Source organism: Enterobacter sp. SECR19-1250 (assembly GCF_013391025.1).
Classification (GTDB): Bacteria; Pseudomonadota; Gammaproteobacteria; order Enterobacterales; family Enterobacteriaceae; genus Enterobacter; species Enterobacter cloacae.
This window is the reverse complement of the sequence record NZ_JACASJ010000029.1, coordinates 1-46,538: the sequence shown is the minus strand read 5'-3', so window position 1 is coordinate 46,538 and position 46,538 is coordinate 1. Positions and strand designations below refer to the sequence as shown.

At 56.2% G+C, this 46,538-nt stretch carries 36 protein-coding genes and 5 pseudogenes; 21 read left to right on the top strand and 20 right to left on the bottom strand.

Going from position 1 to position 46,538, the window contains the following annotated elements:
- Positions 1–151 precede the first annotated feature (151 nt).
- Positions 152–340 carry a lytic polysaccharide monooxygenase gene (locus tag HX884_RS27620; RefSeq protein ID WP_178328084.1) on the top strand — a complete coding sequence of 63 codons (189 nt, stop codon included), beginning with the start codon at positions 152–154 and terminating at the stop codon, positions 338–340.
- 21 nt (positions 341–361) lie between these two features.
- On the opposite strand, the gene HX884_RS10075 is transcribed toward HX884_RS27620, so the two are convergent.
- From HX884_RS10075 to HX884_RS10045, 7 genes are read right to left on the bottom strand one after another with little or no spacing between them, the layout of a single operon-like run.
- A complete protein-coding gene (locus HX884_RS10075) occupies positions 362–1,291 on the bottom strand; it encodes an ABC transporter ATP-binding protein (protein ID WP_178328083.1) in 930 nt (309 codons plus the stop codon).
- Positions 1,284–2,270 (bottom strand): ABC transporter ATP-binding protein, encoded by a 987-nt coding sequence (locus tag HX884_RS10070; RefSeq protein ID WP_020688688.1) that lies wholly within the window; start codon positions 2,268–2,270, stop codon positions 1,284–1,286. Before HX884_RS10070 ends, HX884_RS10075 begins: the two co-directional genes overlap by 8 nt.
- Positions 2,267–3,163, bottom strand: coding sequence for a D,D-dipeptide ABC transporter permease (gene ddpC / locus HX884_RS10065; protein ID WP_178328082.1), 897 nt, complete (start codon positions 3,161–3,163; stop codon positions 2,267–2,269). Before ddpC ends, HX884_RS10070 begins: the two co-directional genes overlap by 4 nt.
- Positions 3,160–4,182, bottom strand: coding sequence for an ABC transporter permease (locus HX884_RS10060; RefSeq protein ID WP_013096543.1), 1,023 nt, complete (start codon positions 4,180–4,182; stop codon positions 3,160–3,162). Before HX884_RS10060 ends, ddpC begins: the two co-directional genes overlap by 4 nt.
- Before the next feature lie 22 nt (positions 4,183–4,204).
- Positions 4,205–5,737, bottom strand: coding sequence for an ABC transporter substrate-binding protein (locus HX884_RS10055; protein WP_178328081.1), 1,533 nt, complete (start codon positions 5,735–5,737; stop codon positions 4,205–4,207).
- Positions 5,738–5,752: 15 nt separating this feature from the next.
- On the bottom strand, positions 5,753–6,328 hold the full coding sequence (ddpX, locus tag HX884_RS10050) for a D-alanyl-D-alanine dipeptidase (RefSeq protein WP_095455248.1): 576 nt from the start codon (positions 6,326–6,328) through the stop codon (positions 5,753–5,755).
- Positions 6,329–6,340: 12 nt separating this feature from the next.
- Positions 6,341–7,195, bottom strand: a complete 855-nt coding sequence (locus HX884_RS10045; protein ID WP_013096546.1) for a MurR/RpiR family transcriptional regulator — start codon at positions 7,193–7,195, stop codon at positions 6,341–6,343.
- Between the two features lie 267 nt (positions 7,196–7,462).
- On the opposite strand from HX884_RS10045, the gene HX884_RS10040 reads away from it, so the two are divergent.
- From HX884_RS10040 to dsbG, 14 genes and pseudogenes are all read left to right on the top strand, one after another.
- Entirely contained in the window at positions 7,463–8,935 is a 1,473-nt protein-coding gene (locus HX884_RS10040; RefSeq protein WP_178328080.1) for a carboxylesterase, read from the top strand.
- A 91-nt stretch (positions 8,936–9,026) separates the two neighbouring features.
- A complete protein-coding gene (locus tag HX884_RS10035; RefSeq protein ID WP_178328087.1) occupies positions 9,027–10,238 on the top strand; it encodes a diguanylate phosphodiesterase in 1,212 nt (403 codons plus the stop codon).
- An 88-nt stretch (positions 10,239–10,326) separates the two neighbouring features.
- Entirely contained in the window at positions 10,327–11,220 is an 894-nt protein-coding gene (locus HX884_RS10030) for an aminoimidazole riboside kinase (protein ID WP_178328079.1), read from the top strand.
- A gap of 169 nt (positions 11,221–11,389) precedes the next feature.
- Positions 11,390–12,896 (top strand): annotated as a pseudogene (locus HX884_RS10025) (carbohydrate porin).
- Positions 12,897–12,963: 67 nt separating this feature from the next.
- A complete protein-coding gene (locus HX884_RS10020; protein WP_178328078.1) occupies positions 12,964–14,334 on the top strand; it encodes a sucrose-specific PTS transporter subunit IIBC in 1,371 nt (456 codons plus the stop codon).
- Positions 14,334–15,740 carry a sucrose-6-phosphate hydrolase gene (locus HX884_RS10015; protein WP_178328077.1) on the top strand — a complete coding sequence of 469 codons (1,407 nt, stop codon included), beginning with the start codon at positions 14,334–14,336 and terminating at the stop codon, positions 15,738–15,740. The genes HX884_RS10020 and HX884_RS10015 overlap by 1 nt, the downstream gene beginning before the upstream one ends.
- 28 nt (positions 15,741–15,768) lie before the next feature.
- A complete protein-coding gene (locus HX884_RS10010) occupies positions 15,769–16,785 on the top strand; it encodes a LacI family DNA-binding transcriptional regulator (protein ID WP_020688679.1) in 1,017 nt (338 codons plus the stop codon).
- A gap of 97 nt (positions 16,786–16,882) precedes the next feature.
- Positions 16,883–18,433 carry a methyl-accepting chemotaxis protein gene (locus tag HX884_RS10005; protein WP_178328076.1) on the top strand — a complete coding sequence of 517 codons (1,551 nt, stop codon included), beginning with the start codon at positions 16,883–16,885 and terminating at the stop codon, positions 18,431–18,433.
- A 761-nt stretch (positions 18,434–19,194) separates the two neighbouring features.
- Entirely contained in the window at positions 19,195–19,614 is a 420-nt protein-coding gene (locus tag HX884_RS10000; RefSeq protein ID WP_013096556.1) for a hypothetical protein, read from the top strand.
- Positions 19,615–19,619: 5 nt separating this feature from the next.
- A pseudogene (locus tag HX884_RS09995) lies at positions 19,620–20,185 on the top strand (RNA polymerase sigma factor).
- Between the two features lie 90 nt (positions 20,186–20,275).
- The gene (locus HX884_RS09990) at positions 20,276–20,647 is read left to right on the top strand and encodes a hypothetical protein (RefSeq protein ID WP_178328075.1); all 372 of its coding nucleotides are present in this window, start codon (positions 20,276–20,278) and stop codon (positions 20,645–20,647) included.
- A 47-nt stretch (positions 20,648–20,694) separates the two neighbouring features.
- A pseudogene (locus HX884_RS09985) lies at positions 20,695–22,724 on the top strand (protein-disulfide reductase DsbD family protein).
- Positions 22,725–22,731: 7 nt separating this feature from the next.
- Positions 22,732–23,343, top strand: coding sequence for a DsbA family protein (locus HX884_RS09980; protein ID WP_178328074.1), 612 nt, complete (start codon positions 22,732–22,734; stop codon positions 23,341–23,343).
- Positions 23,344–23,385: 42 nt separating this feature from the next.
- Entirely contained in the window at positions 23,386–24,144 is a 759-nt protein-coding gene (dsbG, locus tag HX884_RS09975) for a thiol:disulfide interchange protein DsbG (RefSeq protein ID WP_178328073.1), read from the top strand.
- A gap of 39 nt (positions 24,145–24,183) precedes the next feature.
- Here dsbG and HX884_RS09970 read toward each other — a convergent pair whose 3' ends face one another.
- The 9 genes and pseudogenes from HX884_RS09970 to HX884_RS09930 all read right to left on the bottom strand — a co-directional run bounded on the left by HX884_RS09970 (position 24,184) and on the right by HX884_RS09930 (position 37,202).
- Positions 24,184–25,476 (bottom strand): glycoside hydrolase family 10 protein, encoded by a 1,293-nt coding sequence (locus HX884_RS09970; protein ID WP_095455242.1) that lies wholly within the window; start codon positions 25,474–25,476, stop codon positions 24,184–24,186.
- A 7-nt stretch (positions 25,477–25,483) separates the two neighbouring features.
- Complete coding sequence (locus tag HX884_RS09965; protein ID WP_023619621.1) at positions 25,484–25,771, bottom strand: VF530 family DNA-binding protein; 288 nt, start codon at positions 25,769–25,771, stop codon at positions 25,484–25,486.
- 93 nt (positions 25,772–25,864) lie between these two features.
- The gene (locus HX884_RS09960) at positions 25,865–28,036 is read right to left on the bottom strand and encodes a glycoside hydrolase family 2 TIM barrel-domain containing protein (protein WP_178328086.1); all 2,172 of its coding nucleotides are present in this window, start codon (positions 28,034–28,036) and stop codon (positions 25,865–25,867) included.
- Positions 28,026–30,700, bottom strand: a pseudogene (locus tag HX884_RS09955) (response regulator). The gene HX884_RS09960 and the pseudogene HX884_RS09955 overlap by 11 nt, the downstream one beginning before the upstream one ends.
- Positions 30,701–30,711: 11 nt before the next feature.
- Positions 30,712–31,137 (bottom strand): hypothetical protein, encoded by a 426-nt coding sequence (locus HX884_RS09950; RefSeq protein ID WP_045294136.1) that lies wholly within the window; start codon positions 31,135–31,137, stop codon positions 30,712–30,714.
- Positions 31,134–32,528: a DUF3131 domain-containing protein gene (locus HX884_RS09945; RefSeq protein ID WP_178328072.1), complete on the bottom strand. Its 1,395-nt coding sequence runs from the start codon at positions 32,526–32,528 to the stop codon at positions 31,134–31,136. Before HX884_RS09945 ends, HX884_RS09950 begins: the two co-directional genes overlap by 4 nt.
- Positions 32,513–34,015: a DUF3131 domain-containing protein gene (locus HX884_RS09940; RefSeq protein WP_249166343.1), complete on the bottom strand. Its 1,503-nt coding sequence runs from the start codon at positions 34,013–34,015 to the stop codon at positions 32,513–32,515. The genes HX884_RS09945 and HX884_RS09940 overlap by 16 nt, the downstream gene beginning before the upstream one ends.
- Positions 34,016–34,056: 41 nt before the next feature.
- A complete protein-coding gene (locus tag HX884_RS09935) occupies positions 34,057–35,388 on the bottom strand; it encodes a DUF3131 domain-containing protein (RefSeq protein WP_178328070.1) in 1,332 nt (443 codons plus the stop codon).
- A complete protein-coding gene (locus HX884_RS09930) occupies positions 35,385–37,202 on the bottom strand; it encodes a glycosyltransferase (protein ID WP_178328069.1) in 1,818 nt (605 codons plus the stop codon). Before HX884_RS09930 ends, HX884_RS09935 begins: the two co-directional genes overlap by 4 nt.
- Before the next feature lie 280 nt (positions 37,203–37,482).
- Between HX884_RS09930 and opgC the strand changes: the two genes are divergently transcribed.
- From opgC to HX884_RS09905, 5 genes are read left to right on the top strand one after another with little or no spacing between them, the layout of a single operon-like run.
- Positions 37,483–38,700: an OpgC domain-containing protein gene (gene opgC / locus HX884_RS09925; protein WP_178328085.1), complete on the top strand. Its 1,218-nt coding sequence runs from the start codon at positions 37,483–37,485 to the stop codon at positions 38,698–38,700.
- An 11-nt stretch (positions 38,701–38,711) separates the two neighbouring features.
- Complete coding sequence (locus HX884_RS09920; RefSeq protein ID WP_045294355.1) at positions 38,712–39,611, top strand: hypothetical protein; 900 nt, start codon at positions 38,712–38,714, stop codon at positions 39,609–39,611.
- A gap of 8 nt (positions 39,612–39,619) precedes the next feature.
- Positions 39,620–40,840 (top strand): PP2C family protein-serine/threonine phosphatase, encoded by a 1,221-nt coding sequence (locus tag HX884_RS09915; protein WP_178328068.1) that lies wholly within the window; start codon positions 39,620–39,622, stop codon positions 40,838–40,840.
- Complete coding sequence (locus tag HX884_RS09910) at positions 40,824–41,162, top strand: STAS domain-containing protein (protein ID WP_178328067.1); 339 nt, start codon at positions 40,824–40,826, stop codon at positions 41,160–41,162. The genes HX884_RS09915 and HX884_RS09910 overlap by 17 nt, the downstream gene beginning before the upstream one ends.
- Entirely contained in the window at positions 41,163–41,588 is a 426-nt protein-coding gene (locus tag HX884_RS09905) for an ATP-binding protein (RefSeq protein ID WP_045294122.1), read from the top strand.
- A gap of 27 nt (positions 41,589–41,615) precedes the next feature.
- Here the strand turns inward: HX884_RS09905 and HX884_RS09900 are convergent, their stop codons facing one another.
- Positions 41,616–43,106 carry a UbiD family decarboxylase gene (locus HX884_RS09900; RefSeq protein ID WP_178328066.1) on the bottom strand — a complete coding sequence of 497 codons (1,491 nt, stop codon included), beginning with the start codon at positions 43,104–43,106 and terminating at the stop codon, positions 41,616–41,618.
- Positions 43,107–43,221: 115 nt separating this feature from the next.
- Here HX884_RS09900 and HX884_RS09895 point away from each other — a divergent pair, with 115 nt between their 5' ends.
- Positions 43,222–44,106 (top strand): LysR substrate-binding domain-containing protein, encoded by an 885-nt coding sequence (locus HX884_RS09895; RefSeq protein ID WP_178328065.1) that lies wholly within the window; start codon positions 43,222–43,224, stop codon positions 44,104–44,106.
- On the opposite strand, the gene HX884_RS09890 is transcribed toward HX884_RS09895, so the two are convergent.
- From HX884_RS09890 to HX884_RS09880, 3 genes and pseudogenes are all read right to left on the bottom strand, one after another.
- Positions 44,097–45,008 carry a LysR family transcriptional regulator gene (locus HX884_RS09890; RefSeq protein ID WP_013096566.1) on the bottom strand — a complete coding sequence of 304 codons (912 nt, stop codon included), beginning with the start codon at positions 45,006–45,008 and terminating at the stop codon, positions 44,097–44,099. The two genes, HX884_RS09895 and HX884_RS09890, sit on opposite strands and share 10 nt — an antisense overlap.
- A gap of 15 nt (positions 45,009–45,023) precedes the next feature.
- The gene (locus HX884_RS09885; RefSeq protein WP_178328064.1) at positions 45,024–46,010 is read right to left on the bottom strand and encodes an MBL fold metallo-hydrolase; all 987 of its coding nucleotides are present in this window, start codon (positions 46,008–46,010) and stop codon (positions 45,024–45,026) included.
- Between the two features lie 142 nt (positions 46,011–46,152).
- A pseudogene (locus HX884_RS09880) lies at positions 46,153–46,485 on the bottom strand (HAD family acid phosphatase); the annotation flags it as partial.
- Positions 46,486–46,538: the final 53 nt, after the last annotated feature.

Genomic DNA, 46,538 nt, shown 5'->3' with positions numbered 1-46,538 from the left:
CGCTCCGGATGAATATGATGATCTCATATCAGGAACTTGTTCGCACCTTCCCTAAGCCTGAGCCGGGCGAAGGCCCGGCTATCCCTTTAATATCGAAAAGCAATTAACCGTATTCCATTATCCTCTGGCATACCGGTAAAATTCATTCCTTGTGTTATTATCTCATTCAGATGGTACGAAAGCCGTACCCGGTCACTACAAACTCGATGTCAAATTACCGGAAGGTTATACCACCGGTAAGAAAGCCATTATTTATATTGCCTGGGCACGTCATGAAGATCCCGCGCGCGAGACCTTCTTCAGTTGCAGTGACGTGATTCTCAAAAATACAGCCGGCTAAAATTGCCGCGCTACGTGGCAATTAATCCACATTACGCCAGCAGCGCACGCTACGGCCCTCGTGTGAAGGTTGTAGCGGCTGCGGGCGTTCACACCCCTGCGTGGCCTGCGGACAACGGTCGCGGAAATAGCACCCCTCGGGCAGATGGCGGTTCCCCGGGAGCTCCGTTTTACGCAGCGCCAGGTTTTCATCCAGCGACTCACCGGTTCTGGGAACGGAATCGAGCAGCAGCCGGGTGTAGGGATGACGCGGCGTAACCAGCACCTGTGCTGCCGTGCCCAGTTCGACAATCTGCCCCAGATACATCACCGCCACGCGATCGCTCATGTGCCTGACAACCGAGACGTTATGGGATATCAGCACATAGGTCAGGTTGCGTTCCTGCTGTAGCTTCACCAGTAAATTGAGGATCTGCGCCTGTACGGAAATATCCAGCGCGCTGGTGGGCTCATCCAGCACGATGATGTCCGGGTCAGAGGAAAGAGCGCGGGCGATAGCAATACGCTGGCGCTGCCCGCCGGAAAAGGCGTGCGGCAGGCGGTCGAGATATTCCGGGCGGATACGGACCTGCTGCGCCAGGTTTTCAGCAAGCTGACGTCGTTCCCGTTCGCTGCTGCGTTTTTGCACCCACACCGGCTCGGTGATAATGCGCCAGACCGGCAGGCGCGGGTCAAGCGACGAGAGGGGATCCTGGAACACCATCTGCATACCGCCCGCGTGGTTTGTCCGTGCACACAGGCCGGCACTGGGTTTGAGCATCCCCATTAAAAGCTGCGCCAGCGTGCTTTTACCACAGCCGGATTCGCCAACAATCCCCAGCGTTTCGCCGCGATGGATCTGAAGATCCAGCCCGTTAAGAGCATGCACCTGTTCCGTGACCCGCCCCAGCCAGTTTTTGCGTGCGGGAAAGTTAACGTGCACGCGATCCAGTTCCAGCAGTACGTCAGACATGGGTTTTCTCCTGTTGCGGATACCAGCAGGCTGCCCGCTGGCCTTCGGCCCCCTGAGGCAGTAAGCGCGGCGTTTCAGTGCATTTTACGCCCGCAGCAAAACAGCGCTCCCGAAAAGCACACCCCCGCGGAAGCTGGCTAAGATTGGGCACCGTACCGGGGATGGCAGGCAGCATCTCGCGCGGCTCGCCGTTTTCAGGCGCACACTGCAGCAGGCCGATGGAATAGGGATGAACGGGATGGTGGATCAGCGTTTGCGTGGTGCCGCTTTCAATCACGCTCCCGGCGTACATGACATACATCCGATCGCAGAGCTGTGAAACCACCGCCATATCGTGACTGATAAACAGTACCGAGGTTCCGCTGGCCCGCGCTTTATGCTTCAGCAATCGCAGTACCTGTAGCTGGACGGTGACGTCCAGTGCGGTGGTCGGCTCATCGGCAATAATCAGTTCAGGCTCGCAGGAGAAGGCCAGCGCAATCATCACCCGCTGGCGCATGCCACCGGACAGCTCGAACGGATAACGTTCCATGACCTCCGCCGCATCCGGGATCTGCATCTCTTCCAGCAGGGTGATCGCTTTTTTTCCGGCATCACGCCGTGAAAGGGGCTGATGCTGGCGGATCACTTCCACCATCTGTTTGCCAATTCGTCGCGTTGGGTTCAGCGCTGTCATCGGCTCCTGAAAAATCATCGCCACTTTGGCACCGCGCCACTGGCGGAGTTGTTTCTCCGAAGCATTCAGGACATCTTCACCCAACAGTTTTACCTGCCCGCGATGGATCCGGTAACTGCCCTCCGGCAGCAGACGCATGGTCAGCATCGCCGTTACCGATTTTCCGGAGCCGGATTCGCCCACTACTCCAACAATCTCGCCGCGTTTGATCTCCAGCGATACGTGGTTCAGGGCGTGAACTTCACCGCGAAATATCGGGAAGCTCAGGTGTAAATCTTCAATGGTTAATACTGCTTCGCTCATGCCTGTTTTCCTCCCGATTTCGGATCCAGCAGGTCGCGAATGCCGTCACCAAACAGATTAAACCCGACGGCAGTGATCAGAATTGCCGCACCAGGAAAGGCGCAGTACCACCACTGGTCGAGCACATAGTTGCGGCCCACGGCCACCATCGCTCCCCATTCGGCGGTGGGCTGCTGTGCCCCAAGGCCGATAAAGCCCAGCGTGGCGGCCATCAGAATGGCGCTGCCAATATCCAGTGAGGCCTGCACGATCAGCGGTGGCAGGGCGTTACGCAGAATGTGCCAGCTGATCAAATGCCAGCGCGACGCGCCAAATGTGCGCGCGGCCTGCACATAGGTAAACTGGCGCACCACCAGGGTTTGCCCGCGCGCCAGGCGAACGTAAAACGGGATACGCACAATCGCAATCGCCAGCATGGCGTTAAACAGACTCGGCCCAAGCGCCGCCGCCAGCGCCATGGTCAGTACCAGGGAGGGAATGGAGAGCATAATGTCCATCACCCGCATAATGATGGCATCGCCGCGCCCGCCCAGCACGCCGGACAAACAGCCCAGCAGCGAGCCGATACTCCCGGCAATCACCACCACCGCCAGCCCGGCGGTAATGGATTGCTGGCTACCGACCAGCACGCGGCTGAACAGATCGCGTCCGACTTCATCGGTACCAAACCAGTGTTGCGCAGACGGGGCCTGCAACCGGGCAGTGAGATCCAGCGCGTTCGGATCATGGGGGACGATCCACGGTGAAGTTACCATCAGCAACAGCATCACCAGCATAATCACCCCGCCGATCAGCGTGAGCGGGCTTTGACGCAGCATCCAGAACAGCCTTGACCAGTCGATGCCCGGTTTCGTTGTGTTTACGGGGACGGGCGTTTCCTCAGTCAACATCATTCGGCACCTCCGCGCCCGATACGAGGGTCAATCCACAGATAGAGCAGATCAACCACCAGATTGACGACCACATAGGCCAGTGAAACCACCACGGCGAAGCCCATGACGGCAGGGAAATCCAGCGCCTGAATGGAGGTCACCACCCAGGCGCCCATGCCTGGCCAGGCAAAGACGGTTTCGGTCAGTACTGCACCATAAAGCAGATCGCCCAGCGCCAGCCCGAGTACGGTAATGGACGGGATCATCGCATTCGGCAGGGCATACCGCAGGACGATATACCAGCCCGGCAAGCCGCTGGCGCGGGCGGTGCGAATGTAATCTTCGCTGAGCTGCTCCAGCATGGCGGAACGTACCTGACGCGCCACGATGCCAAGATGAACAAACGCCAGCGTCAGTGACGGTAAAATCAGGTGTTGCAGGGCGTTGAAAAAGACCTCGCCGTTACCCTCCAGCAGGGCATCCAGCAGATAAAAGCCCGTCACGTGGGCCGGCGGGTCGAGCCAGTCGTCCAGCCTGCCGCCGCCGGGCAGAAGCTGAAGATGGCCGTAGAACAAGACGATGACGCCCAAACCCAGCCAGAAGGCCGGTGTGGAGATCCCGGTCATCGCCATCAGCCGTACCAGATGATCCAGCCAGCGGTTACGGTAGACCGCCGATAAAATCCCCAGCGGAACGCCGATCACCAGCGCCAGCAGCAGGGAACAGAACGCCAGCTCCAGCGTGGCAGGGAAGAAGGCTTTTAAATCTTCCGCCACCGGCCGCCCGGTACGGATAGAGGTCCCTAAATCGCCGTGCGCCAGGGCGTCCACATAGCGGCCAAACTGGATATAGAGCGGCTGATCCAGTCCCAGTTGCTGGCGAATGTTTTGCACAATCTCGTCGCTGGCACGGTCACCGGCCAGCAGGCGGGCCGGATCGCCGGGGATCAGGTGTGAAATGATAAAGGTGATGATACAGACACCGGCTACTACCAGGATTAACCCCCAGCAGCGCTGGCGCACAATGCTCCAGAACGTCATACACTTTCCCCCGGCGAAACCGTTACTTGCTCATGGTGGCGATGTTGAACACCTGCTCGAGCATTGGATTAAAGGTGAAGCCTTTGACCTCTTTGTTCATTGCCAGCTGGTAGTTCTTCTGGAACAGATAAACGTAGGCCGCTTCGTCAATCACAATCTTCTGCGCCTGCTGGTAATCGCGGGTGCGCTCCGCCTGGTCCGTGGTTTTCAGCGCCGCCTGCAGCAGGGAATCGACCTCTTTGTTCTCATAGAACGAGCGGTTGCCCGGCAGACCTTTTTTGTCCGACTCAAACCAGTAGTTCATGAACATGTACGGGTCGGCAAAGTCCGGGCTCCAGTTGCCAATGGCAATGTCATAATCGCCTTTACCCACGCGGTCGCGCATGGTGGCGTTAGCCAGTTTTTCCAGCTTGACGTTGATACCGAGCTTGCCCAGGCTGGCCTGAGTGGAGAGGGCGATAGGCTCCCAGTTCGGGTCGTTGTCCGAGTAGAGAAACGTCAGGCTGGCCGGTTTATCTTTGACTTTCTCCAGCGCCGCTTTCGCTTTGGCCTCGTCAAAGCTGTACTGCATGGCGGTGGCGTCAAAGCCCCACATGCCATTCGGGATCGGGCCGCGCATCTGCTTGCCGTTACCGCTGAGAATGCCTTTCACCATCCCCTGATAATCGGTTGCCCAGGAGACGGCGCGGCGCAAATCCACCTGATTCAGCGGCGCTTTGCTGTTGTTGAGATAGAGATAGGTCACGCGCAGGGACGGATACTCCGCCACGGCGACTTTGCCCTCCTGCTTGAGCGCCGAAAGCTGATCGACCGGCAAGGAGTCGGCAATATCCAGATCGCCACGGGAAAGCTGCAGGCGACGCGACGCGCTTTCACCGATAATTTTCACCGAGACGCGCTTAAAGTGGGGCTTATCACCCGCCCAGTGCGGGTTAGGCACCAGCACCAGCTGCTGACCTTTTTGCCAGCTCTTCAGCATAAATGGCCCGGAACCGGCGGTGTTCTGCGCCAGATAAGCTCGCGCGTCATCGGCGGCATTGGCCTTCAGTACGGCCGGGTTAATAATCGATGCACCGTCATTCGCCAGGGTATAGAGGAAGGGAGCAAACGGCTGGCTGAGGGTGAACTTCACCGTGTGGTCATCAACGGCGTCAATTTTGAGATCTTTCGGGAACGCTTCAGACGGCCCCTGGCTGAGCTTCAGTAGGCGCTCAAACGACAGTTTTACCGCCTCTGCGGTGACCGGCGTGCCGTCAGAGAATTTCGCGTTGCCCGTCAGGGTGAAGGTCCACTCTTTCTGATCCTCAGATGCCTTCCAGCCCGTGGACAGATCGCCTTCGACCTCCGTGGTACCAGGCTTGTACTTCACCAGACGCTGATAGGACGGATAGGTGACGGTCCAGTCGTTGTTATCAATGGTGATTGCCGGATCGAGGGTTTGCGGGTCGGCGGCTTTACCTATCACCAGCATGTCTTTCGGAACGGCGGCCTGCGCAGCAGGCATGCTCAGGGCCAGCGTGGCGGCGATAAGCGTCGTGAGAAGCGTTGTTTTCATGGCAGTGCTCCAGGTTTAAAGAGGGGGGTGCGTCAACGGAAAACAGGCGAAACGATCGTCAAGAAGGGGATAACTGGCGGCGTTTGGCAACTCGAAGTGCCACCATTCGCTGCCGATCCCCACAAAGCCGCCGCCAAACATGATGGCGTTAAGCAGCAGGCGGTTGCGCTGGGCGTGCGGCGGCACAGAGGGATGATACGGATGAGAACGGTCATCCATCTCATCAAACCCGGCCCCCATATCCAGCACGTTGTTATGTTCATCCATCAGGGTGACGTCGATGGCCGTGCCGCGGCTGTGATTGGAGCCAATGGCCACATCCACCACATATTCCGGGTTCGGGCACGCATCCCACAGCTGCGCCTGGGCCTGCTGAGGGCGATAGGCGTCGTAGACCACCAGTTTCAGTCCGGCGAGCGTGGCGATGCCAATCGATTTCGCCAGCGCGGTGGCGGCATCGGTATGCAGCAAACACAGCGCCTCCTGATAAATGGGACGGCCAGTCAGGTTGTCGGCGGTGGCGTATTTCAGATCGATATGCAACTCAGGAAACATTCTGGCGACATCAATCAGTTCACTCTCTTCGGGCATAGCTCCGCTCCTTTAGCGTTCGAATTGTCCAAACTCTTGTTGTAATTCACGGTTTATCGTCAGACGGTCTGCAAGCGCATCACCCAGCGCCTGGACCACGCCTGACAGCAGCAGGTTGAAAAGACAGCTCACAGGGGCCAGCGAATCCCAGAAGTGGCCGGTATCGGTTTTAACCTGCAATAAATCAATAGGGTAATCCCGCGCCCACGGACACCAGATATCGGTGATCAGGGCCATCGGAATACTTTTCTCACTTGCGACACGACAGTACTGCCGGGCAATGGCGGAATAGGCGCGGGTATCGGTCAGCACCACATAAGGGTGGTCAAAACCGGAGTTGAGCGATTCAACCCAACTGCCGGATAACCCCTCGGAGTAGCTCACGCGCGGGCGCAGATATTCCAGGTGGCTGAAGAAGGCGTTGGCAATCCCGCGCGTTGACTGAATACCCAGCACAAACACCGCCTCAGCATGGGTGAGCTGATGGACGATTTGCTTAAAGACATCGGTTTGTGCCAGCTGATAAACATGGGTGATTGCGTCCACCTCCAGTGAAAGGGAGTGCTGGAGGCGATCCGAGAGCGGACGCTGCTGTTGCCAGGAGTCCAGGCGTTCGTTCATTCCCCAGGGCTGATAAGGATCGCGCAGGCTTTTTTTGGCATCGTCCAGATTGCGATACCCCAGCTTGCGCAGGAAGCGCCCGACGGTGATCCCGCTGGTGCCGGTAGTCAGCGCCACGCTCTCTGCCGTCTCAAACGGTATCAGCGCGGCGTGCGCCAGCATCCAGCTTGCCACACGCTTTTCGCTGGGCGTCAGCTGGCTGAAGGTGGCTTCGATACGGTTCAGCATTTCAGGTTTGGTGGTCATTACCGCCTCGCTGTTAACCGGCTGTCAATGGCCGGAATTCTGTTACCTGGTTAACAATGCATGACGCGTGCCATGTTCACATGACGGCGAAAAGCCGCTGTGCTGTAAATTTCATGCAATATTTGATTAACCAATGATCAACATTTGTGCGGCGTAGTTCACTTTTGGTGCATTGTCGGATACGACAGAGATGAATTTGGTGAATACCTCAGCCCCTTCACATTTTTGATAAGATACAAACACAGTGACTAAGAGAAGGAACCCGGCATGGCGAATCTGCCCTGGCGTGTCAGCGTGCGCCTGATGGCTCTCGCAAAGAAAGTGGCGATGGTCATAGGGATTATCGTGGTTGTGCTGCTGGCAGTGCGGGTATATCTCTCGCAGCAGGGGCCGGCGTTACATCTCTGGCATACCTGGCGTGCGAATGAAATGAGCGTAAGCGAGCTGGATAAGGCGAACTTTGCTGACTATCTCGACCGGGAAAAGGCCATCTTCACCGACCTGGATAACGCGGTCACGGCAAAAACGAAGGGGGAGGAGCGTACCGCCTTAAACCGCTACTACCGTCAGAGCCTGGTTTGGCCCGGAAAATTTACTCCGGATGCAAATCGCTCGTTTGTGCTGATGCCTGCCGGTAAACCGCGTGGTGCAGTAGTTTTACTGCACGGACTCACCGATTCGCCCTATAGCGTTAAGCACCTTGCCGTTGATTATCAGCAGCGCGGATTTGTGGCCGTGGTGCCGCGCCTGCCCGGACACGGGACGGCGCCGGGGGCGCTGACAAACGTTGACTGGGAGATGTGGCTGGCGGCGACGCGTCTTGCCGTGCGCGAAGCCACCCGCCTGGCGGGGGATAACGTTCCTTTGCATCTGGTGGGTTATTCCAACGGCGGGGCGCTGGCGATGAAATACACCCTGGACGCGCTGGAGTCGCCTTCGCTGCGAAAACCTCAGCAACTGGTGTTGTTGTCACCGATGATCGGCGTCACGGCGTTTGCCCGCTTTGCCGGATTCGCAGGCTTACCGGCACTGTTACCGGCGTTTGCGAAAGCGGCTTGGCTGAATATCGCGCCGGAGTATAACCCTTACAAATACAATTCTTTCCCGGTAAACGCGGCGCGTCAGTCGTGGCTGTTGACGAAGGCGCTGCAGGAGCAGATTGGCCGCGCTGCACCAAACCACACGCTGGATCGGTTGCCGCCGGTACTGGCCTTTCAGTCGGTGATGGATTCCACCGTCAGTACCCGTGCGGTTGTCACGGGGTTATTCGACCAGCTTCCGGCCAATGGCAGTGAACTGGTGGTGTTTGATATCAACCAGGCGGCGAGTTTCCGCCCGTTATTCCGGCCGTCGTCGTGGACGGCCCTCTCTGAGTTGTTGCCGTCTGCGCAAAGACGTTACAGTGTCACGATTGTTACCAACGCCAGTGCGGAGCGTTTCGCCACGGTCGCGAAGCTCATCCCCGCAGGCAGCACAGAGGAGACCGTGGAGCCGCTGGCGCAGCAGTATCCGCCGGAGGTCTATTCGCTTTCGCATGTCGCCGTACCTTTCCCGCCTGATGACGATCTGTATGGCCGGCATCCTGCCGTGAAAAACCGCTATGGTATCAGCCTGTTGTGGGGAGAGACCTCCGTACTGAGCGTGGGTAAAGATGCCCTGATGCGGGTGACCTCAAATCCGTTTTACGACTACATGAAGATGCGGATCGACAACCGCATCGGGACGGAGGAAAAAGGGTGATCCCTTAAGCCGTTAATTTATTAGGTAGCGCTGGTGAAGTATGTTAAACAGTAACTTCCCCGGCGCCTCCCTTATTCTGGAACCCATTCCTGTGCTCACCACGCTGATTTATCGAAGCCAGTTACATTTATCCTGCCGGTCCGCGGAATTAAGCGCGCTGGTAGAACGAGCACGAAGCCGCAATGCCAAACTGAACATCACGGGTGTCCTGCTCTCGAACGGCTGTGACGTCCTGCAAATCCTTGAGGGCGCGGAAGAGAGCGTCGTGAAGTTGTTCCACAGAATTCGCGATGATGAGCGCCACAGTGGCGTCGTCGAACTGATGCGGGACTACGGCCCCCGCAGACGGTTTGACAATGTCGGCATGCTGCTGTTTGACCTGCAGGTCCAGTCCCCAAAAGAGGTGCTTGAGTCGGTTTTGCATTACAGCCAGCTGGAAAGCTATCTCATATCCGATGATCGGGTGTTCAAATTCATTCAGACCTTTATCACCGGGAAACATACCGGCCAGACGAGGAACCCGGTGGATGCGGGAAAATGGACGCTCGCATGTGAAAAAGCGCCCTTCGGTGAGGCCATGGGGTTGATTGCCGGTCAAATCTGTCAGTTTGCGCTGCAGCCGATAGTCGAGCCCTCGGAAGGGAAAATCAGTTCACTTGAAGCGCTTATTCGTGGCAACGATGGCGGGAGCCCGGAACATTTCTTCAAAACGCTCGATCAGGACAAGCTCTACGAAGTGGATCTGCAAACCAAAGCGTATGCCTTTGCGCTTGCGGAGAAACTGGGTATCGGCAGCCATAAAATTGCGGTGAATTTACTCCCCATGTCGCTGGTCAAGGTGCCCGGGGCGGTCGAGTTTCTGGTGGAGCAAATCAGACAACACGGGCTTCAGCCGGAGCAGGTGGTCATAGAAGTAACTGAAAACGAGATGATTTCCGGCTTTAACAAGTTCAACAGCGAGATCAAACAGCTTCGGGGTGAAGGTATTGGCCTGGCGATCGATGATTTCGGCTCCGGGTATGCGGGGCTTTCGCTGCTTACCCGCTTCCAGCCGGATAAAATCAAGATCGATCGGGAAATTGTCAGCAATATTCATCTCAGCGGCCCAAAACAGGCGATTGTCCGATCGATAGTGAGCTGCTGCACCGACCTTGAGATCACGCTGGTGGCGGAAGGCATTGAGAAGCTGGAGGAGTGGTGCTGGCTGGAATCCGCAGGTATTCGCCGTTTCCAGGGGTTTCTGTTTGCCCGGCCGCAGCTTAACGGGGTGGGCGATATTCACTGGCCACACCTGGTACGATAACGCTTTTTCCTTCCTGATTATTTCCCCTTTGGTCAGCCTGTGTTTAAATAGCTAAAACGGTTTAACATAGTTTAGCTGCGAGGATGACATGGATAAAATCTGGGTACTCGGTGATGCAGTGGTGGATTTACTGCCAGAGGGGGACGGCAAATTGCTGCAATGTCCCGGCGGTGCACCGGCAAATGTGGCGGTCGGCATCGCCCGACTGGGCGGAAAAAGTGCCTTTATTGGCAGGGTTGGCGACGATCCGTTTGGCCGCTTTATGCAGAAAACGCTGGCGGATGAGCAGGTTGATGTGCAGTGGATGCGCCTCGATCCGGCTCACCGCACCTCAACGGTGGTGGTTGATCTGGACGAACAGGGCGAACGCTCGTTTACGTTTATGGTTCGGCCGAGCGCCGATCTGTTTCTCGATTCCACCGATCTGCCGCCTTTCAGGGCCAAAGAGTGGCTGCACGTCTGCTCCATTGCGCTCAGCGCGGAGCCGAGTCGCTCTGCCACTTTTCAGGCGATGGATGCAATTAAAAAAGCCGGTGGTTTTGTCAGCTTCGACCCCAACATTCGCCCCGACCTCTGGCAGGATGAGGGCGATCTTCGCCGTTGCCTCGAACTGGCGCTACAGCGCGCGGACGTGGTGAAGCTCTCCGTTGAAGAGCTGACGTTTTTGACCGGCGAATCCCATATCGAAACCGGTCTGGCGGCGCTGATGCGCCATTGTCCGGCCCGACTGGTGCTGGTGACGCTGGGTAAAGAGGGGGTAATGGCCTGGCATGAGGGCATCACGACACACTATCCGGCCACACCGGTAGCGTGTGTTGATACCACCGGCGCAGGCGATGCGTTCGTCGCAGGGTTGCTGTTCGGCCTGGCCTCGTCAGGCCAGGATCTGGCAACAACCCTTGCACTGGCCCAGCGCTGTGGTGCACTGGCCACGACGGCCAAAGGGGCAATGACCGCGCTGCCGTACCGTCGCAACCTGTAATTCCTTCCTGGCCGCCGACCGGCGGCCTGAATTGTCGCCTCGATCACACTTACTAAAACGGTTTAGCAAAAAGTATTGCCGATCCAAAATTCACGGGTTTAGTATCAGCAACCTAAACCGGTTTAGCAATTTAGCATTATCAAAACACTTTTTTTAGGGATGCGACAAAATGTATAAAAAACGCAGACTTGCCGTGATGATTGGCATGCTGGCCGGTAGTACCTCTGTTTTTGCCCAGACCGATATGACAAGCATTGAATCGCGCCTGGCGGCGCTGGAACAGCGTCTTCAGGATGCGGAAATGCGCGCCCAAAATGCGGAGAAACGCGCGACGGCAGCAGAACAAAAAACGCAGCAGCTGGTTGCCGCCCAGCACCACCACCCAGGAGGTGGCCCAGCGTACCACGGTGCTGGAAAAGAAAGCCGATCAGAGCAGTGGTTTTGAATTTCACGGTTATGCCCGCTCAGGCCTGCTGATGAATGATGCGGCGTCCAGCAGCAAAAGCGGTCCGTATCTGACGCCTGCCGGGGAAACCGGGGGCGCGGTCGGTCGTCTGGGTAACGAAGCGGATACCTACGTTGAGCTAAATGTGGAACACAAACAGACGCTGGAGAGTGGGGCGACCACGCGCTTTAAGGCCATGTTAGCCGACGGGCAGAAGACCTATAACGACTGGTCAGCCGATACCAGCGATCTTAACATTCGTCAGGCCTTTGCCGAGCTGGGCAATCTGCCTGATTTCACTGGCGCGCTGAAAGGGAGTACCTTCTGGGCCGGTAAACGCTTTGACCGCGATAACTTTGATATTCACAGGCTGGATTCTGACGTCGTGTTCCTCGCCGGTACCGGCGGCGGTGTCTACGACGTGAAGTGGAATGATACGCTGCGCAGCAACTTCTCGATTTACGGGCGCAACTTCGGCAGCGAAGAGCAGATCGACAACAACGTTCAGAACTATATCCTCAGCATGAATCACTTTACCGGGCCATTCCAGCTGATGGTGAGCGGCCTGCGGGCGAAGGATAACGACGAACGCAAGGACAGCAATGGCGATCTGATTAAAACCGATGCGGCGAACACCGGCGTGCATGCCCTGGTGGGTCTGCACAATGACAGCTTCTACGGCCTGCGGGAAGGCTCAGCGAAAACGGCGCTGCTGTATGGTCACGGCCTGGGGGCAGAAGTTAAAAGCATCGGCTCTGATGGCGCGCTGCTGTCAGAAGCCGATACCTGGCGCTTCGCAAGTTACGGTGTCACGCCACTCGGCGGTGGCTGGCATATCGCGCCTGCTGTACTGGCCCAGAGCAGTAAAGACCGCTACGTCAAAGGCGACAGCTACGAGTGGGTTACGCTCAATACCCGCCTTATCAAAGAGGTTACGCAGAATTTCGCCCTGGCGTTTGAGGGCAGCTATCAGTACATGGATTTGAACCCGGAAGGCTACAAAGATCGCAACGCCGTTAACGGCAGCTTCTACAAGCTGACCTTCGCACCGACCTTAAAGGCGGGCAAAATTGGCGATTTCTTCAGCCGTCCTGAACTGCGCCTGTTTGCCACCTGGATGGACTGGAGCAGCAAACTGGATAACTACGCCAGCGATGACGCCTTTGGCAGCAGCGGCTTTAACGCTGGCGGGGAATGGAACTTTGGGGTCCAGATGGAAACCTGGTTTTAACCCTTCACGCTCCCGCCAGGCGGGAGCGTATCAAACATCATAAAAATGAAGTCAGGCAGAGGTAACTATGGATTTTGATAATATTTCCCGTGCGCTCATTCCGCTGCTCGGTGGCAAAGAGAACATCGCCAGTGCCGCGCACTGCGCAACGCGCCTTCGTCTGGTGCTGGTCGACGATGCGCTTGCTGACCAGCAGGCCATCGGCAAGGTCGAGGGGGTGAAAGGCTGTTTTCGTAACGCGGGCCAGATGCAGGTGATTTTTGGCACCGGCGTGGTGAATAAGGTTTACGCGGCTTTTATTCAGGCGGCAGGGATTGCTGAATCCAGCAAGTCAGAAGCGGCAGATCTCGCGGCGCGTAAGCTCAACCCGTTCCAGCGCATTGCCCGCCTGCTTTCCAATATTTTCGTACCGATCATTCCCGCCATTGTTGCGTCCGGTTTGCTGATGGGCCTGCTCGGAATGGTGAAAACCTACGGCTGGGTGAATGCCGATAACGCCATCTACATCATGCTGGATATGTGCAGCTCGGCGGCGTTTATTATTTTACCGATCCTGATTGGTTTTACCGCCGCGCGTGAGTTTGGCGGTAATCCCTATTTAGGCGCCACGCTAGGTGGCATTCTGACTCACCCGGCGCTGACCAACGCCTGGGGCGTGGCGTCCGGCTTCCACACCATGAATTTTTTCGGCCTTGAGATTGCCATGATTGGCTATCAGGGAACGGTGTTCCCGGTGCTGCTGGCCGTCTGGTTTATGAGCATTGTGGAGAAAAACCTGCGCAAGGTCATCCCGGATGCGTTAGACCTGATCCTGACGCCGTTCCTGACCGTCATTCTCTCCGGTTTTATCGCGCTGCTGATTATCGGCCCGGCGGGACGCGCGTTAGGCGATGGCATCTCCTTTATTCTGAGCACGCTGATTACCCACGCGGGCTGGCTGGCCGGTCTGCTGTTCGGCGGGCTCTATTCCGTGATTGTTATTACCGGCATTCACCACAGCTTCCACGCGATTGAAGCCGGGCTGTTGGGGAATCCGTCGATTGGCGTTAATTTCCTGCTGCCCATCTGGGCCATGGCGAACGTGGCGCAGGGTGGTGCGTGCCTGGCGGTGTGGTTTAAAACCAAAGACGCAAAAATCAAAGCCATTACCTTACCGTCGGCGTTCTCGGCCATGCTCGGCATTACCGAAGCCGCTATCTTTGGTATCAACCTGCGTTTCGTGAAACCGTTTGTGGCCGCGCTGATTGGCGGTGCGGTGGGCGGCGCATGGGTGGTGTCGGTGCATGTCTACATGACGGCGGTAGGGCTGACGGCGCTGCCGGGGATGGCCATCGTGCAGGCCAGTTCGCTGCTCAACTATATTATCGGCATGGTGATTGCCTTTGGCGTGGCGTTTACCGTCTCGCTGCTGCTGAAATATAAAACGGACTCTGAATAATGACATTACCTTCCCGCTGGCCTGCCGTGCTGCAGGCCGTGATGAAAGGCCAACCGTGCGCGCGTGCCGACCGCCACTACCCGCAGTGGCACCCGGCACCGGTGACGGGGCTGATGAACGATCCGAACGGTTTTATCTGGTTCGCCGGGCGCTACCATCTGTTTTATCAGTGGAACCCGCTGGGCTGCGATCACCGGTATAAATGCTGGGGGCACTGGAGTTCGCACGATCTGCTGCACTGGCAGCACGAGCCGATGGCGCTGATGCCAGATGAAGAGTACGACCGCAGCGGTTGCTATTCCGGCAGCGCCGTGGACAACAACGGGATGCTGACGCTGTGCTATACCGGCAACGTTAAGTTCGATGACGGCAGCCGCACCGCCTGGCAGTGCCTGGCGGTGGAACAACCGGACGGGACCTTTAAAAAACTGGGGCCGGTGCTGGCGCTGCCGGATGGCTACACCGGCCACGTGCGCGACCCGAAAGTGTGGCAGCACGACGGGCAGTGGTACATGGTGCTGGGCGCGCAGGATGTGCAAAAGCGGGGCAAAGTGCTGCTGTTCAGGTCTGCCGATTTGCACACGTGGGAATCGTGCGGAGAAATCGCCGGTCACGGCGTCAACGGACTCACGGATGCGGGATATATGTGGGAGTGCCCGGACCTGTTTGCCCTCGACGGGACGCACGTTCTGATCTGCTGCCCGCAGGGGTTGGCGCGTGAGCCGCATCGTTATCTCAACACCTATCCGGCAGCCTGGATGAGCGGGGCGTTTGACTATCAGCGCGGCGCATTTAAGCACGGTGCGTTACACGAACTGGATGCCGGTTTTGAATTCTACGCCCCGCAAACGACGCTGGCGGATGATGGCCGGCGGATCCTGATTGGCTGGATGGGCGTGCCTGACGGGGAAGAGATGCTGCAGCCCACCCGGGCACAGGGCTGGATCCATCAGATGACCTGTCCGCGAGAGCTGCGCTACCGCGACGGCAAGCTCTGGCAGACTCCGGTGCGTGAGCTGGAAATGCTGCGTGAAGAGGAACTGCACTGGCAGGGCAACGCCTGCGATGCGCCGGAGCTTGATGCCTCGCGCCTTGAGTTCGAGCTGAGCGCTGCCTGCGCGAAACTGGATTTTGCCGGTGCGCTGCACCTCACGGTCGATGGCAATGGCCTGCGTCTGGAACGTGCCAGCCTGCAAACGGGTGAGACGTTAACCCGCTACTGGCTGGGTGAGGTTCACCATCTGCGCGTTCTGTGCGACCGCTCCAGCGTCGAAATTTTCATCAACCACGGCGAAGGGGTGATGAGCAGTCGCTATTTTCCTGACCAACCGGCCCGGGTGCGATTCGAAGGTGCGTCCGACATCACATTACGCTACTGGTCGCTGCGCGGCTGCATGGTAGAATAGCGGTTTTGGCAGCCGGATCTAAGTCGTTGTGAGAAAAACAAAACGCGTCACCATTAAAGACATCGCGGAGCTGGCGGGGGTGTCAAAAGCCACCGCCAGCCTGGTACTGAACGGACGCAGCAAAGAGCTGCGCGTGGCGGAAGAGACCCGTGAGCGCGTGCTGGCCATTGCGAAAGAGCATCACTACCAGCCCAGCATTCACGCCCGCTCGCTGCGCGATAACCGCAGCCACACCATTGGTCTGGTGGTCCCGGAGATCACCAACTACGGGTTTGCCGTGTTTTCTCACGAACTGGAGACGTTGTGCCGCGAGGCGGGCGTTCAGCTGCTCATCTCCTGTAGCGATGAAAATCCGGGGCAGGAGACCGTGGTGGTCAACAACATGGTGGCGCGTCAGGTCGACGGGCTGATTGTTGCCTCCAGCATGCTCAACGATGCGGATTACCAGAAACTGAGTGAACAGCTGCCCGTGGTGCTCTTTGACCGCCACATGAATGACAGCTCGCTGCCGTTGGTGATCACCGATTCCATTACCCCGACAGCCAAACTGGTGGCCGACATTGCCCGCCAGCACCCCGATGAGTTTTATTTCCTCGGTGGGCAGCCACGGCTTTCCCCCACGCGCGACCGCCTTGAAGGGTTTAAACAGGGTCTGCGCGACGCGAACGTTACGCTGCGCCCGGAGTGGATCATTCACGGAAATTATCACCCGAGTTCCGGTTACGAGATGTTCGCCGAACTCTGTGCTCGCCTGGGGCGTCCGCCAAAAGCCCTGTTCACCGCCGCCTGCGGCCTGCTGGAAGGGGTGCTGCGCTACATGGGGCAGCACAATCTGTTGCAAAGTGACATCAGGTTAGCGAGCTTTGACGATCACTATCTTTACGATTCGCTCACGATCCCGGTGGATACCGTGCGCCAGGATAATCGTCAGCTTGCATGGCACTGCTTTGATCTGATTGGGAAATTGATCGACGGTGAAACACCAGAGCCCGTGCAGCGGAAACTGGATGCCACCCTGCAGCGGCGCTATAAAGCGGCAGAATAGCCCTGCCGGACGACGGGATACATCAATAACTTTAATTAATTTAAGTTTTGGTTTAGCCGATAACCATAAGGAATAATTTTCTTTGAGGTATCGGTTCATGTCGTTAAAAAAATCATCCCTGATTGTCTTTTTCTCGCTGCTTTTCTTCTTTATCGCCAGCACCCTCACCAGCGTTGGCCTCATCATCAAAAGTAATAACTCCCTGGATAACGTGAACAAAGAGATCCAGGTGGTGCTGTCAATTATTGATCCCATCAACCATAGCCGCACGCTGCGCGTCCGGGTGATGGAGTATGTGAAGATGGTAGAGGCGGGCGCATCAGCGGATGAATCTGCGAAACTCGCCGCAGTTAAAGAGGCACTGACCAAAGCCGATCGCGCCTTTGCTGCCTTTATGGCGTCTCCCCGTCTGACGGATGAAGCGCCGCTGGTAAGCGCTTATCAGGATGCCTGGCAGAATTACCGTAACCAGGGGCTGGCACCGCTCATTGATGCTGCCGCCGCGCACGATATTGCCAAATTCAACGCCCTGATACCGGAAGTCTCGCGCCTCGATCGTCAGTATGAGATTGTCCTCGACCAGGTTCTGGCCGTACACCAGGCCTATGCCAAAAGCCTGAACGAAGATGCGAGCAGCAACTTTGTTTCTGGCCTGGCGATTATCGCCGCTATCGCACTGCTGTTTGTGCTGGTGATTGTCGCCGTCAGCCTGCTGATGAAACGCCTTGTTCTGGTGCCGGTTAATCTGGCACGTGAACATTGCAGCCAGATTGCCGCAGGCAAACTCGATATTCCGGTGCCGGTGAAGGGGAATTCCGGCAATGAAATTGATCACCTGATGGGCTCTATGGAGCAGATGCGCCAGGCGCTGCTGGCAACCATTGCCCAAGTGCGTGACGCGAGTCATACCGTGACCCATGCCGCACAAGAGATTGCCTCCGGGAATATCGACCTGGCTTCGCGCACCGAGCAGCAGGCTTCTGCGCTAACCCAGACGGCAGCCAGCATGGAAGAGCTGAGCGCGACCGTCGCCAATAATACCGATAACGTCTATCAGGCCGGAAAACTGGTGCAGGACGCGGTGAAAAATGCCCACACCGGGGAGGCTGTCACGCGTGAAGTAATTGAAACGATGAATACCATCGCCGCAAACTCGAAGCGCATCGAGGACATCACCAGCGTGATCAACAGCATCGCTTTCCAGACCAACATTCTGGCGCTTAACGCGGCGGTAGAAGCGGCGCGCGCCGGTACCCAGGGGCGTGGTTTCGCCGTGGTAGCCAGCGAAGTTCGCACGCTCGCGCAGAAAAGCGCGGTGGCGGCCAAGGACATCGAAAGCCTGATTGCCCAGTCGGTTTCCAGCGTCAAAAACGGTGCCGAACTGGTGGGGCGCTCAGGGGAGGTCATTGACTCGATTATCAGTTCCGTCAATAAAGTGAACACGCTGATGGAGCAGATCTCTGTGGCCTCTGAAGAGCAAAGCCGCGGGATTAGTCAGGTCGGGCAGGCAGTGACGGAGATGGACGGCGTGACCCAACAGAACGCCGCGCTGGTGCAACAGTCCGCCGCGGCGGCCGCGTCGCTGGAAGAGCAGGCCCAGCAGCTCACGCGGAGTATTTCGAGTTTTAGTTTGCCAGTGCAGGCTTGATATTATTGTGGATTGTAAGCCGGGTAAGCGTAGCGCCACCCGGCAATAAACGCGGCTAACTTGTTGGTTTCAGCTTAATTTTGCCAAGTGTTTTGATTCAAAAACCGGTGTGACGGGCATTATCTTTGGCGATGTTTCGCTGATAGCCGATGTAGCCGAAGGCATACCAGTAGCGCCGGGCATAAAAAGAAAATTAATCCTGTCAGGAATGCGTCATCCCCATGAAAATGCAGTATGGCATTAAAAAATACGCCAGCAGCCACGCCGACCACTAATAAAAATATAAACACCCAAACAGTGTGGTACCAGAGGATATAATTCGTCAGTCTGCCTATCATTACTGGATTGCTCCTTTTTAATGTGTCTGTTTCTATTTCCTGCTGCAGGGTATGACGCTATGAATAATAGACAGAGATGTAATGATTACAAACTTTTAACTAAAAACAGTTAATTAAGCCTCGCTTTAGATTCTTGTTAAATAGAAGGTTTTTTGGGTGATTATAGGAATAGTCTCAACAACTGGAATAGGGCATTTAAAAAGCATCAATATCAAACCTGCTGAATAAATAACCTGATTTAAGAGCGCGAATAGATCGGCATTATTACGGGTTCTAATTTTTATGCTGTTTCCATTCGTCAGTCGCGAAAAGCGTAAACCACATTGACTACGATGTTTTTAAAAATTTTTAGCAATATTTTTGTTCCTCATCCGTCTACCTCATCACAAGCCATAATCAGTTACTGTAAACGAGGTCAACACCATGAGAGAGTTTGATATGCACGGCAGAGGTCACGGGCGCGGATTCGGTCGCCACCGTATGGGCAAGGGCTTAGTCATCGGCGCGGTCATTTTTATCGTGCTCGGCCTGCTGGTGATGTCCCTGTGGAACGCCTTACTCCCGGCGATCCTCGGCGTGAAAGCCATTGGCTTCTGGCAGGCGCTGGGCATTTTGATATTGAGCCGGATCCTGTTTGGTGGTCTGGGGTTCCGTCCGGGTATGTTTGGTGCGCACCGCCGGATGCACGAACGCTGGATGAACATGACGCCCGAACAGCGTGAAGCGTTCATGCAGCAGCGCCGGGAAGGATTTGGGCGCCATGGTCGCGGGCACTGTGGCTGGCACGGCCACCGTGACGACAAGCGTGAAGACAACGCGCCAAAAGCGCCGGACGCAGAGTGAGCGAGATGAAAACCGGGGAGGCGGGCGGATCCTTGCTGATGTCGGCGGTTAATGCCTGCCGCGCCCGGCTGAGTGCCTTTATTCGCGGAAGAACCCCGGTACGTGACGACGCCGACGATATTTTGCAGGAGATCACGTATCAGCTGATGAAGGTGGAACAGCCGGTCGAAAACGTTGCCGCGTGGCTGTTTCGCGCGGCGCGAAATGAGATGACCGACCGGGCGCGGAAAAAGCGTGAAGTGTCGCTCTCCGGTTATTTCAGCTTCACAGGCGAGGAGGATGACGATTTTCCGGAAGATGAGATCGCTGAAACCCTGTTCGGCGTTCCGCATACCCCGGAAGAGGAGTACCTCAAAACGCTGCTGTGGGAAGAGCTGGGCAGGCGCTGGCTGAACTGCCCGCAGCGCAGCGCGAGGTCTTTGAGAAGACGGAGCTACATGGCTACAGCATCAAATTGCTGGCCGGGGAAACCGGGGTTAGCGAGCAGGCGTTATTATCGCGTAAGCATAAGGCCGTGCTGTTCCTGCGCACGCGATTGCGGGATGTGTATGACGCGCTGACAGGGGGGTAATGTTCCCGGCAGACAAAACCTTACACTGTCGGGACTTGTAGATTCATCACTATCGTTTATGATCGGGGCGTCTTGTTATTTTGGAACGTTATGCGCAACCGTCAGCTTCTCGGTAAATGGCTTCTGATAATCACGTGTCTGGCAATGGCAATTTGCCTGGTTCAGCGTGCGGTTTATCTCAACCATTTTTTACAGGGGCTGGATCCTCAGGTGCAAACGCTCATGATGGCTGACGCCCCGGGTCAGGAGGCTGAACAGCCCGGCCCGTCGCCGTGTCAACTTGGCGCACAGTCTTTGCTTTGCGCCCAGCTGCTGTTTTTTGACGGTGCGCTACCGGCGATTATTATCTTCTTCGCTCTGCTGCAGTTGTTTACCCAACGGCGCACATTTCTCTCCAGGGAGCAGCCTGTCCAGGCACCGCCTCCCCGAATACACCTCAAAAACTGCGTTTTCCGTGAATGAAAAACATCGTCACCACACGATAATTTTCACTATTCACGGAGTAAAACATGGTTAACCTTTTCAGGGGACTCTTCCTCCTGTGGCTGTCCTGCATGGGTATTGCTCATGCGGCAGATACGGGCTGGCTGGTGTCACCGCAAAACGATCACGCCCGCATCCGCTTTCAGGCTGAGCGGGATCACGACCGCATCATCGGCCTGCTCAGCGTCGAGCTGCAGCCCGGCTGGAAAACCTACTGGCGTTCGCCGGGCGAGGGCGGCGTGGCCCCGAAAATCAGCTGGCCACAGGGCGTTAAGGATACCTGGTACTGGCCGGTTCCTTCCCGCTTTGATATCTCGGGCCTGACGACCCAGGGCTACCACGATAGCGTCACGATCCCCATCACGATCGCCGGGACGGACGCGGATGTGCTCGACGCCACGCTTACGCTCTCAACCTGCAGCAACGTCTGTCTGTTGACGGACTATAAGCTGCATCTGGATTTCCGCACGCCAGCGGATGCGGGCTTCCGTACGGCATTTGAAGACGCGATGCGTTCAGTACCCGGTGCGTCAGGCGTGTCGTCAGACTTCAGCGCCTGGTTATCAGACGGCAAGCTGATGATGACGGGCACGACGGAAGGCGAATGGGTCAATCCTGGGATCTATTTTGACCCGCTGGAGGGTGACATTCTGCCCGGTGAACCGGTGATTAAGCACACCGGAAACCGGCTTCAGATCGCGGTTCCGGTCACCGATGAGTGGGGCGATAAACCCACGACGCTTGCGGGGAAAACGCTGTCATTTGTCGTCACCAACGGCGATAAAGCCCAGCAAACGCAACTGACCGTAGGCGCAGCCCCTGCAGACGCGGTGCAGAGTGCGCCAGCGGGAACAGTCAAAATGCTGGCCTTTGCTCTGCTGGGCGGGCTGATCCTGAACCTGATGCCCTGCGTATTGCCGGTAATGGGCATGAAGCTCAGCAGCGTCCTGCAGGCGGGTACGGACACGCGGAAAATCCGGCTGCGTTTTCTGGCGACCAGTGCGGGTATTCTGACCTCCTTTATGCTGCTGGCCACAATGGTGACCGTTCTGAAACTCACCGGTGCGTCGCTGGGCTGGGGCATCCAGTTCCAGAACCCGTGGTTTATTGGGCTGATGGTTGCCGTGACCTTTATCTTCGCGCTGAACCTGTTTGGTGCGTTTGAGCTGTTTCTGCCTTCCGCCGCCACCGGACGGCTCGCCACAACGGGCGGAACCGGACTGACGGGCAGCTTCTGCGAAGGCGTGTTTGCCACGCTGTTTGCCACGCCGTGTTCCGCGCCGTTCCTCGGTACGGCCGTGGCTTTGCGCTGGGCGCACCGCTGCATTCCCTGTGGCTTATCTTCCTGATGCTCGGGGTGGGCATGAGCTTGCCGTGGCTGTTCGTGGCGCTGATCCCCAAAACCGCCTTGTTGCTGCCAAAACCTGGCCGCTGGATGAATACCCTGAAGGTGATTCTGGGGGGGATGATGCTGGCCTCCAGCCTGTGGCTGGTGACGTTGCTGAGTCTGCATCTGGGCGAGATGTTCAGCCACATCCTCATGCTGCTTCTGATTGTGGTCGCCATTGTGGTCTATGCCCTTCGCGGTCAGACATCATCGCCGCTGTTCTGGGTGGTGGTGATTGCGCTGGCCGTATTCGGGGGCTATCAGCTGCGCGGGATAGTGAACGCAACGCCGGTAACCACGGCTGAGAATAGCGAACAGACGATCCCGTGGCAGCCGCTCAGTGAGGAGGCAATCAGCGATGCTCTTGTGCAGGGGAAACGGGTGTTTGTGGATATCTCGGCGGACTGGTGTGTCACCTGCAAGGTGAATGAGCACCGGGTGCTGAATCAGCCGGAGGTTATCGCCGCGCTGCGCCAGCCGGATGTGGTGGCGCTACGCGGAGACTGGAGCCAACCATCAGAGACGATTGCGGCGTTTCTGAAATCACGCAACCGCTACGCCATCCCGTTTAACCAGGTGTATGGCCCTGGAACGCCGGAGGGCGACATCCTCTCGCCATTGCTGGACAAACGCACCCTGATGACCACCCTGAACAAGGCAAAAGGCTAACGCTGTTATGAAAAAAATCCTTATTACGTTTCTGCTATTTTTCGCGTCAGCCCAGGTGATGGCGGCGGACCCGATCACCCCGGATCAGGAGCAACGCGCTCAGAAGCTGGTCTACGATTTTCTGTTTAACGACCCGGATTCACCGCGTATCGGTGCCAAAAATCCAAAGCTGACGCTGGTGGTGTTTACGGACTACAACTGTCCATACTGCAAAAAATTCGATCCGTATCTGGAGAAGATCGTTGAGAAACATCCGCAGGTGGCCGTGGTGTTTAAGTTTCTGCCGTTCCGTTCGGAAAGTTCGCTAACCGCCGCGCGCGACGCGTTAACCGTCTGGCGTTCACACCCTGAGCAGTTTATGAAGTTCAACGAAACCCTGATGGCGAAAAAAGGGTATCACGATGACGCCAGCATTCAGGAGGCGCAAAAGCGCGCGGGCGTGAATGTTGCAACGCCGGATGATACGAGCCTGGTCACGGTAAAACGCAGCCTGATCATCGCCGAAAAACTGGGCATTCAGGGGACACCGGCCACGCTGATTGGCGAAGGGCTGTTACCCGGCTGGGTGCCTTTCGAACAGTTTGATGACATGGTCACCGATGCACTGAAAAACCGCTAACCTGAAGGGGGCCTCAGGCCCCCGAACAAACCGGAGAGGGACATGAAAAAATTACTGTTACTTTCGCTGCTGACCGCGTCAGGGCTGGCGCAGGCTGCGGATACTATACCTGATGTCGTGAAGACCTTTAGCGAGCAGCAGGAGATTACGATCCTCAAGAAGATCGACGTACCCGGTGGCGCACCCGCCTGGCTGGGACAATATCAGGACATGGGAGTGACGCTCTTTCTGACACCTGACGGAAAGCACGTTATTTCGGGTTATCTCTATGACGAGAAGGGTAAAAACCTCAGCGAGGGTATTTTCCAGAAAGAGATCTACGCTCCGATGGGACGCGAAATGTGGAAACAGCTTAACGCTGCGCACCCCCTGAAAGAGGGGGCGGATAACGCGCCACGCAAAGTGTTTGTCTTCGCCGACCCGTTCTGCCCGTACTGCAAGGCATTCTGGTCAGAAGCACAGCCGTGGGTGACGGCGGGTAAGGTGCAGCTCAATACGCTGCTGGTGGCGTTTCTCAACCCAAACAGCGGCCGTAACGCATCTGCGATCCTGAATGCAAAAGATCCGGTTACGGCGTGGAAGGAGTATGAACTGTCCGGCGGTAAAAAACTGCCTAAACCGGAAGGCACCGCCTCGCGTGAAACCGTGGCGATACTGCAAAAACACCAGGCGTTAATGGACAGTCTGGGGGCGAATGCCACACCGGCCATTTATTATCTCAATGACCAGAATGAGCTCCAGCAGGTTGTCGGTATGCCGGACGCGAAGCAGCTTGAGGCGATGTTCGGGCCGAAGCCGTAAAAAATCAGGCAGAAACAGGGCGTTTCTGCCTGACTGTACTTAGCTTCCCCAGCGTCCTTTCAGGTAGTTTACCGCCTGCTGCGTCTGCGGCTGGTTGAGGTAATCTTCGCGGAACAGGATCGTGCCATTCACGTTCGGCAGGGAGTCGTTGAGATCGAGCTGTTTTTTCAGCTCCGGCACGCCGCCCTGAACCGTCCAGTCCGGCTCATTTCTCGACGGCTCGCCCACTTTATAGAACGCAATGCCGATGTACAGACGGGTATGGGTCGGTTTCACCACGTCGGCCCACCATTTGGTCAGCACGTCATAGCGTGCCGCATCGCGGGAGAAAGGCCAGTAGATTTGCGGGGCAATGTAGTCCAGCAGCCCCTGTTGCACCCACTGACGGGTGTCAGCGTAGGATTCATCATACGCCGCCGCGCCACGGGTGTCGGATCCTGCCGGGTCAAAGGAGCGGTTACGCCAGACACCCGCCGGGCTGACACCAAATTCAACCTGCGGTTTTGTCTGTTTGATCGCCCGAGAGACCTGCACAATCAGCTGCTGCGTATTGTGGCGACGCCAGTCGGCTTTGGAGCTAAACCCCTGGCCGTATTGTCTGTAGGTCTGCGCATCATTCAGCGTTGAGCGGGGCGATTCGGCATAAAAGTAGTCATCAAACTGCACGCCGTCTATCGGGTAGTTCGCCACCACCTCGGTCACCACCCGGGTTATCCAGTCACGCACCTCCGGGATGCCCGGGTCGAGCACAAACCGATCGCCTGCGATGCGAACCCACTCAGGGTGCTGCACATAGACGCTGGACGGTTGTTGGTATGAGGTGCGGTTCAGCGCGGCGATGGTTGACGGTTTGGTATTGGTTGAAACGCGATAGGGGTTGAACCAGGCATGAACTTTCATCCCACGCTTGTGGGCTTCATCGAGCATAAACTGCAGCGGATCGTAGCCCGGATACTCGCCAATATTGCCGGTAAGCATATCTGACCACGGCAGGATTTTGGACGACCAGAGCGCGGTGCTGTCCGGTTTTACCTGGAAAAACACCGTGTTAATTCCCAGGCGTTTCAGATTGTCGAGTTTGTCGATCAGCGCCTGTTTTTGCATCGCAATACGCTGGTCAGCACTGCGGCCATTCACCGACGCGACCGGCGGCCAGTCGAGACGGGAGACAGTTGCCAGCCAGATCCCACGCATCGGCTCGTTTGCCTGCTGCGTCGGTTTGCCTGGGGTCGGGAGCGGTGTGACCAGCGACTTTGGGGGTTTTGAGGAGCAACTAACAAGTAAAAGCGCGCAGCCAAGCAGCGCACCAGTCCGTTTTACATGTCGCATCATTTGCGTATTAGCTCTTGGTTATCCGACTATTGGCCCAGGGGTTAAAGGCGGGCGCCTCGCGTTCAGCGGTCCCGTTATCATTGAGGGAATCAAGATACAGGGCCTCGACCTCCGCGCGTGCCCAGGGGGTACGGCGCAGGAATTTCAGGCTCGACTTCACGCTTGGGTCATTTCTGAAACAGTTAATTTTGATTCGATCGCCCAACTCGCGCCAGCCATATCGCGCCACCAGGGCATTGACCATCATCTCCAGCGTAACGCCATGCAAAGGATCTTTGGAAATATGTGCAGTCATAGGCGTCCGGTGTCTCGATTTTCAGGGGATTGGGGTAAACGCTGAAAGGGTACAAGAAAGCAGGGGAAGCGGCAATTTTCCTTTTCCCCTCGCTCACTTTATGACGGATTCTGTTCTCTGATTATCTCCGACGGTTTTCCCCGCTTTGTTTTTGATCGTGAATCTGATCAACACCGCGTCCTGACCCACGGGTGTGACCGTAAGCGTTTTTACCATTTTTCCGGAGTCTGCGGCGATCGTCATTGTCATCGTGCCCTTTGCCAGCACCTTATCGCGCTGGGTAACACGCCATATCAGACGGCATTCATTGCACGGTTTCCAGGTGTCATTGATTGCCCAAAGACGCAGGGTCGCCGCTGCGCCGGACATCCACTGCGCAGTGACCGGCTCAATGGAGGGCAGGATGGGCTGATACGCGCGTTTTAATGCGAAATACCCGGCTTTAGGTTTGCGCAAATAGTCCACCACCCCCCAGTTGATAGAGGGCCAGGTTTCTACAAACATGAAATGGAACAGTGCCGTTACCGGCTGGTATCGCTGTCTACGATAGCTCTCTGCCGCCGTGGCCACCAGTTGTGACTGATAGGCCTGCGTATTGTGGATCATCTGTTTAATGTTATTGCCGCGCGCGATGCCGGCAAACTTAAAGGTCTGGAACGGCTGAAAATTATGGTATTTCCAGAGCGTCCAGCCGGGGTCGTCGTCGGCGGTCGTTTTAGGCCACAGATGTGATGCCGGGATAATGGTTTTTAGCGTGGACAGGCGGGGAAGGGCCTGTGCACCGAACTCGGTAATGATACCCGTTTTGGCCGGGGCAAGCAGATCGCGTACAGTACCGAAATACCATCCCGCCCAGTAATGCTCCTCCACGGCGGAAAAACGATGCACAATGCGGGAGGTATCTTCGGCAAGCGTATCCGCGACTTTTTGCGTGAGGTCGCGATTAAGGTTTTTGTTCCAGTCCGGGAAGCGTTTTTCCATCCAGGGTGAATTCCAGGGCGGTTCGTTATGACCGCCCCAGACGATGATGGCGGGAGAATTACCGAACTGTTCGATCATCTCGCGAGTCTGGCGAACCGCATTTTTCGTAAAGGCCTCGCTGTTGTCGTAGCCCCACTGCAGCGGAACATCCTGCCAGATTAGCATTCCCATCTCATCGGCAACCTCATAAAGCGCGCGACCCGCCACGTGTCCGTGTACGCGTATGGCGTTGGCGTTCATGGCCTTAACCAGACGAAGATCGCGACGGTATTTCTCGCGCGTCATGGTGCTGAGCCACGGGGAGCCGATGTAATTGCTGCCCTTAATAAACAGGCGTTTATCGTTAATAAGCCAGCCTGTGTTACCCGGCTGTTCTACTATCTTGCGCAGTCCGGTGCGGGTGACAGCCGTATCCATTAACCCGGTTTTATCGCGTAATGAGGCGCGAACCGTATACAGGTGTGGCTTCCCTGTGCCGACCGGCCACCAGAGTTTTGCCCCCGTCATGGGCAGCGTAACCTGCACGGAATGGGCGTTGCTTTTGAGGGTGACCGGAAAGTCAGCCTCAAAGCGTTTACCGTTGAAGTTGGCGGGGGTTGCGGTAAGCCGCACGGTAGCGCGTTCCGACTGGAGGGCGCGATAGCGTATCTCAGCCTTTAACGCCGGATGCGTCAGTCCCTGCGTCCAGTCGGGGCGCAGAATAATGTCATCAATGGTGGCTCCCCGGCTAAGATGCAGTCTGACCGGTGCCCAGATGCCGCCAGAGTTCGCATCCTGACCTTCAGGTGACCACGCCCCGCCTGGACGAGTGTCATGCTGATTAAGAATCCCCTTCATGGCGGTTTTATGCAGAGGCCAGACCGTCTGCGGATCTTCGAAGGGGCTATCAACCCTAATTATAAGCTGGTTGTGACGTTGTAACGCGCCGGTGGCATCCAGCGAAAAGCGCTGGAAATAACCCTCATGCTGGCCCAGTGACTGGCCGTTTAATGTGACATCGGCCAGGTAGTCGACACCGTCAAACACCAGGGTGGTCATGATATCGGGCGGTTGAGCGGGGAGGGTAAAAGCGTGGCGATACCACAACGCCCCCTGATGATCGTACCCGGCGCTATACCAGTTGGCAGGTACGTTCAGTTTACGCCAGCCTGCCCCGGCAGGCCGGGGGTTATCGTTGGCGTCCTGAACCTGCCATACACCCGCAAGAGACCAGCTTATCGGTACTGAAGTTGCCATCACCGAGGGGGTCAACAATGCAAAAAGCAGCGTGCAGTTACGAATCATGAATAACATTTACCCCACGATTGGCGAGCCAGGCCATCAGGCGCCGTGATTCCTTATGAAGTTTGGCATTCAGCATCGCAAGCTGTTGCGTCTCCAGCGTATGCGCTTCGCTCTCCAGCACCTGCAGTTGCTGTGCGAGACTCCGGAAGTCCAGCGTGACGGCTTCGCCGCGCAGTTTATGGGCCGCACGGCGCAGCGTTTCACGGTCATCGCGGTCGATAGCCCGGGAGATGGCTTTCACGGCCCCATCCAGTTCTTCACCAAACAGGGTCAGAAGTTCCTGGACCAGGGCGGGATCGTCAGCGCACTGGTTCAGCAGGCGAGCTTCATCGGGAAAGTCCAGTGAATCTTCGCGCTGAAGAACGCTGGCAATCTCTTCAGCAAGACGTTCCTGGCTGATGGGTTTGGCAATATAGCCATCGAATCCCATATTGAGACAACGCTCTTTATCCCCCTGCATAGCGTGTGCGGTCATGGCGACGGTTGGCTGAGCAGGGCCGGGTAGGGTCTGTTCCTCTTCCCGAAGCCGTCGAATGGCGGTTTCACCGTCCATTTCGGGCATCTGAAGGTCGATCAACAAAACGTCCCATTCTCCCGAACGCCAGCGTTCAAGCAGAGTGAGTCTATTGTCGACGATCTGACAGCTATGGCCGAGGCGTTCAAGCAGCCGTGCTGCCACCTTCTGATTGACCAGATTATCTTCAGCCAGCAGGATGCGTAGCCCCTTACGACCCGATGACGCGACTGGCACGGGGAGGGCTTCACTCATTAGCTTCGGCAACCGCTCAAAGGCTGCGGCAATGGCCTGATGCAACTCGTCCTGCGCGATGGGTTTATGCAGATAGTGTTTGATACCAATCCGTTTCAGCATATTGCTGTCAAAATGTCGGCTCATGGAGCTCAGCATGATGATATGACTCTCCGCCGTCTGCGGCAGAACTGAAAGCTCCAGCGCCAGAGAAACTCCGTCCATTTCAGGCATTTGCGCGTCCAGCAGTATTAACGGCCAGGCGGGCCCCGCTTTAACCCGATGTATCGCCTCGCTGGCTTTATTGACGCAGGTGGGTTTCAGCCCCATCTGGCTGAGCATTGCGGCCAACAATCGCAGATTCGTTTGGTTATCATCGACCACAAGCACCGGCTCCCCGCTAAACCGTTTGCTGTACGGCCGTTCTTCCGTGGCCAGAGGCTGCGTCGCCAGCGGTAGCACGAATGTAAACTCGCTGCCTTTACCCGGTTCGCTGGTCACGGTTAACTTACCCCCCATCGCCGCAACCAGCCGCGCAGAGATAGTCAATCCAAGCCCCGTACCTCCATAGCGACGAGTTGTTGAATTGTCCGCCTGGCTGAAGGCTTCGAAAATGGCATTCTGTTTATCCGCCGGTATACCAATACCGCTGTCACGCACCCGAAAACGCCAGCGATGCTCGCCATCTTCCGGCTCAATAATCAGGATGACTTCCCCCTGGTGGGTAAATTTGAGCGCATTCCCCAGCAGATTGGTGAGGATCTGACGTAGCCGTGCGCCATCCACCAGCAGTACGTCGGGAACGTCAGGCGCTATATCAACCAGAAGCTCAATCCCTTTTTCACTGGCACCCGGCATGTGCGGACGAATAAGCGACTGAATAAAGGGGCGCACGGAAACCGGCTCTGTCTCCAGTTCCACTTTGCCGGCTTCGATACGCGAGAAATCAAGAATGTCGTTAATGATGTGCAGCAAAGACTGGGCAGAACTCATCACCAGCGTAAGGTAATCACGCTGATCGGCGTCAAGAGGGGTATCAAGGCACAGTTGCGTCATGCCAATAATGCCGTTCATAGGCGTGCGAATTTCATGACTCATATTGGCTAAAAATGCACTTTTCGCCTCATTCGCCTTTCTGGCCTCCCGGGCGGCATTGATCGCCAGTATTTCGGCCTCTTTACGCCGGGTAATATCCTGTAGTGTACCAATGACCCGCTCAGCGTTGCCCCCGATGGAGAGTGTCACCACCTGGCCGGACAACAGCATCCAGCGTAACCCTTCTGTGGGGTGATGAACGCGGATTTCACATTCGAAGACCGGACGGTGGTCCTGTTTTGAGGCCTGCAGTGCCTTGCGCAGCGCAGCGCGATCGTCCTCATGAACCTGATTGAGCAAAAACGCACCGGATAATGCCACCGCATGCGTGACTGACCGAGCATGGACAGCAGCGTGTCGTTCACCTGTAAAGTGTCACCAGAAACCTGCCAGTCCCAAATTCCGATATGAATGGATTCCGCCGTCAGCAGAAAATCGTCATGTAGCCGGTGGCGCGACCGCTGCGCTTCGTCAAGCTCCGTGATATCACTATGCAGACTGACGATACTGCCATCCGCAAGCCGCTGATGTTGAACAAAAATGCGTCGTTGACCGGCCTGTCTGACTTCACAATGTTTATCCTGCCGACAGTTGCGAACGATGGATTCACGCAGCGTTTGACGAAGGCCTGGATCGACGTTGTAAACAGCCTCAATGAAACGTTCTGCCAACTCTTCAAGAGGCGTACCTGCTTTCAGCCACGGAGTGATGACCGGATAAAACAGGGCAACGCTGTGATTCCAGGCCACCAGGTGTTCATTGCGGTCATAAATCATGACCGCAGCCGGGAGCGCGTTAAGATCATAGTTAAATGAAGGCATTGTCATGCTCCTTACGCCCGGTAATGCAGTTCTGCCTGTCGGCGCAGGTATTCCAGCCCGGGCGCAATAGCCATCGCCCATGCCGTCAGGATCTCATCGTCGCATTGCGGATCGCGCAGGCTCACCGTGTTGAGCATCGCTTCCCGCCAGAGGGCAAAAAAACGCGGCGGAAGGTGCAAGCCGTCATCGCTTTGCTCCCGCGCCAGGCGCTCAAGAAAATCCGGCACAATCAGGGCGCCATCTACCGCCAGCATGGCGAAGAAACTTTTAAACAGGGTTTGCTGGCCTTCCTGATCCGGCAGACGGGCAAAATGTGCTTCCGTCTCAGGTGACATATGCACGAAAGCGTCGTAGAACGTCTCGAAAAACGCCGTTTTTTCATTATCCGGGAAGACGCGGTTCAGGCTGGATTCAAACAGATCGCGGTAGAATTTCACGGCGTCCTCCTTATGGCGTTTTCACCCGGCAGACAACGTCCCGGGGGGGCATATTCATCTGCCAGACGGTGGGTAAAGTAGCTCTCTTTCCTTGACTGGCGGGTATCAAAGAGAGGCCCGGCGTTATGCTTAAAGAAAAGGGCTTCCAGCACCATGGCATTGGTGGAGAGGGTGAGGGCAGCATTGGTATCGCCCGTGGCTTCAAGGCGGCCTTCATACCAACCTCTTTGCGGATCGTTAAGGTGTTTTGTGACTGACATCAGCACGTCGGTGTAAGGGGTATCCCACAAGGCCCACAGCGTAAAGACCGCTTTGGTCGACACCTGCGCGAACCGGGTGTAGTCCCGGCCATCATCGCCTATTGAGTTCCAGGCATAACCATTTCCCCAGACGGTATCCTGTATATGCCAGGGGGTCTGTGAGAGCGCGAAATCAGCACGCGCTGTCAGGATTTTATCGATCTCCCAGCGGGTCTTCTGACTCAGCCAGACGTTTTCTGCTTGCTTACGCAGACGCTTTTGTCGTTCGGCCGTCACGCCATCGGGTTCCCAGCCAAACTCCAGACCTGGCAACATGTAGGGAAGAGTGGTAATCAGGGAGGGCTGCCACGTGGTGCGCGGATCGCGGGCATCCACGGCCAGCCGCCGCTGCGCGATGATGACGTGATGTACCGGCGGCGTAAACGCCTTCTCCGCTGAAAATCCCCACAGATGAAACGCCGTCGCGGCATATTCGCTTTCGCCCAGACGCAGCTCCTCACGCACCACCGGCTGGCCATTCTGCAGGGAAGATGACCACAGTTCGCCCTCGTTATCGATGACCGGACAGAAATTCCACCGCAGAATGATTTTGTCCAGATACTCACCATATTGCGGCTCACGCTCTGCAGTGAGGCGCAGAGCGAGCATCAGGCGAGCCATGTCCCGGGCAGACCAACCCTGTCTGACCGGGTTGCCGCTAACATCGATAAGCGTTGCTGTCTGGCTGGAATAGAGCCGCCCTGGTGTACGGGTATCGGTCAGCATCAGACGGTTGAGTGTCCCCATCAGTCGGGTTAAGCGGGCGTCATACTCGGCATCCTGAATCAACCCCAGCTCTTTTGCTGAGAGCAGCGCGATAAGTGTATCGCCCATTTGCCAGAGCGTGACGCGCGGCTGTTTGTCGCTTCCGTTGACCAGCCCGGTTTGTGGCTGGGTATTGTTGACGAAATAGCGCCAGGCAATTGCCGCCCATTTCTGCTCTTCCGGCGTCAGGGTGGCGAGGCGAGCAGTGGAGTGCCAGCCACCGTTTATCAGCCAGCGCCAGCCAGCCCCCTGATGGCCAAACAGGGCAAAAACCGCTACGCCTGCGAGGAGTAATCCCGCGAGCCCTCTGGCTAAGGTTTTAAGCATTGCGCAGTCACCGGAGGCAGTTTAACAGGCTCGTCCGCGCTGCAGGATGCGCACTGACAAGCCTGACAGGCGGGTTTGGTGCGCAGCGTGACGCCGGTCCGGTCGCACCAGCTTTTTACTGCCGGTGTGCTGGTAAGGAACGGTCGGCTACGCAGCGCGTTGTTCTCTTCAAACTGATCCAGCAGCTTTTGATCCCACAGTGACGGGGCAAAATCCTTGCTCTTCGGGTTGTCGGTATTGAAGGCCAACAGTTTTCCCTCTTTTTTGAATAACAACGCCTCCAGCATGATGCCGTTATTGTTCGCGGTGAACTCTTTGATCGGCCCGTCACCATTTTCATACAGTCCTTCGTAGTAGCCTTTTCCCTCTTCGTTTGCATTCTCAATGGTATTCAGCAGGCGGTCCGTGTAGGGCGAGTTCCACAATACCCACATCCCCAGCGCCGCTTTCAGTGAAATCGCGGCAGCGCCAGGGACGAACTGGCCTTTATCGGTGATGGTGTTCCAGTTAAAACCATCGCTGAATACGGTGTCATAGACGAAATATGGGGGTTTATCGAGCTGGTGTTCAGAGCGGGCAGTGAGGACGCCGGTGATGGTATAGCGGTTCTCCTGTGCCTGATAAACGCGGTCGGCAAAGTTCTTCATCCATGTCAGGGAGTAGTCGCGGGGCGCGTTATCCCGGTCGGTCGGTTTATCGAAGCCGAACTCCAGCCCGTAAAGCAGGTAAGACTCCGTCACAACATAGTTATGTTGAGATGTGTTACGCGGGTCGCGTGTATCATAGGGAACGAGTACGCAGTAAATTTCGGCCAGCTCATAAGGCTGCGGGCGACTGGCTTTACAGGTATTAAAACCCCACAGCTTGAAACCCGCCGCGCCGTACTCTTCATAGCCCAGTCGACCTTCCTGAACATATTTGGGCTGGCCATTTTCCAGATAGGCACCATACAGGGTACCGCAGGGATCAATCACATGGCTGAAATCCCATCCCAGTACCACGTTATCTATGCTGTTGCCATATTCCGGGTAACGCTCTTTGATAATTTTCAGCCAGACCAGCATCCGTCCGATATCCAGGGCCGAGAAGCCAATTTCACCGGGCTTGTTGGTATAGTCCACTTTCTGGCCGCTGATGGTGTTATACGATTTGTTTGGCAGCTCGTTGCGGAACAGCACCAGCGTGTTTAGCGTGGCGAGAAACTTCAGCATTCTGCGATCGAATTCTGCTTTATCAATGATCCCCAGTTCACGCGCCGCCGTCATGGCAGCCAGATAGGATGCGCTGTCCCACATCGTGGTAGAGGGATATTTATTGACCGCATTCACCAGGCCCGTCGTGGGCTGATAATTCGCCACAAAATACTGCCAGGCATTTTTCGCAATGGTCATCTCTCTGACCGTCAGCTCTCCACTTCGCGGGGCGTAATTCGATGCTGGCAGCCCGGTTTCCGCACGCACGGTCGATAATGCCAGCCAGCAGATCATTATTCCCGTCAGCAGGTGAAAGAAGATCAGGGATCGTGGCTTCATGGCGTTGCTCCTGCAGAAGTGGATGGCCGTGGGGCCGTGTAGAGACAGGCCAGACAGAGCATCTGGCCATGCGCGATATAAGACAGGCTTTCCAGCACAATGGCATTGGTATCCGCATCTACGACGGAATTAACGCTATTGTTGAGATTTAATCCTCTTTGCCAGCCTTTGCCCGGCACCTGAAGCGACTCTACCTGCTGGCGCAGCGCTTCACTCCAGCTATTACGAAACAGGGCATACCAGGCAAACGCAGAACGGGTTGAGGTAATGGCTACCTTCTCCGGTGCTTCGTCGCGCAAGGCGCGTGCCTGTACTGGCTGTCTGTCTGGCAGGTCGGTAACATAATCCGGTGCCGGTTCGGCATAATCCGTGCTGACAGGCGGTTTTGGTGTACGGAGGTGGTGGCGACGCTGCTGAATTTGCATAATTCGCCACGCGATTTCCGCGCTCTGGGCATCAAAACCCAGCTCAAGACCGGTTAACAGATAGGGCAGGCTGATCAGAGAGGTCTGCTTGCCCCAGGGCGTACGTAACCCTTCATCGGGGACCATGATGCCATCCAGGTCGATCATCTTTTGCCCTTCAGGCGGGTTGGTGACCGCGAGGCCCGCTGCACTGTCAATCAAACGCAGGGTATGGCTGGCATAGAGTCGATAGCCAAAGCTGTCCCGCTGTTCATCGGCAGTCAGCGTCCAGTGATGAAGCGGCACGGCCGCCTGGCTTTGTGTGTTATTTTCAATCAGCGAGCCGGTACGCCAGTGGCTAAACACATCACCAACTGCCGCGGCGTGCTGAGGGTAGCGCCACAGGAGAGTCTGAAGTGCCGTCAGCAGGCGGCTGAGCCCTATGGGCGAGGCGTCTGATTTGCCGAGGATCTTCAGCGTGTCCGCATGATAATAGGCGGCTGGGAGCCCTTTATCATTGAGCGGTAGCGCCCCCAGCGTGAACAGGGCGGCGCCGATCCGCTCGTCAAACTCGTCGGTGGTAATAATATTGAGTTGCTGTGCAGCGATGGTCGCAAAGAGATAGCTTCCCACGCTCCAGAGGCTTAGCCATGGCTCACCGTCGTTGGCGTTCGCCAGCCCGTTTGGCTGGGTATTATTCACGTAATACTGCCATGCCACCCGCGCCCAGATGGCTTCGTTATAGGTCAGTTCGCGTGTCGCAGGCAGTGGAGGGAAATCTTTACTGAGCGCAATGCCGCCGCTGCTTTCCACACGCGAAGGCATTTGTTTCTCAACCCACACCACAATGGCAAAACCGAGCAGGAACCCCAGCAAAATTGTCAAATAACTGCGCGCAGAAAGCAGGGCATCGCGTCGTCTCATTGGCTGACCTCTCCCTCTTCAGCTGGCGTCCACATGGCCGCGAAAATCAGAGGGAGCATGGCGGCGATATTGACCGTCCCCCAGAAAATATTGATGACGTAACCAGATGGGTCGTCAACCTGGCCGCGAGCGACCTGGATTCCTCCCCAGAGAAGCCCCGCCAGGGTCAGTACCACGATGGCAATCTGCGGCTTCACCAGATAGAGAAAACGGCCGGTTTGCCTCTCTTTCGGCGTAACATGAAACTTGATTTGTTCGCCTCGCAGCACGGTGTTGAGCGCGCGCAGATTCATGGAAAAGAAGGAGAGGTAAGAGGCCCTGCCGTCCCAGGCCGAAATCCCCCAGGTGCCGAACATAAAGGCCAGCTCAGAGAGGATAAAAAAGGGCAGAAAGTGGAGATAGAACGGCGTCGACCAGGCTGAAACCGGTGGAATGCCGGTGAACAGGTAAATGATGGGCGAAATCAAAAACACCGTGTTCCACACGCAGGCCAGATAAGACCAGAAGGTTGTGGCGTACATCAGCGTCTGAGGGAGAGAAAGCTTAAAGCGGCGGCGACTGAAGATATTGTCATGGAACAAAATATCCAGCGAACCGGCGGCATACTTAAAGCGCTGGATCATCCAGGTCAGCATATCCTGCGGGGAGAGCATTTTCGATTCAACGCGCGGGTGCATGACCGAACGCCAGCGTCTTGCGGCATCACCGTGCAACAAAATTGAGGTATAGATATCTTCCGATACGTGGAATTTGTAGGGCGTTAATTCGGTGTCAAATGCAACGTGCGGACGCATCGCATTCTGCAAGGCTTCCCGCGTTTCTTCGTCACGGATATCCCGGGTATGGCGATGGATCTCCTCTTCAACAGACCAGGCATAGCTTCTCAGTGCGGCCTGCATTACGGCCTCACGGCGATGAATGGAGGCCGCTCCACAGCAGAATGCCGCATTGGCCCAGTTGCGGCGTCGCAGGATCACGTCATAGAACATGCGCGGGTCGTTGAAAAACGGATCGCGGCCAAGGGTCACCGGGCCAACCAGCTTCTGGATCGCCCAGCCCAGGCCATAGCCAACTTTCCCTGCTTTACGGTGTCCCCAGTGTGACAAATTTTCGCCTTCCGGCAGGTCGAAGAACCATTGGGGGGTCTGTACCCAGGCGACATCGGGGTCGCGAAAATAGCCGAGCGTATGGCTGAGAAGAGTAGGGAAGACCCGGGTATCGGCATCGCAAATAACAATGAAGTCGCCGTCGGTTTGCTCAAGGCCGTTGCGCAGATTGCCGGCCTTAAAGCCGATGTTAGTCTGGCGACTGATGTAATTGACGCCTTCCTCTTCGCAGACGGCTTTCATCTCCGGGCGGCGGCCGTCATCAAGCACGTGGATCCGGTAGTCAATCGGGAAAGGGTAATCCATCTTCAGCGCATCCTGAATGGAGAGCCGTACCAGCTCGGTGTCTTCGGAATAGGTTGCGATGAATAAATCCACTTTAACAGGACGCGGTTCCGTGGCCTCCTCGGACGACAGGCAGGCGTTAATATCGCTGGGAGGGGGACTTTGCGGTGGATCCTCTTCTTTCCACAAATTGATGGTAAACAGCACGGTTCCGATCCATGCCAGGGTTTCGGCGAGGACCAGCGGAATGGCATACCACAAGGCATCGGTATTCAGGGAGGCGGTCCAGCGCCAGTAAATATAATTTGCGCCCAGTATGAGCGCCGCGACCGCTAACACCTGCCAGGTCATCATGACCCAACGTGGCGTTTTTAACGGTTCCGGAGGTTGACGATGTTCAAAACGGGAAAAATAAAAATCCATAGATCCGGCTTTCCTGATTCCGTGAAAATGCAGCCCCATTCTGCGGCGCAGACAGTTACCCGAAGGCCAAAGAAAAAGCGATTGAACGAAATTTAAGGTAAGTGTAGAACGCCGAATAAAAGTGTCCAGCCATGCCCATGAGTAATATTTAGTATGGGTTAATTGGATGTAAATTTTGCTTAATACATTTTCTCTGCCAGGGAGAAATTGCGGTTACTATTTCTATAGGCTATCTACTTTATTTAGAACTTTATTTTCGCTTCCTGGTAAAGGACACCCTATGAGCCATATTGCGCCGTTGCTCGCGCAAGAAGATAATTCAAAATCAACAACATGGCGGTATGCCGTTGCAGGTGCACGAGACCTGAGAATCGACTTTATGCGCGGTATTGCCCTCGTCATGATGGTCGTGGCACATACGGAAGTGATGTCGGTATTTAATATATTTTCCTGGGAGCGTTTCGGATTAACCACCGGCGCAGAGGGTTTTGTGATTCTCTCAGGATTTATGTTGGGCATGCTCAACCGTGCTCGCCTGCAAAAAGTGGTATTACTTACGGTGTCATGGGGGCTTTATCTCCGGGCGTGGAAAATATATCGTGTAAATATCATTATCATAGTGTCATTTATTCTTCTGGCATGGGTTCCCAATATTACTCTTTTCGAGGTTACCCATTTTACCGATCGCTTTTCGGGTGAAAGTTGGTCGCTTTATCCGGTGACACCGCAAATAAAAGAGACCTGGTTCAATATCATTCTCTATTTGCAGATTGGCCCCCATCAGACTCAAATTCTTGGGCTATATATCTTTTTATTGCTCTTTAGCCCTCTGTTTTTAGGGATGTTGCAGAAAGGGAAGGTCTGGTGGCTGCTGGGGCTGTCGCTGCTGGTGTACAGCCTGTGGCAGCGTTGGCCGCTGCGGCTGACGCCAGCGGAATTCGAATTCGCTTTTCCGCTGCTGGCCTGGCAGTTCATTTTCGTGCTGGGCATGGCGTGCGGCTGGTACAAAGCCGAATTACTCTCTTTTGCCCGCACGCCGGCAGGTAAAGTGGTGATGGTTGCGCTGGTGATGGTATCACTTGTTCTGGGGTTTGTTGCGCAGAACCATACCAACCCGTTTATGCCGCCTGCGCTGCTGTTGCATGTGATTCCACCTGACACCTTCAACACGTTTTATCACACCTGGGCGGCAAAAAATGGGCTGGGTCCGGTGCGGGTATTAAACGATATCGCGCTGATGGTTACCGTCTATCTGGTGCTGACCTGGTGGTGGGTGCCGCTCAACAAAATGTTCGGATGGTTTCTCATTCCGTTAGGCCAGCACTCGCTTTATACCTTTATTTTGCATGTGTACGTGGTGTTGCTGGTGAGTCAGTTCATTACGTTCGATTTATGGCGTCACGCCTGGACAGAAAACACGTTAGTGCATGCTGCGGCACTAGGCATACTGTGGCTCATGGCGAAATATAACGTCGCCGCACGCTGGATACCTAACTAAGGATGGCGGTTATGCGCGAGAAATGGCTTCTGGCGGGCGTGCTGCTCGCCGCAACATCTTCCGCAGATGCGGCACAAAGTAATGAAAATGACACCCTGCGCGATAAAAACGGCGAACCGGTACAGGCTGGCGTATTTACCAGTCGATGGGGGCGCCTGTTTTCGGGTAATGACAAAAAATTCTCAGGTGCCCTGAGTTTCAGTTCGGGGCTGAAAGAGCAGTGGATGAGCATTCCAAACAGCTCAGACAGCGCCACACAAAAGCGAAAAATTAACCAGACGCTGAATCTCAGCCTGCAGTATTCGCCCTATAGCTTCTGGTTTGCCAACATTACCTCCCGGCTGCCGGTCAGGGATACCAGTCGCTACACCGCAGATTTTCGTTACAGTTTTGGCTATGACGACTGGCATGCTAATACGGTTAGCCTTGTGTACAGCAACTACGGTGATAATCACTTCTGGACGCCTGGTAGCCGACGACATACCTACTTCGAGCAGGGGGCGGTGACTCTCGCCTATAAGTTTTCCTTACCGAAGCCGATAGAAAAATCGCTTCTGATCAACAAAGGCGACTCTATTATCTGCCAGGCAGGGTACAGTTGGGTCCCACGTTACTATGACCTTAGCAGCGATGACATTCGCAAAAATAAAAATGTATTCCTCGGCGGCTGCGGTTACACCTTTAAACAGCATTTCTTTATTCGGGCAACGGCATTCTGGTTCCCCGACAGCAGTCAGCAACAACCCTGGAACGGCGATTACAGCTACAGCTTTGGTTATGCAGGCTATACGCCGGGTTCGTTCTCCGTCCAGTACGCGAACTACTCGGGGACACGCTACCCGGGCCACAGTAACGGGAATGCTAAGTTCCGCGAAGGCACCGTCAGCCTTATCTGGTTCTTACCGCTATAGGGGGATGCATGTCAGCGCTGCACGTTTTAATCGTTGAAGATTCGCTGATTTATCGTCGCTTACTCTCCCGGATGCTCACCCAGTGGGGCTACATCGTGAGCGAGGCGGAGAATGGCGTCGCCGCGCTGGAGATATTGGCCAGCGAGCCCGTCAGCATGGTGATAAGCGACTGGGAAATGCCCGTGATGGACGGGCTGGCTCTGTGCAAGGCGATCCGTAGCCGCGAATGGGGTCACTACGTTTACGTCATCCTGTTAACGGCGCGCGAGAACACGGGCGATTTGACGCAGGGTTTTCATGCCGGGGCCGATGATTTTTTGAGTAAGCCCGTCGAGCAGGCAGAGCTACGAGCACGGTTACACGCAGGAGGGCGCATTTTGACGCTGGAAGCGACGCTCGCCGCGCACAATAAGCGTCTGAGCGAGGCCTTACACCAGCTTGAACAGGATCTTGAGCTGGCGGCGCGTGTCCAGCACTCCGTGCTGCCTTCGCACCGCTTACGTTATGGCAATTACTTTTCCGACTGGCTTTTCTTACCCTCAGCCTGGGTCTCGGGCGACGTCTTTAATATTTTTGCGCTCGACTCCCATCTGGGTTTTTATTGCGTCGATGTTTCCGGTCACGGCGTAGGCGCGGCGATGATGTCCCTCGCGGTTGCGCGCCAGTTTTTACATGGCCGGGTGGTGGACCGGTTCTTGTTTACCGAAGCGGGCGGGGTTCAGTCTCCCGCTGAGGTGATCAGAATTCTGAATAGCCGGTTTTGCAGTGAAGAGAACGACATCACCAGCTATTTCACCATTATCTACGGGGTAATCGATCCTGCAACGGGTCAGGGATTGTTGTGTCAGGCAGGGCATCCTACCCCCGTAATTGTGAATGCAGACAGTGCCGTCACCGCCGTGGGTGACGGCGGACCGCCTGTAGGGCTGATCCCCGATCTCAGCTGGGACGATGTGGCGTTTATCCTCAATCCAGGGGATCGCTTATGCTTATTCAGTGACGGGATCACGGAATGTGAGAATGTCGAGGGCGAGCAGTTTGGCCCGCAACGTCTCCAGCGCTGGCTTCATCAGCACGCCCGTTTGCCTGTTGATGAACTGTTATCACAGTTTGGTCAACACCTGACCGACTGGCGTAACGCACATCGCGATGAACCGACCGCCTTAACTGACGATGTTTCACTATTAGTAATTGAGCGGCAGGGAGAACAGAATGATGATGAACACTGAACGATTACCGCATGCCAACGTACTTACGCCGGCGGTCCGGCGGCTGGATGCCTCCGTTGCGGCAGCGTTTAAAGCCACTGTGACGGAAGAAATTGGCAGCGATCGTAAAGCCCTGATTGTCGACTTTAGCAAAGTAGATTTCATCGACAGCAGCGGGCTGGGGATGCTGGTGTCGTTGTTCAAGTTGATGAATGGCAAAGGCGAAATGGCGCTATGCTCCCTGAACCCAGGGATCATGAATATGTTCACTCTGACCCGGATGGATCGCATATTTCGCATCTATCCGGATAAAAGCACCGCGCTTGCGCAGCTGGGGCATTAAATGCAGACGCCGGAGCAGGCAGAATTTCCGGCGGTGCTCGGCTCGCTGACGCCGCTGGCAAGCTGGCTGGAAGAGAGGCTATGCGCGCTTACCGTTGATGATGAATGGCGTTTCGCGCTCGATCTTGCCGTCTGTGAAGTGGCGACGAATATCATCCGGCATGCGTTGCATGAGGATCCCTCAAGCGCATTCCGCGTGCGGTTCGACATCCGCGACAGCGACGTCTGCCTTATCTTTACCGACGCAGGTGAGGCGTTCCCGCAGGAGCGGCTTGATGCCGCCAGACGAGACCGATTTTGTGAAACATCGCCATTGCTGGAGAGCGGCAGAGGGTTGATGCTGATTTTGCTGAGCGTCGATCGTTTTACGGTGGAGCGCGTGGCGGGTGAGAATATCGCCACGCTTGAAAAGAAAATAAGCGTATGACCCGATGACCATACGCGTGCTGTGGGACTATTGCTTATTCGTCGCAAACAGCTCCGGCGCCCACGGTGTGGGATCAACCTCCATGAACGGCGCCCGTTCAAACCGCGCCTTCAGCGCCCACGGCACCGTGCAGTCGAAGATAGTCTTGCAGGAAATGCCATTTCCACGGATCGAGGTGCTGTAGTCCGGCGACTGCGACGGATCCAGCTGGTGGCCGCGGATCCCCGGAAGCGTGGTAATGCTCACATCGCCCTGCATGCGGGTGGTCATTGCCCACAGGATATCGTCGCTGTCGAAGATATCCACGTCTTCATCCACGAGGATAATGTTTTTCAGCTCGGAATAGGTGGCCAGGGCGATAAGTGCCGCCTGGCCCTGACGACCTTCGTCTGACGGCTGGCGTTTTTTCACCTGTAAAATGCCGAGAAATTTACCGCCTCCGGCGGTGTGGGCGTAAACGTTTTGCAGAAAGCCGGGAATGGCCTCTTCGACCGCGTTGCGAATGCTGGCCTCGGTCGGCAAACCGGCAAGCGTGGTGTGCTCTTCGCCCGGGCCCACCAGCGTCTGCAGGATCGCGTGGTTTCGCATCGTCACGGCTTTCACTTTGATCACCGGCAGAGACGGATTCGCCTCGCCGCAGTAGCCCGGGAACTCCGGCATGGCGTGGCCGGTGTTGGTGTGCTGATCTTCTCTTACGCGCACGCCGGGAAGCAGTTCGCCCTCGATGATGATTTCCGCCCGCGCGATCGCTTTCTCTTTTACCGCCACGCCCTGTACCAGCTCCACCGGTTGCTGGCGTAATGCCCCGGCGACGCCAAGCTCGTTGTAACCGAATGGCGTGGTTGGCGCTTCGAAACAGGCCCCAATGTAGATAGCCGGGTCAAGTCCCATATTGATGGTTACCGGCAGCGGTTTGCCCGCCGCTTCGGCCTTCTTGCGAAAAACTTCGATATGGCGACCGGCGGCAAGGAACATAGAGAGTTCATCTCGCTCCTGCACACAGAGACGGTGAATGGTCACATCGGTCAGCGAGGTATCTTCCGGATCGCTTGCCAGTACCAGCCCCAGACAGAAGAACGGGCCTGCATCAATCGGCGTGTTGGTCGGAGCCGGAAGCAGCTTACGCAGGTCAAAGTCCGGATCGTCGGCGTAAAAGACCTGTTCCTGGCACGGTGCCTGCGAGGCCGGAACCACCACCGGTGCAACGGGGTTTTTCACCGCCTGACCAACGTGCTGCGCCAGCTTCGAGGGTTCACAACCCAGCAGAAGCGCCGCTCTTTCCCGGCTGGCGTGCATACCTACCAGGATGCGGGAGCCGGGGTAGCCCTTCACGCTATTGAACATCATGGCCGGGCCCGTGCGAGTGGGGCGTTTTACGGTACCGCCCGCGCCGATATGGCGGTAGACGCCCGCCAGTTCAGCATTGGGATCTACCGGGTGATCGGTTTCGATATAGTGACCTGGATGGCGTTGCAGCAACGCGATGGCGCTTCTGAGATCGTTAATGGGGTTTTGCATGTTTTTCTCCCTTAATGGCTGACCTCCATTGTTGGGCGAACGACAGATATCATCAATTGCATCATTGATGCTATTTTGATAAGCATTTTATTATCAATTTTCGCGGGACTTCATCATGCAATTTCGTCTGATGCGTAATTTTCTGGTGGTGGCAGAAGAGCTCCATATGCACCGCGCCGCGGAGCGTCTGAATATGGCGCAACCTGCACTGAGCCAGCAGATTAAAGCGCTGGAGGCGCGTCTGGGCGTCACACTGTTTAGCCGGGCACATCGTCGCTTAACCCTGACGCCTGCCGGAGACGCGTTTCTGGTCAAAGCCCGGCTGGCAATTGCGATGACCGAGCAGGCCGTGCTGGACGCCAGACAAACCGCCCGTGGCGAACAGGGGGTGTTGAATCTGGGATGTGTATCAAGTGCGATGTTCGACGGTAAGCTGCCTGCAACGCTGCGCCAGCTGCACGAGAACTGGCCCGCAATTGCCATTTCGCTGATGACCGGGAACGTGCAGACGCTTTACGAAGCCGTGCAGACCAACCAGCTTGACGTGGCGATTATCCGGGCTCCGTTGCCTGCGTTACCTGACGATCTGCAATCTCGCCCCTTTACCTCAGAGAAAACGGTGCTGGCACTGCCTCGCCAACACCCCCTGGCCACGTCATCCGCACTGACACTTTCATCCATGAAGGACGAAAAGTGGATCTCGCTGCGCGATCCGCAAGGCATGGGGCTGGAACAATATTTCTATGACGCCTGTAACGGTGCGGGTTTCCAGCCGGAGGTGGTGCAGAATGCCACCGACGTGCCCACCGTCATCAGTCTTGTCGCGGCGGGATTTGGCATTGCGCTCTTGCCCGCCTCAGCAAGGGCGGTGTGCGTCGGGAATGTGGTTTACGTCGACATTATTGATCGGCTCAGGGAGAGCGAGCTGACGCTGGTTTGTCACCGAATCATTCGTTCTGAAGTCTTAAAAAAATTCCTCACCACCGTTGCTCAGGGTTGACGCCCGGCGGCCAGCAGCAGTTGTTCGCGCAGCCAGGCGTTCGCCGTGTCCTGACTGTTTTTAGGATGCCAGAACATGCTGATGGCGATCGGCTGGAGTGGCAGCGGGGGCGGGAAAATATCGAGCGTGGTGGCGAACTGCTGCAACATGCGTCCCGGTAAGGTGCAAATCAGGTCAGTCCCCGCCACCAGAGGCGGTGCCATGGCATAGCTTTGCGTGGACATCACCACGTTGCGCTGATATCCCAGCCCGGCCAGCGTCTGGTCGACAAAGCCGGTAAATGGATCGCCCTGGGAGGAGACCACCAGATGAGAGAGGGCGCAATACTGCGCCAGATCCAGCGGCCCCGTACCGCGAGGATGCCCTTTGCGCTGGGCGGTGGCAAACGCGTCTTCAAACAGTTTGCGTCTGACCCAGCCGTCGTGCGCGCCCGCACTCACGCCGATGTAAATATCAACGTCTCCGCTTTCCAGCTGCTGGGGCAGGTTCACCCACTCCGGCAGGGCGAAACGCAGGCGGATCCCCGGCGCTTCACGTCTGATGTGATTCAGCAGTTCAGCCCCAAGCATCAGGGCCGGGTTTTCATGCAGGGCAATGACGAACGTGCGATTGCTCTCGCGGGGGTTAAACCCGGTGGGGGCAAGCATCGCGCTGATGCCACGCAGAACGGCCGCGACCTGAGGCCTCAGCGCCTCGGCTCGGGGTGTGGGCAACACCCCACGTCCATGTGGGGAAGGGATAAACAACGGCTCGCCAAAAATGGCACGCAGGCGCGAAAGACGGGCTGACAGCGCGGGCTGGCTGACCCCCAGACGTGCGGCGGCGTGCGTGATGTTCCGGTCGGTGAGCAGTGCATCCAACGTCAATATCAGGTCAATATCCAGGTCTGAAAATGGCGTCATGTTGTTTTCCGTTGTTTATTTAGCTGTGCTGGCGTCCCGGTTGGTATAGGTAACGGGAACCCAGGCATAGCCCGCGCGTTCGCCTTTGGTGACATAACCGATACCGGGGAACGGCAGGTGTGGCGCGGCAACCAGATCTCTGTTTTTGACAAAGTCGTCAAAGGCCTGCTTGCGCACACGGGCTGCTCCGTCCTGATCTTCATCGTAGGCGATGGTCACATCAGGCTGCGGGAACTGTACCGCAGCGACGTGGATAATGTCGCCCACGAAGGTAATTTTCTCGCCTTTACTTTCCAGCGTATAGAAGGCCGAGCCCGGTGTATGGCCGGGGTGAACCGTTCCGGTAATACCCGGCAGCAGCGCTGATGTACCGGTAAACGGCACCACTTTGCCGGCATCAAGATACGGTTTTAAGGTCTTCTGTGCCACGTCAAAGTAGTTCTGATCGTAACCGGTTTTTTTCTGATTCTCTTCATTGAAGAAAAAGTCGATATCCGGTTTCCCCACGAACACGCGGGCGTTGGTAAATACCGCCTTACCGTCCTTTATCAGGCCACCGGAATGATCGGAATGCGCGTGCGTCAGTAAGATTTCCGTGATGTCCTGCGGTTTGATCCCCTGCGTTGCCAGGCTCTCGATTAAACGCCCGCCGTTGCCCGGACCAAAAAGCTGGCCGGAACCGGTATCGACCAGAATTTTGTGTCCCGGCAGCGCAATCAGAAAGGCGTTAATGGAGACCTCAACCGGGTTCGCCTGGAAATTTTTCGCCAGTAACGCATCGGATTTTTGCTCTGTGGTCCGGCGCAATAGCGTGTGCAGATCCTGCGCGACGCTGCCGTCCGTAAACGACGTAACCAGCACGTCGCCCACCTGAACGCTGTAACCGCCCGCCGGTTGTTTCACCACGTGCTGAGGCGTCTCTGCCAGGGAGTGCAGCGCAGGGTAGAAGAGCAGTGAACTGGTGATGAGCGTAGAGAGGGCAAGTTTCTTGACAGTAAGCATGATGATCTCCTTTAGAAAGTCCTCATCTTACTTATGCATCAAAATTTAAGAACCCGCTCAACAGTGATAGGACCTATAAATGGGATGGATAGCTCAGTGGGGTGGCCGGGCAACGGCAATACCGTGCCCGGCGGGCAGATTGTTACGGCTTCCAGCTGTCCGGCGTGGCTTTAGACCATGAGCCATAAGCGGCATTAGGCAGCACAATCCAGTCATTGCCAAAATGCTCTGCGCTTGCCTCAACCAGCTCGCGCTGCTGCTCACTCGGTTTTTTGTTTTTAAACTGCACGGCGAAATCCGGCAGACTGTCGCCAAACAACATAATGATCTGTTGCTTTTTAAGGATGCTCAGGCGGCGCTCTTCTTTACTCACCGTATCCAGAAGCACGCTGTCGTCCGAGACCTGCGGCAGGCCAAGGGATTTTAACGTGTTGATGGTATCTGCTTTATTTTCCTGCATGCGGTCAGAGACATAGGGAAGGTGCGAATAAGCAGGTCATTTCTTCCCAAGCTGACTCGCTGATTAAA

Bases quoted from the DNA above. Each gene is read 5' to 3' on its own strand.
- HX884_RS10075 (WP_178328083.1), bottom strand. From the start codon at position 1,291: ATGTCTGACGTACTGCTGGAACTGGATCGCGTGCACGTTAACTTTCCC.
- HX884_RS10070 (WP_020688688.1), bottom strand. From the start codon at position 2,270: ATGAGCGAAGCAGTATTAACCATTGAAGATTTACACCTGAGCTTCCCG.
- ddpC (WP_178328082.1), bottom strand. From the start codon at position 3,163: ATGATGTTGACTGAGGAAACGCCCGTCCCCGTAAACACAACGAAACCG.
- HX884_RS10060 (WP_013096543.1), bottom strand. From the start codon at position 4,182: ATGACGTTCTGGAGCATTGTGCGCCAGCGCTGCTGGGGGTTAATCCTG.
- HX884_RS10055 (WP_178328081.1), bottom strand. From the start codon at position 5,737: ATGAAAACAACGCTTCTCACGACGCTTATCGCCGCCACGCTGGCCCTG.
- ddpX (WP_095455248.1), bottom strand. From the start codon at position 6,328: ATGCCCGAAGAGAGTGAACTGATTGATGTCGCCAGAATGTTTCCTGAG.
- HX884_RS10045 (WP_013096546.1), bottom strand. From the start codon at position 7,195: ATGACCACCAAACCTGAAATGCTGAACCGTATCGAAGCCACCTTCAGC.
- HX884_RS10040 (WP_178328080.1), top strand. From the start codon at position 7,463: ATGGCGAATCTGCCCTGGCGTGTCAGCGTGCGCCTGATGGCTCTCGCA.
- HX884_RS10030 (WP_178328079.1), top strand. From the start codon at position 10,327: ATGGATAAAATCTGGGTACTCGGTGATGCAGTGGTGGATTTACTGCCA.
- HX884_RS10020 (WP_178328078.1), top strand. From the start codon at position 12,964: ATGGATTTTGATAATATTTCCCGTGCGCTCATTCCGCTGCTCGGTGGC.
- HX884_RS10015 (WP_178328077.1), top strand. From the start codon at position 14,334: ATGACATTACCTTCCCGCTGGCCTGCCGTGCTGCAGGCCGTGATGAAA.
- HX884_RS10005 (WP_178328076.1), top strand. From the start codon at position 16,883: ATGTCGTTAAAAAAATCATCCCTGATTGTCTTTTTCTCGCTGCTTTTC.
- HX884_RS10000 (WP_013096556.1), top strand. From the start codon at position 19,195: ATGAGAGAGTTTGATATGCACGGCAGAGGTCACGGGCGCGGATTCGGT.
- HX884_RS09990 (WP_178328075.1), top strand. From the start codon at position 20,276: ATGCGCAACCGTCAGCTTCTCGGTAAATGGCTTCTGATAATCACGTGT.
- HX884_RS09980 (WP_178328074.1), top strand. From the start codon at position 22,732: ATGAAAAAAATCCTTATTACGTTTCTGCTATTTTTCGCGTCAGCCCAG.
- dsbG (WP_178328073.1), top strand. From the start codon at position 23,386: ATGAAAAAATTACTGTTACTTTCGCTGCTGACCGCGTCAGGGCTGGCG.
- HX884_RS09970 (WP_095455242.1), bottom strand. From the start codon at position 25,476: ATGATGCGACATGTAAAACGGACTGGTGCGCTGCTTGGCTGCGCGCTT.
- HX884_RS09965 (WP_023619621.1), bottom strand. From the start codon at position 25,771: ATGACTGCACATATTTCCAAAGATCCTTTGCATGGCGTTACGCTGGAG.
- HX884_RS09960 (WP_178328086.1), bottom strand. From the start codon at position 28,036: ATGATTCGTAACTGCACGCTGCTTTTTGCATTGTTGACCCCCTCGGTG.
- HX884_RS09945 (WP_178328072.1), bottom strand. From the start codon at position 32,528: ATGCTTAAAACCTTAGCCAGAGGGCTCGCGGGATTACTCCTCGCAGGC.
- HX884_RS09940 (WP_249166343.1), bottom strand. From the start codon at position 34,015: ATGATCTGCTGGCTGGCATTATCGACCGTGCGTGCGGAAACCGGGCTG.
- HX884_RS09935 (WP_178328070.1), bottom strand. From the start codon at position 35,388: ATGAGACGACGCGATGCCCTGCTTTCTGCGCGCAGTTATTTGACAATT.
- HX884_RS09930 (WP_178328069.1), bottom strand. From the start codon at position 37,202: ATGGATTTTTATTTTTCCCGTTTTGAACATCGTCAACCTCCGGAACCG.
- opgC (WP_178328085.1), top strand. From the start codon at position 37,483: ATGAGCCATATTGCGCCGTTGCTCGCGCAAGAAGATAATTCAAAATCA.
- HX884_RS09920 (WP_045294355.1), top strand. From the start codon at position 38,712: ATGCGCGAGAAATGGCTTCTGGCGGGCGTGCTGCTCGCCGCAACATCT.
- HX884_RS09915 (WP_178328068.1), top strand. From the start codon at position 39,620: ATGTCAGCGCTGCACGTTTTAATCGTTGAAGATTCGCTGATTTATCGT.
- HX884_RS09910 (WP_178328067.1), top strand. From the start codon at position 40,824: ATGATGATGAACACTGAACGATTACCGCATGCCAACGTACTTACGCCG.
- HX884_RS09905 (WP_045294122.1), top strand. From the start codon at position 41,163: ATGCAGACGCCGGAGCAGGCAGAATTTCCGGCGGTGCTCGGCTCGCTG.
- HX884_RS09900 (WP_178328066.1), bottom strand. From the start codon at position 43,106: ATGCAAAACCCCATTAACGATCTCAGAAGCGCCATCGCGTTGCTGCAA.
- HX884_RS09895 (WP_178328065.1), top strand. From the start codon at position 43,222: ATGCAATTTCGTCTGATGCGTAATTTTCTGGTGGTGGCAGAAGAGCTC.
- HX884_RS09890 (WP_013096566.1), bottom strand. From the start codon at position 45,008: ATGACGCCATTTTCAGACCTGGATATTGACCTGATATTGACGTTGGAT.
- HX884_RS09885 (WP_178328064.1), bottom strand. From the start codon at position 46,010: ATGCTTACTGTCAAGAAACTTGCCCTCTCTACGCTCATCACCAGTTCA.